Genomic DNA, 43,514 nt, shown 5'->3' with positions numbered 1-43,514 from the left:
GGAAGATTGGAATAAACATAATGTTCCATACCTCAAGAAAACAAATGAAAGATAACACTCTATCTAAGCGGGGGGGGAATGGCCTAATTTCGAATTGACATCGAGCCTCCGCGGGCATGATGTCACGCCAGGAAGCCAGGCGTCTAACAACACCTGGCTTGCCCTCCAGGCTATCATGCCCGCCCCTCAATGTAAATTCGAAATAATTGTAGTTCACTATACTCATTCTTTTTTTACAAGCGAAAACATTGTTGACACTTTTACACAATTAAATGGACTTGACTGCCTACGTCCACTTTCAGCAACAAAAATTAGAGAAAAGTAGAAGTAGAAAGGGTCTACGTCTACTTTCAGCAACAAAAATTAGAGAAAAATAGAAGTAGAAGGGGTCTACGTCTACTTTCAACAACAAAAATTAGAGATAAATAGAAGTAGAAATGATCTACGTCTACTTTCAGCAACAAAAATTAGAGAAAAATAGAAGTAGAAGGAGTCTACGTCTACTTTCAACAACAAAAATTAAAGAAAAATAGAAGTAGAAAGGGTCTACGTCTACTTTCAGCAACGAAAATTAGAGAAAAAGTAGAAGTAGACTTTTTATAGACTAAGTAAATAGCAAACAGACCACTGAAGGAGCCTGTAGTAATGAAATTCTAGCCTACCCAGGTCACCTCCGACCAAATTAAATTAACGCCTGAACATGTCCCGTAGAACCAAAACTTTCCACACCATCTGTAACCATTACCCCGGTAGAATCGTCATAATAATAAAGACCTATTTAGGGGTGTGAAAATCATGAGGCAATTAGACCACATTGCTTTTAAGCAAGAAAGAGCCCAGCAAATTTACCGGGAACAGCTTAATAAGAAGAACATGGCGCAAAAAGAAAAACGGGACGTCATCTTATTTGTTATTTGCATTGGTTTGGGAAGCGTGGCTTTAGCGCTGTATGAGGTTTTATTCCATTAAAAAAGCCCTGCCTACAAAAATAGACAAGGGCTCATCAAACTAGTTATCCTACAATTTCCTGAACTCTATTCATAACCGCTGTTTGAATGGAAGACAATTTCATCTGGCTATCCTCTAAAGACGCACCTTTCACCGCAAAGTAGAACTTTGCCTTTGGCTCCGTGCCTGAAGGACGTAAGCAGAACCAAGACCCATCTGCTAAGTGGTACTTCAACACGTTCGAACGAGGGAGGTCAATCTGGCTTTCTGCACCATCAGCCACTCGGATAGAAGTAGCATAATCCTCAATCGCCGCAACTTCAATTCCAGCCACTTCACTCATTCTTTCCGCTCTAAATGTCTCCATTAAGCTAGCAATCTGTTCAGCCCCATTTTTTCCTTTTAACGTAATGGACTGAAGTGATTCCTGATAGAAACCGTATTTTTCAAAAATCGCCAGCAAACCTTCGAACATGGTCATGCCTTTAGATTTATAATAAGCTGCTACCTCTGCTGCAAAAATGGCTGATTGAACGGCATCCTTATCACGAACGAAATCGCCGATCAAATAGCCATAGCTTTCTTCGTAACCGAATAGGAAGGTATGCTCGCCGGTTTGCTCGAATTCATTGATTTTTTCACCGATGAATTTAAAGCCAGTCAGTGTATCCATCGCTTGAATACCGTAATGCTCGGCAATCGCACGACCGATTTCAGAAGTAACGATTGTTTTAATCACGACGCCATTTGCAGGCAATGTTCCTTGCGATTGTTTTTGCGATAACAAATACTCAAGCATAAGGGCACCCAACTGGTTACCGGTTAGGACCGTATATTCACCGGCACTATTTTTCACAGCTACACCTAAACGGTCTGCATCCGGATCTGTTGCCATCAATACGTCCGCACCGATTTCGTCGCCTACCTTAATCGCTAATTCAAAGGCCGCATGCTCCTCCGGATTGGGCGATTTCACGGTTGAGAAGTTGGCATTAGGAAGTTCTTGTTCCGCCACCACGGTTACGTTTTCAAAACCGAATGCCTTCAGACCGGCACGAACGGGCTTGTTCCCCGTACCGTGTAATGGAGTAAAAACAACTTTCAATTCCTTTGCCACACTAGCGACGATTTCAGGGTTCAACTGAAGCGTTTTTAACTGCTCGACATAGGCGTTGTCAATTTCTTCACCCACATATGTTAGTAATCCACTTGCAAGCAATTCTTGCTCCTCGGCCACTTCAACAGCTAACTCGTTTTCAACCAGGTTGACATAGCGGATAATCGTATCGGCTGCTTCAGGAGGAAGTTGCCCGCCGTCTTCGCCGTACACTTTAAAGCCGTTATATTCCGGTGGGTTATGGCTCGCTGTAATGACAGCGCCGGAAAACGCATGTAGGTAACGAACAGCATAGGAAAGGACCGGTGTTGGACGAAGCGCATCAAATACATACGCCTTCACGCCGTGCTTTCCAACTGTTTTTGCTACTTCCAAAGCAAACTCTGGAGATTTGTGACGAGAATCGTAGGCAATGACGATTCCGCGTTGTTTGGCGTCTTCGCCCTGTTCCACGATATATTGAGCAAGACCTTCTGCAGCTCTGCGGATCGTGTAGGTATTTAAACGGTTAGTTCCAGGTCCAAGCTCACCGCGCATCCCGCCTGTACCGAATTCAAGGTGTTTATAAAAGCTATCCTCTAACAGACCTAAGTTATCCTTAATTTCTACTAACTTGTCATTTAGATCTTTTTCTAATTCTGAAAAAGAGAACCATTTATCTGCATGTTGTGTCCAATTCAAAAGCCATCTCTCCTTCTTTTTTTCCTCTTTTAAGAATAAACCCTGTCCGGAATTTGGACAAGGTGTATTTGTGGATTTATCCAATATTATGGAATTTTGCAGTCGAATCTCTCACTAGCAATTTTGTCGGAAGGAGGATTTCCTGAATCGGCTCATCCCTATGGTGAATTCGCCACCAAAGCTGCTCCACCGCTTTTTTACCAAAGTACTTTAAATCAATGTCCATGGTCGTAATTTTTGGCGTGGCAATTTGTGATAACTGGCCGTTATCAAAGTTACAAACCGACACATCCTCAGGAACCTTGTAGCCTTTTTGTTGTAATAAGGAAGTAATCAGGAAACCATGGCCATCGTTCACACAGAACCAGGCACTAGGCTTCGTATCCAGCGCTTCAAAATACTGATTTAATTCCCCTAAATCTTCTTGAGCATTTGTAAAAATGAACTCATGCTTCGGCTCCAACCCGTAATTTCTAAGCGCAAGTAAATACCCATCTAATCGTTCTTGATAGCTCGGTGAAAAATGTACATCACCGACAAAGCCGATCTCTTGATGGCCTAGTTGGATTAAATGTTCAATTGCTGAGAACGCACCGAACCGATTGTTAGTTAAAATTGCATCGGCCTGCAAGCTTGGTTCATGATGGTCAATAAGAACCGTTGGAATGCCGGTATCAATTACTTTTGCGATATAATCTGTACTGATATGAGATAAAATCAGGATGCCGTCGATTTGATGGTTAGAGAGCAGGCTTGGTAAAATTAACTTCTCCTTTGATTCACTATTTATCGATTCAATGAACAAATTCATGCCACGGTCTCTGACTTCTTTTTCCACACTTAAGTAAATTTCTCCAAAGAAGCTGACAAGTGAAAAAGCAAAATCGGAAGCAATCAGTGCGATGTTTTTGGGTCCAGTGGTGTGTTCGGGTTGCTTCTGCTTACGGCTGCCTGCATATTGATACCCTAATTCATCGGCTACCTTTTGAACCTGCTGTCTTGTTTCCTCACTTACACCTGGTTTCCCCGAAAGAGCTTGAGACACCGAGTTTTTCGATATGTTTAGCCGATCGGCTATATCTTGCATCGATACCTTTCTTTCCATAAAACATTCTCCCTTTATATAGTAACTTTACGTTATCTTTAATTTGTCATTTGTTGTAACTTTATTGTAACGTTACAACATTATTATTGCAATAGAGCTTTACGTAGTGTGTAAGGTAAATTTTGTATTGGATATGTAAATTTTCACGAAATAATGTTTGACATTACAGTTTTACAGTGTAATAATGTTCTTGTAACGTTAATGACAACATTACAATTTAGGTAATTTGCTAGTTTTGTAATGATGAAATCATTTAAAGGGAATGAGGGGTTACGGCAAGACTGACCTTCCATGACAAATGATTACATGTTCATTGTAAATTTTTTTGCAGAACAATGATAGCGTTATCATACTTTATTTTTCATAGATTCGTAATTATGTTTTTAACTTCTTCAAATTAAGACAAGATATTAATAATTGGAGGAATTTAGGATGAAAATAAAAAAAGTAGCATCGATCTTATTTGCAGCATCACTGACTGTTTCCGGCCTTGCTGGCTGTTCAACAGGCAACAAGGACTCAAAAACAGCAGGATCAAAAGATGGAGTAACAACGATTGAATTCTGGGCCGCTCCAAACCCAACGCAGCAAGTATATTGGAAGGAAGTAGCGGAAGAATTCACAAAAGAAAATCCTAAAATCAAAGTGAATGTTAGTCCGATGAAGGAAAGCCCAACATCAGAGGCAAGCATCCAATCAGCGATCGCTGGTGGAAGCGCTCCAACATTATCTGAAAACATTAACCGTGGGTTCGCGGCGCAATTAGCAGATAGTAAAGCGCTTGTCCCACTGGATGAATTAGATGGATGGAAGGAAGTAACTGAAAGCCGTAAGATGGAAAATACAATGAAGGGCTGGGAATTCGCAGACGGCCATCAATATGTATTACCAATCTACTCTAACGCGATGTTATTTGGTTGGAGACTCGATATCTTAAAAGAGCTTGGCTTTAATGAAGCACCAAAAACCTACAGCGAAATGTTAGCTATTGCTAAGAAATTAAAAGAAAAATATCCTGACAAATATGTTTGGGCAAAAGCGGACTTAGCTGACCCAACTGCTTGGAAGAGATGGTTTGACTTCTTCATGCTTTACGATGCAGCATCAAACGGTAACAAGTTTGTGGAAGGAACAAAATTCACTGGCGAAGCAAAAGCAGGCGAACAAGTTCTTTCATTCGTTGATGGTCTTCGTAAAGAGAATGCGTTACTTCCGAAGCAAGCAAAAGATCCATTTGAAAGTGGATTAGGAATCTTCACTGACATTGGTCCTTGGACTATTCCATACTGGGCAGACAAATTCCCAGATATGAAGTTTAACGAAACTTATACATTAGCATTACCGCCAGTTCCAGATGATATGGACCCAGCTAATGCGAAGACGTTCGCTGATACAAAAGGTTTAGTCGTATACGCTTCTGCAACGAAAGAACAACAAAAAGCAGCAATGGAATTTATCAAGTGGGTGTATGCTAGCCCTGACAATGATGTGAAATGGCTTGAAAAGACAAGCTTACCACCTGCTCGTGATGATTTAACATCTAATGATGCGTTCAAAGCGTTCTTTGATAAAAACCCAGCATTACAGCCATATGCAGCCGCTGTTCCAAACGGGATTCCTTCAATGGATAACGCTAAATACAATGATATTCAAACATTAATTGGCCAACAGGCATTCAATCCAGTAGTAAAGGGTGAAAAAGATCCAAAAACTGCATGGAAGGATATGCAGAAGGCTATTGAGGGGGCTCTTAAGTAATGAGCACGAAACAAGGAAGGTTGGGCTGGCTATTTGCCAGTCCTTATCTTTTATACGCCATTGTTTTCTTTCTAATACCGCTGGTGTGGTCATTATTTCTTTCTTTTACTGATTGGAACTTAATTGCGCCTACGTTCAGTTTCGTAGGATTGGAAAATTATACGGAGGCTTTTAAAAGTCCAGGAGTGCAATCGGCCTTCTTCGTATCATTTAAGTTTATGGCAGTGTTTGTCCCATTGGTGATTGCGTCATCGATTATCGTGGCCTTGATCGTTCAAGGATTACCGAAATTCAAAGGGATATTCTTAATTGGCTTTTTCCTCCCTTACTTAGCATCAGGGGTTGTTTCTTCGCTAATTATAAAAGGACTTTTATCGTATAACAGTCCGGTGAATGAATTTTTACGAGGGTCTTTAGGTTTAGATATTGACTGGCTTGGTAGTCCGTTTGCGGCCCTGTTTACGGTTGCAGTCATTATCGCTTGGAAATTCACTGGCTACTATGCGCTTATTTTAACATCAGGCTTTGAAAGCATTGATAAGGAAGTATACGAAGCAGCTAGTATCGATGGAGTGACAGGTTGGCAGCGCTTTTGGAAAATTACCTTCCCGCTTCTTTATCCGGCATTGTTTACTGTTCTAATTTTATCGATCGGTGTGACGTTCGGTATTTTCACAGAGGTGTACCAGTTAACAGGCGGTGGACCAAACTTTGCAACGAATACTTGGCAAATGGAGATTTTCACACGAGCATTCTCTAATCTTCAGGCAGGATATGCTTCTGCGATAGCGATTATTGCTTCTGTTGTCACGTTTATTTCAATTTTTATCATTCGAAAACTTCTAGAAATGTGGGGGAAACGAAATGGATGGAGCTAAGAAAAAGGGAGTATGGTTTCGTTACCTACTTGCGATCGTTCTCTTACTAGTCATGATTTTTCCATACATTTATATGGTGTTGAATTCTTTTGCTGATTGGGATCAAGTTGATAAAAAGCTCATTCCCACACAGTTTAGCTTGAAATCGTATGAGTGGCTTCTTGGCGGAGGAGAAGCGGTCATTCCAAGACCTTGGGTGAGTGCTTTCTTTAACAGTTTTCTTGTGTCGGCCGGGTCGACTTTCTTAATGATGGTTACTGGGGTCATGGTGGCCTATGCATTAGCAAAAATTCCTTTCAAAGGAAGAGACACGATTAACAACGTGATTTTGTTCCAAATGTTTTTCCCGGCCATCATCTTGTTAATCCCAACGTTCTTGGTCATTCAACGAATTGGCATGTATGACTCGTATTGGGGCATGATTTTGCCAAAAGCACTCAGCTTATGGGCGGTGTTTATGTATACGAACTTCTTTAAAGCAATCCCAGATACGTTTATTGAAGCAGCCAAGCTAGATGGGGCGAGCGAGTTGCAGATTATGTTCAAAATCGTGTTACCGATGTCGAAGTCGATTACGACGGTTATTTTCTTGTTCTTGTTCATGGAACGTTGGACAGAGCTTTTATGGGATATGTTAGTGGCGAAGAGCGACAACATGCTGACACTGAACGTGTTGCTTTCACAAATGTTCGGTCCGTACGGCGGCTATCCAGGCCCGATGTATGCAGCATCCGTGTTACTAACGATGCCGATTATTATCATTTTCTTACTGTTTGCGAAAAAATTCCAAGAAGGAATGCAGTTTACACTTAAATAATTGTTTGGACTAGGGTGCTAGTGGCCTGGATTTGTGGCTTTGGCGGAATTCTGGCCCAAGTCGGCGGAATAAACGAAGAAGTTGGCGGAATAAATGTTAAAACTGGCGGAATCCATGAACAAGTTGGCGGAATAAATGCCAAAACTAGCGGAATACCGTACCAAGTTGGCGGAATAAATCCGAAAAACGGCTGAATTCTGTCCAGTTGGCGGAATAGATGCCAAAACTGGCGGAATACCGTACCAAGTTGGCGGAATAAATGCCAAAACTAGCGGAATACCGTACCAAGTTGGCGGAATAGATCACAATACTGGCGGAATCCCGTATTGCAAACGCAAATTCAGTTAAAAAACAATGCAAAGATCAGTCTGAAAGTCTTCAAAGGTGAGGAGTCCAATCAAATGGTGAAATGGTGGCAGCAGTCGACTTTTTATGAAATCTATATGCCGAGCTTTAAGGACGGAAATGGCGATGGGATGGGAGATTTCGCCGGCATCACTTCCAAACTCGACTATTTAAAAGACCTAGGAATTGATGGCCTGTGGCTCACGCCGTTTTATCCATCGCCAAAGGTGGATAACGGCTATGACATTTCGGATTACGTGAGCATCGACCCGGCGTACGGAACGATGGAGGAGTTTGAGTTTTTTATAAAAGAAGCTCATAACCGTGGCATCAAGGTCATCGCCGATTTGGTTCTCAACCATACCTCTTCAGCGCATCAATGGTTTCAGGAATCGAAGTCATCAAAGGACCATCCGAAGCGCAATTGGTACATTTGGCAAGATGAGCCGAACAACTGGGAGTCGTTCTTCGGCGGCACCGCCTGGGAGTACGATGAGGCGACCGAGCAATATTACTACCATGCGTTTGCTAAGGAACAGGTCGACCTCAACTGGGCCAATCCAGAAGTGAAAGCGGCCATGTTCGATGTCATGAAGTTCTGGCTTGAAAAAGGGGTCGATGGCTTCCGTCTCGATGTCATCAACTTTTTAAAAATAAATAATCAGTTCGTGGACAATCCGTATGATGCATCAAAACAGGAACAAGAGCATGTATACGATAAAGACCAAGAAGGAATCTTGAGCATTATCGAGGAGATTGCAGCCTTTGTTCATCAGTATCCTGATAAATTCCTTGTGGGCGAAGTGGGGTCAGAGGACCTCGACATCCTCAAGCAGTATTCTGGTCTTGGAAAATTAGATGTCGTATTTAATTTTAATATTGGAAGTATTGCGGAGTTTAATCCGGAGAGGTTGTATCAGCAGCTCGCGGACACGGAGGCAGCCTACAATGAAACGCAGGTGCCGACGTTGTTCTTCGGCAGCCATGATATGTCGCGCTTTATTTCACGATTTGGCGGCGATGAGGACCGTGCGAAGCTGATTGCAACCTTGAAGCTTACCGCAAGAGGGGTGCCGTTCATCTATTTCGGTGATGAAATTGGGATGCGCGACTGGATCACCGATGACATCGCGAAAATGAAGGATGTTCAAGGAATCATGGGCTATAAGCTGGCATTGGAGGCAGGCAAGTCCCATGAGGAAGCGATTGTCATCGCGAATGACAAATCACGTGACAAATCACGGACACCGATGCAATGGGATGAGAGCGAATACGTCGGCTTTTCTGAGCAGAAACCATGGATTACCGTTCCGAACCATGCGGCACTCATAAATGTAGAAGATCAGCTGCACGCACCGGAATCGATGCTTTCTTTTTATAAAAGCTTGCTGAAGCTGCGCAAGGAACATAGAGCTTTAACCTTGGGAGCCTATGAATCTTTACGGTACGAAGATGGAATGATGACGTTCATCAGAAAAGATGAATCAGAACGAATTCTTGTGGCGCTGAACTTTACGGATGAACCGAAAACACTTGATGGGTCAGCTGGCACTTTGATGCTGTCTAACAAACGAACCACTCTTGATGGAAAAAGAATTTTGGGCAACGAAGCCTTGATTATAAAGGAGGATCTCAAGTAATGACCGTTTTAACAAAAGGGAATGTCAAAACATGTGAACAGCTGGTGGAGGAGTTTGCGAAAACACCTGTGAATCCTAAAAAAATTATCTTTACAGGAGTAGGCGAAAACGATGTGTATAACATTTCGGCGCCGTTTGAGGATGAAGGGGAGCTTGTCATTGCAGGGCGCGTTGAGTCACGTGACAGCGAGCACTCGAATGTGCATTTTTTCGTTGAGCGAGAAGGGCAGTGGGTGCCGCGTGAAGGCGCACCTGTCTTGGAATTACAGGATCCTTTTTTTACAAAAATTGCAGGGGAACTCGTCTTGGGCGGCGTTCAAATTTTCCCGCACCCCATTAATAAAGGGGCCCTCGGCTGGAGAACCGTTTTTTACAAAGGCGCCAACATTGCAAGTCTGAAGGAGTTCGCTAAAGGACCAGACGGCATGAAGGACCTTCGCTTGGTCGAGTTAAAGGACGGAAGCATTGGCGTGTTAACGAGACCTCAAGGGGAAAAGGGCGGCCGTGGAAAAATTGGCTGGACACGCATTGCATCTCTTGACGAGTTAACGATTGAAGTAGTGGAGCAGGCACCTTTATTAGAAGACCAGTTTATTGACGAGCAGTGGGGCGGAGCGAACGAACCGCATCTTCTCGCCAACGGACTTGTCGGTGTGTTAGGACACATTGCTTCTTTTGATGAAGAAGGAAATCGTCACTACTATCCCATGGTGTTTGCCTTAAACCCAGAAACAGGTGACATCTCTGATATCGAGTTAATCGCGACAAGAAGTCATTTTCTTCCTGGACCAGCAAAGCGTCCCGACTTAATTGATGTGGTATTCAGCGGCGGTCTTGTTCGCAAATCTGATGGAACGGCGGATATGTATGCCGGAATCAGCGATGCAGAAGCGCAAAAAATCACGATTATTGATCCGTTTTTACAATACGAAGGTTAAGAGGAGACTATAACAATGAACGTATATAGATATGAACAGAATCCATTAGTAACTCCAGCAGATGTGACACCTCACCGCGAGGATTTCGAAGTCATTGGTGCGTTTAACGCAGGGGTAACGACTTTCAACGATGAAATTATCATGATGCTTCGCGTGGCCGAGCGCCCAATTAGTCACGACCCAAATATTGTGAAGGCGCCGATTTATAATCCACAAACAAACGAGCTTGAAATTATCGAGTTTCGATTAGATGATGCGACGTATGATTTTTCTGATCCTCGTGTGATCCGCAGAAGCGGTGATACCCAAGGCTTTGAGTACTTAACGTCTATCGCATATTTGCGTATTGCCCGCAGCAAGGACGGCGGCCACCATTTTACGATTGATGAGAAGCCGTTTGTGTATCCATCCAATGAGTTAGAAACGTTTGGAATTGAGGACCCAAGGATTACGAAGATTGACGATACGTATTATATCTATTTCAGTGCGGTTTCGCCGGTTGGTGTGGGGGAATCGATGGTGTCCACGAAGGACTTTGTTACGACGGAGCACCACGGGATGATTTTTGCACCGGAAAATAAAGATGTGTTAATTTTTCCTGAAAAAATCAACGGAAAATATTACGCGATTCACCGACCAGTTCCAAAGAGTGTAGGTATGCCGGAGATGTGGATTGCGGAATCTACGAATCTAATACACTGGGGGAACCACAAGCATTTGCTAGGATTGCGTGAAGGTATGTGGGATAGCGCACGCATGGGCGGAGGAGCGGTTCCGTTTAAAACGGAAAAAGGCTGGCTTGAGCTTTATCATGGTGCGACCACTGATCACCGTTATTGCATGGGGGCCGTGTTGCTAGATTTAGAGGATCCGACAAAGGTGATTGCGCGCTCTGATCAGCCGATTCTGGAGCCGGAAGCAGAGTATGAGGTTGAAGGATTCTTTGGAAACGTTGTTTTCTCTTGTGGTGCGGTTGTTGAAGGCGACGTGGTTAAGATGTTCTATGGTGTGGCTGATACGTCTATGGCTTGTGCAGAGTTAAGTGTACAAGAGATCTTAGATTCATTGACCTATATAAAGTAGTTGTTTATAGTGCCAAAATTGTTCACGCGATTTTGGCCTTTCGTTTGTTTTTTACTAGGCTCTGTTAAACTTGTATGTTGAATTCCGCTCCAGGCGCTTCGCTTTCCGTGGGTGTTTCGGCGAGCCTCCTCGGCGCTTGCGCCTGCGGGGTCTCTCCTGAACCATACTCCCACAGGAGTCTTCGCGCCTCCGCTCCAATCAACAATCTTCTTTAACACAGTCTTTTACAAAAAAGCTTACAACAAGGCGGGTGACGTTTCGATGAAACTGAATGACAATTGGAAGATGAAGCATTTTGATGTGGGGGCTGCTCGTGACTTGGAGGTCGCTTCGCCTGAGTATATTGATTATTTTTGGATGACAACGGCCGTACCGGGCGATGTTCATTCTACCTTAATTGAACGGAAATTGATCGACGACCCTTTTTACGGGCACAACGATCTGAAGTGCCAGTGGGTCGAGGAAAAGGTGTGGTGGTACCGGACCACGTTCGAATTTCACGAGGAGATTCAACCAGGCGACCGCTATGAGCTCATTTTCGAAGGGCTCGACACGTTCGCAACAGTGTATCTAAACGGAGTAGAGCTTGGTTCAACCGAGAACATGTTTATTAGTCACACGTTTGAAGTGGCGCGCGAGCTGAAACAGGGGAAAAACACACTGGCAGTTCGCTTCGATCCCGTTCATGTGCATGTCAAAGATAAAGTGCAATATTACTGGTCCGGTTTTAGCAAAAAAAGAATTTGGACGCGAAAAGCCCAAAGTCACTATGGCTGGGATTGGGGGCCAAGGCTTGTGGCCGTAGGGATTTGGAAGGATGTTCGTTTAGAAAAACGGTCTACAGCTAAACTTGACCATGTGTTTGCGAGAACCACATCGGTTGATGCTGACAAAGCTACCATTGAAGTCGATGTGGACATTACCTCGTACACACGGGTAAAAGAATTCGAGGTCCTCATCAGTCTAAACGACGGCGAGGAGCCAATCACCACCACAAAGGTGAAAGTTGACCGAAAAAAAGCTTCGGCTGTCCTGAAAGTGGCTAATCCAAAATTATGGTGGACGCATGATATCGGAACGCCGTACCTGTACCAGTTGAAGGTCGAGTTGTTAGCCGATGGAACGAAAGTCGACGAAAAAGAAGAAGCCATCGGTATCCGAACGATCGAAGTCAGACGAAGAGACGAGAATGGTAAGCCGTGCTTTACCTTCGTTCTAAATGGCGAAAAGATTTTTGCGAAAGGTGCCAACTGGATCCCAATTGATAGTTTCATAGGTGCGGTGCCTGACACCCGCTATAAGCAACTGATTAAGATGTCGAAGGATGCCAACATGAATATGCTCCGCGTGTGGGGCGGCGGCATTTATGAAAAAGAGGTTTTTTATGAAGAGTGTAATCGCCTTGGAATCCTAGTGTGGCAGGACTTCATGTTCTCTTGTGCACTTTATCCAGACTACAACAAAAACTTCATGGCCAATGTTCGTGAAGAAATTATTCATGTCGTTAAACGTCTGCGCAATCACCCGTGCCTAGCGATTTGGTGCGGCAACAACGAAAATGACTGGTTGTATGAAGCATTAAAGTCTTCCGGCGAGATTACGCATCCTTTCTACGGCGAGAAAATCTACCATGAGTTAATGCCGGAATTGCTAGAAGAGCTGGATCCAACCCGGCTGTTTTGGCCGAGCTCCCCGTTTGGCGGGAATGACCATAACTCGAGGGAAGAGGGCGACACACATAACTGGCAGGTGTGGCATGGCAATATTGAGCCGCGAGTTTTCGGGGAACCGCAGCACGTCAATTACAGTATTGAAGGCCTTTCGTTTAAAAATTTCAAAACGGACACGACGCTGTTTGCCAGTGAATTTGGTATGCATGCTTCCTCCAACCGCTACACATTAGAGAGGAATATCCCGAAGGAACAATTTTTCTGGGGAAGCGAAGAAATGGCGTACCGGAACAAAGATATTCACCATCCTAAAGGAATATTGTTAATGGAAGGGTATACTGGTGCTCCGAAGAATCTCGATGAATATATTTCCTATTCGATGCTTACGCAGGCGGAGGGGTTAAGGTTTGGGATTGAGCATTATCGCCGCAACAAACCGCAAACAAGCGGGGCGTTGTTCTGGCAGCTGAACGATTGCTGGCCGGGGACGAGTTGGTCGGTGATTGATTATTATTTATTGCCGAAGGCGTCCTATCATTATGCCCGGAAATTCTTCAGCCCGATTCTTTTGACGCTTGATTTAACGCCAGGGAAAGACATCAAGGTGTGGGTCGTGAATGACAAGTTAGAAGCCTATCAGGATAAAATTGAACTCGCGGTGTACGATTTTAGCGGGGAAAAGGTATTTGCTAAGGAATGGAATGTCAGTGTGGAAGCCAATGCGGCGACACAGATTGCGACCGTCCTTGAACGAGAGGCGCTCGGTGGATTAGAGCCAGAGGAGGCTGTGATCGTTATCCGTTCGAAAAATAATCAAGCCGGCGAGAATATCTATTATTTCCGCGATCAAAAGGATTTGCGATTCGAAGAGGCTGAATTGACGGTTTCAGTCAATCGGGAGACGAACGAGTTGACCGTCACATCGAATTTGCTAGCGCGGATGGTCACGATTGAACTTGACCAAGAGCAACTAGTGATGGAGGATAATTTCTTTGACCTGCTGGCAAATGAGACCCGTGTTATTCGAATTGAGCAGGCGCAGGGAAAAGAAATTCTTTGGGAGACTTTACGAGTAAAAGCGATCAATAGCAAGAAAGGGTGAGCCAAATGAAGGCAGCAGTATTGCAGGGAACAAAGCAGTTGGAAGTGGTAGAGTGGGAGAATCCAAGACCTCTAGCACATGAAGTTGTTGTGAAGGTAAAGAGCTGTGGTATTTGCGGCACGGACCAGCATATCTACCATGGACATCCAGGTTCTGCCGAGGTTCATCCGCCGATTGTCCTTGGTCATGAGTTAGCGGGAGAAGTGGTGGAAGTAGGTTCGGAGGTTACGAGTTTGCAAGCAGGCGACCGTGTGTCGATTGATCCGAACATTTATTGCGGAACCTGTGAGTACTGCCGCAGCAATCGTGCGCATCTTTGCCAACAACTTCAGGCGGTTGGTGTCACAAGAGATGGTGGCATGGCTGAATATTGTACGGTGCCGAGTGCTAATTGCTATACAATTCCGGATGTGATGACGTTTGAGGAAGCGGCATTGGTGGAGCCGCTAGGCTGTGTGTTGCATGGTTTTAGAAAAATAACCTTGTCACCGCTGAGCAGGGTGTTAATTATCGGCGGCGGTTTTATTGGCCAGTTGTTTTTACAATTGGTGAAGCAACAGCATGTTCAGTCGATTGTTGTCAGTGAGCCGGCTGATAATAAAAGAGAGCGTCTGTATCAGCTTGGAGCGGATGACGTCGTTCAACCGATGGCTACTGCGAAGCTTGAAGCAGATGTCGTGATTGAATGTGTCGGCCGACCAGAAAGCATGGAGCTTGCCGTGAAATCGGCGGCCAAAGGCGGGCAGGTGCTGCTTTTCGGAGTGGCTGCACCAGACACCGTGATTTCTGTGTCGCCGTTTGAGATTTTTTCAAAAGAACTAACAATCAAGGGATCGTTTATTAACCCTTACACACATGAGGAAGCGATTAGGTTGATTGCAAAAAAGGTAGTTGATGTGGGCTCGCTCATCTCGCACCGCTTTACAAAGGAAGAATTGCCAGCGGCAATGGCGGACTACCCAGCCCTTCGCGTGTCAAAAGGGATCATTAACCATTAGCAGTTTAAAGCAGCGGGGGACAGTCCCCTGTTGCTTTAAAGCTCCACCCCTTTAAAGGAGATTAAACTATGTTTCAAATTTTTAAATCGTTTTCTACGGAATTAAAGTTTTATTTGCTGATGAATACCTTTTTTTCCTTTGGAGGAGCCTTGTCGGGGGTCTTTCAAAGCGTGTTTTTGTGGAAACTGGATAAAACGTATTCCCTGCTCGCTTACTATAGCTTGTATTGGTCGTTGGCGATCATTGTTTTTTTCGGGGTGTGTGCCTGGATTGCCAGGAAGACAAGTCCGATGATTACGATGCGGTTAGGATTTGTTTTTTACCTGATTACCTATCTCATTATGTTGATCTTCCATGATACGTTACGAGATCATATCTTTTTGCTAGGAATGTCCAATGGGTTGGCGATGAGCCTTTACTATGTAGGTGTCCATATGGCTGTGTTAGATTTGACTACGAATGATAAGCGCGATCAATTTTTATATGTGCAAGGGATCTTACTGACCATCGGAGGTGTCGTTGCCCCGCTTATTGCCGGTGTGTTGATTTCCCAATTCCAAGGTATGGTTGGTTATTATGTGGTTTTTATTGCGACCTGCGTGTTCTTCTTCATTTCTTTCTTGGTTTCGTTAAAAGTAAAAGGAAGTCCGGTGACGACAAAGAGTCATTTCTGGGATGTGATCAAGCGACCGTCACCGGAATGGATGAAGATGTACAAGGTCATGTTTGCCGATGGCATTGTGTCCGGTGTTTACTCTACTTTTTTGATTACGATGATTACCTTCAAGGTTGCCGGGGGAGAGCTGAGCTTAGGGGTGTATAATACGGCGGCAGAGATTGTCGCAATTGTCGCGTTCTATGTGCTCGCTAAGTTCTCGAATCCGAAATACCGGTTGGCGATTTTTGCAATAGGCTCGATTAGTGTATTTTTTAGCTCTGTCTTATTATCCGCATTGCCTGTGCTTTTTTCGTTGGTGGTCTTTGGAATTATATCTCCTGTAGCGATGAATATGATTACTACTTCGATGAATGCCATGATTTATGAATCGATTGAAAAGGATCCGCTGTATAAGGAACGGCGTTTGGACTATATTATCATTCGCGAAATTCCACTTGGTGTGGGACGAATTATCGGGGTGTTCCTGTTTTTAGCGATGAGGAAATACTTTGATTTTGAGCAGCTTTTACCCGTATCGTTTAGCGTTTTTCCAATTGTTTATGTCATAATGATTCCAGCGCTATACTTTATTTGGAAAAGACCGAAAAAGGAAGCTGTGCTTGGACCAAATGAATGCTAGGATAAATTTTTTAAATGGGGGAATTACTGTATGCTAGGTGCCATTGAAGCAGGCGGAACAAAATTTGTTTGTGCGGTGGGGGATGAAAAGGGAACGATTGTGGAACGAATTCAAATCCCGACCACTGTACCTGAGGAAACGATGCCACAGGTCATTGCCTTTTTTGAAAAATATGATATCGAAGCAATCGGGATTGGATCGTTCGGACCGATTGATGTGAATGTGGAGAGTCCTACCTACGGGTATATTACGTCTACGCCGAAACCGGGATGGAAGGATTATCCTTTCGTGCAGACAATGAAGGAAGCGTTCGGTGTGCCGATTGGCTTTAATACGGATGTGAACGCGGCGGCGTTAGGCGAGGCTTCGTTTGGTGCGGCGAAAGGGTTGGACAGCTGTTTGTATATTACGGTTGGCACCGGGATTGGTGCAGGCGCGATTGTGCAGGGGCAGCTTTTGCAAGGGTGGTCTCATCCGGAAATGGGTCATATTCTGTTACGACGTCATCCGAATGATGGATTTGAAGGGAAGTGCCCATATCATGGTGATTGTTTGGAAGGTTTGGCGGCCGGTCCTGCGATTGAAGCGCGCTGGGGAGAAAAAGGTGTGAATTTGGTGGATCGTCCAGAGGTTTGGGACCTGGAGGGCTACTATTTAGCTCAAGCTCTCATGCAGTATATTCTGATCCTTTCCCCGAAAAAAATCATCCTCGGCGGGGGAGTGAGCCACCAGGAAGCCGTCTTTGCAGCCATCTATAAGTACCTGCCCGAACTGTTGAACGATTACGTCTCATTACCAGAACTATCCGACTACATCGTGCGCCCGGGATTAGGTGACGATGCTGGGATTACAGGAGCATTGATGCTTGCAGATAGAGCGAAATAATAAAAGAGGGGACAGTCCCCCAGCGCTTTAACGCAGCGGGGGACTGTCCCTTCTCTTGTCGTTTAAAACTCGTATACGGCTTTAGGATTCAGACAGTGCGTGAGAAAGGTTCCTTTCCAAGGCTTCTTTAACTTCTCGATTTTTTGGCAATAGTCGCTTACTACTTCTTTCTGCCCATCGAAATCTCGCGCTTCCTGGCTGTAATAAATGATCTCACCATTGAATTGGAATTCCGTAATTTCCCCAGGCTTGTCATCTGTGTTGAAGCGAATAAAGCGAAGAAGGTCGGGTTTTCCATCTTCTACGTTTTTCTTAAACTCGTTAATCCTTGCCCGTTGTTTCGCTTTAATTTGTCCTTGTAGGATGTCTCCATTTTCAAGCGCTTCCTTTATTGTATAATCCTCCGGAACCTGATTGGTTTTCTTTTCACCAAAGTTTTTCACCTGCGTTTTAATGCTTACACTTTTGTCTGCCGTGACCATTTTGTAACCAAACACGCCGACCACGAATAGTATCGCCATAAAAATAAAACCCAATTTTTTCATTCCAACCCCTCGTTCCTTGTAATTTATTGCATTTACCTTTTAGACGAGGCTATCGTGGGATGGTTTCATTGTGGGGACAGTCCCCCGTCGCTTTAGCGCGGTGGGGGACTGTCCCCACCACGAATAACAGGAAGAGAAACATGGTAACTATATAGGTCCAGTCTGTTGTATGGTCAACAATCTTGAAGTTACTAAAATTGCCAATCTGGCTTTTGAACAGGGACACGGTGTTCCAGCCCCAGTGACAGCCAATGGTGAACCATAGGGACTTTGTTATGGCGAAGGGAATGGCATAGGTTAGTCCCATAAGAAACAGCATAATCCATTGGGTGTAGCTGTCCCCAATCCGCCAAATGTGATTGAGGACGTAAATGACTGACGAGACGACGACTAATGTAGGAAGTGACCAATTTTTCGGGAGGTACTTGAACACGTACCCACGGGTTAAGATATCTTCGCTGGCCGAGGAAAGGAATGTAAGCAAGATGATTCCCACAAAGGGCAGGATGATTTGTTGGAGAGAAAAGGTACCTTCAAATTCAATTTTTCCTGTCCAGACCGAGACAACAAAGCTTCCGCCGTAAAATAAGACTCCTAGAAAATAACCAGTCCATAGATTCATAGATGCCTGTTTGTGTTTGTGCAGCCCAAAAGTGGAAAGTCCCTTTTCGCCACGGACTTTTGCCACGATGTGCGCGGTGATGAAGAATAAGATAAAGGAAGCAAAGAGTAAAATTGGGTTGCTACCGACCAACTCGGATGTATGGTAGACAGCAAACAGGATAAGGAAACCCAGTATATTTTTAAGAATCATCATTCATACCCACTTTTTCATATGTAGTGCTCCTTGTAGGGAGTCTATTAGATTTTAACATAATTTACCTCTTTTCAATGTGGGATTTTGAAAGATTGTGTTGGGGGATGGAGGAAGAGGTGGTGTTTCGAATGGATCTACGTTTACTTTTCCTAGAATGATAGAAAGAAAGTCGAAGTAAAAGGCAGCTACGTCTACTTTTCCCTAAAAAGAAGGAGAAAAAGTCGAAGTAGAACACAGCTACGTCTACTTTTCCCTAAAAAGAAGGAGAGAAAGTCGAAGTAGAACACAGCTACGTCTACTTTTGATTAAAAAGAAGGAGAGATAGTCGAAGTAGAAGGCAGCTACGTCTACTTTTTACTAAAAAGAAGGAGAGAAAGTCGAAGTAGAGCACAGCTACGTCTACTTTTTCCTAAAAAGTAGGAGAGAAAGTCGAAGTAGAAGGCAGCTACGTCTACTTTTTACTAAAAAGAAGGAGAGAAAGTCGAAGTAGAAGGCAGCTAAATCTACTTTTCCCTAAAAAGAAGGAGAGAAAGTCGAAGTAGAAGGGAGCTACATCTATTTTTTCCTAAAAAGAAGGAGAAAAAGTTGAAGTAGCAGGGAGCTACGTCTACTTTTCCCTAAAAAGAAGGAGAGAAAGTCGAAGTAGATGCATAAACATTGTTGTAACCAGCACAAATTAGGGGACAGTCCCCCACCGCTTTAACGCAGCGGGGGACTGTCCCCATCTCGTTATTATAAATCAAGCTGTGCTCTCAAGATGCTTTGCACGCGCTGTTTTTCTTCTGGTGAAACTAAACCATAGTAGATGTCGTTAATCTTTGTGCCTTCTTCTTTTAACTCCATTTGTTGAATCGTTGTATCCTTCACGTCATAGCCCTTTTGGATCGCAGCAATCTGATCGAAGGTTAGGTTGGTTTTCACATTTTTCCCGAGTACGTCAAAGATACCTGCAAAGTTTTTTAAGCTGGATAAGCTCGCACCCTCGTCAATCACGCCCTGAATAATTTCGCGCTGTCTCATTTGACGGCCAAAATCACCTCTAGGGTCTTCATGCCTCATTCGTGTATAGCTCAGCGCCTTTTCGCCGTTTAGCTTTAATTTCCCTTCCGCAAAATGGAAGCCATCCTGCGTGAAGTCTAAATCATTGTTTACCGTCACACCGCCAACCGCGTCCACCATATCCTTAAAGCCTTCCATATTCACTTGGATATAGTAATCAATCGGAATATCAAGGAAATCCTCAACCGTATTCATCGCCATTGGGACGCCGCCGAAAGCGTAGGCATGGTTAATCTTATCCTCTTTTCCTTTTCCAATAATCTCCGTACGCGTATCACGCGGGATGCTCAGCATTTTTACCGTATGATTCTTTGGGTTAACCGTCAACACAATCATCGTATCCGAGCGGCCTTTATCTCCTTCGCGCTCGTCTACACCCAACATTAAAACGGAAAAAGGATCCTTTTCCGCCACCGCCACAGGCTCCTTGCGCTTATCAGAAGTTCGATCAACTGCTTGATGCATTGAATCAACTGCGTTATTAAAAGATTTATATACAGAGTAAGCGTACACGCCTCCACCAATTCCCATAGCTAGAAGGATGGTGCCTGTAACTTTTACCCATTTTCTTAGTTTTCTTTTCTTTTTTCGAGCTCTCATAAACACAGAACCTCCTAAAAACTTACAAATAAGTTACAATCTTTATCTATGGTAACAAAAAATTAGATTAAGAGGTATGTAAAAAATATGGAAATGATAGAGTGGAGGCATCAAGGACTATGACTTGATATTCAAACTTCTGCCATTTTCTTGCTATAATGACAGATAGATATAGTGAAAATTGGAGAGGGGCTCCCCATCTTATGAAAATCAAAGTCATAATTGCGGATGATAACTCATTTATTCGAGAAGGGTTAAAAATCATTCTATCTACCTATGCAGAATTTGACGTGCTGGACACCGTGAGTGATGGAAAAGAAGCGGTGGACTACTGCCAAATGCATGAGGTGGATATTGCTTTATTAGATGTTAGAATGCCACATATGAACGGGGTTGAAGCCACGAAGCTTTTGACCGAAAAGACGAAGACAAAGCCCATCATCTTGACCACCTTTGATGACGATGAATACATAATGGATGCCATCAAGAATGGAGCCAAGGGCTATTTATTGAAAAATAATGACCCGGAACAAATTCGCGATGCCATTAAGAGTGTGTATAAAGGAAACAGCATTATTCAAGACGTGATTTTAGAGAAGCTCAAATTGAACCTCGGCGGTGGCACGAAACCTTCTTACAACAAGCTCGACCTCTCCCTTTTTACCGAAAGAGAGCGGGACATCATGTCTTTGATTGCCAAAGGGTATTCCAATAAGGCAATTTCCAAGGAATTGTTTATTTCTGAAGGGACGGTCGCTAATTACATTACCTCGATCTTAAATAAAACCGGACTCGAGCACCGGACCCAAATCGCCATTTACTATCTGACGGGGAAAGTAGATTAAATGGAGCTTTGGATGATTTTTACGAAGCTAATCTTACTATTGTTTATCGCGTTTACCTGTATTCGAGCAGAGGTCAGTCACATCTCATGGGTGGTACTTACTTTCCTGCTTTATTTTTGTCTTACAATCACGATGTATATATTTAAAAATCACACCCTCAAACGGGTGCTGCTACTACTCTCAATCGCTCTTACGGGCTTAGCTTATTTTTTTGTTCTGCCCATTTTTTGCTTGGTTTTACCACTATCGCTCATCGAACTGGCCGCCGAATTTGTGCATAATCGACTGACACTATTGATTCTATCCTTGATTCCCATTCTGTATGTGGGGGCACAGCTTCAGCCCCTTTACGGGTTGGCTGCCACTCTTAGCTTTTTGATTTTTATCATGGCCCACATCTATCACGATAAACTGGCAAAAAATGAAGACCAAATCGATACGATGAGAAAAACGCTCCACAAATTAACGAAAAATATTAATGAAAATACAGAGTACATACGACAGTCGGAATACACCTTTAAATTAGAGGAACGCAACCGCATTTCACAAGAGATTCACGATAAAATCGGTCACTCGATGACGGGGGCTCTTTTTCAAATGGAAGCAGCCAAACGCCTCATGGAGACTGATCGGCCAAAAGCAACGGAGCTCCTTCAAAACGCGATCAACATCTCGAAGGATGGGATTGAAAAAATCCGACTGACGTTAAAAAATTTAAAGCCGCCGACGGAGCAAGTAGGGATTAACCGGATGAAGCTCTTGCTCGATGATTTCAATTCTAAACAATCGATCAAGACGGTCCTTACCTATGAAGGAAACTTAGAACACATCACACCGATTCAATGGAAAATTATAAATGAGAATGTCACCGAGTCATTAACGAATGCCATGAAATATTCCTCGGCCACGCTTGTTTCAATCGATGTGAAAGTATTGAACAAAATCATAAGAGTAGAAGTGAAGGATAATGGAGTCGGAACAGAAACAATCAAGAAAGGGTTGGGAATCATCGGAATGGAAGAGCGGACGGCTTCATTGAACGGCACAATTATAGTGGACAGCAGCCACGGATTTTCCGTCACTACCCTGTTGCCAATTGCATCAACATGAAGTTTTTCGCTCATAACCATCTTGCCCATCCAGTCACCATGAACATCTCACGCACACAACATGAAGATTCTCATGTAAAAAGAATGAACGATTGCACTTATGCAAGTTCATTCTTTTTTTTATACTTGAACTATACAAACCGAGTAGGGGTGAAAGAATGAACGTGTTAGAAATTAAGAACTTAACAAAAAAATTTAGTGATTTTATCGCTGTCGATCATATGAGCTTATCCGTCGCGGAGGGAGAAATCTTTGGGTTCCTTGGAGCCAATGGCGCCGGGAAGAGTACGACCATTAATATGATTGCGGGCCTGTTGCGCAGCAATGAGGGAACAATCGCGATTCTTGGCAAGGATAGTGTCAAACACAGTCGTTTTGTCAAAATGAATATTGGGATGGTTCCGCAGGACCTCGCCATTTATGAGGACATGACGGCCTATGAAAATGTGAAATTCTTTGCCGGCTTGTACGGCTTACGCGGGGCGGAATTAAAGGAACGAGTGGAGGAAGCGCTTGAATTTGTCGGCCTTCAGGATAAGCATAAGAGCTATCCGAAAAGTTTTTCCGGAGGGATGAAACGACGGTTAAATATCGCATGTGCCATTGCTCATCGACCAAAGTTGATTATCATGGATGAGCCAACGGTGGGCATCGATCCGCAGTCGCGAAATTACATCCTCAATTCGGTTCGCAAGCTAAACGAAATGGGCTGTACGATTATTTACACGAGCCACTACATGGAAGAAGTGGAGGAAATCTGCACACAGATTGCCATCATCGATCATGGGAAAATCATTGCTGAAGGCACGAAGGAGCAGCTGAAATCAATCATCACCAATACAAAGGACTTGTGGGTGGAGGTCAAATCCTCGGAAAACGTGGACGTCGGGGCCATTAAAGAAATTAGTGGAGTTGAAGCCGTTTCTGTCGATGAAAATGTCATAAAGATCAACTCGGATACTGGAGTGAACAACTTAAATAAAATCATAGAGCATTTCATGAGCAATCATATCGAAATCCGTTCGTTAGAAGAAAAAGCACCAAACCTAGAGACCGTATTTTTAACCTTAACCGGCAGGAATTTAAGGGACCAATAAGGAGAGGAGGGGACTCCCATGAACATTATCAATATTGCTTGGAAGGGGATTAAATCTGACTTCCGAGACACAAGAACCTTGTTTTTCATGCTAGCTTTTCCGATTGTCTTAATGCTCGTCCTTGGCTCCGCCTTGTCGAATACATTTACGACGAGTCTTCCTGTGGATAATATCCATGTGTTCTATACAGATACGACAACGGGTGAGAATTTCCAGCACTTTATTGCTGAGGTGAAAAAATCAGAGGTCCATTTTAAGAAAGTCACCGATCAAGCAAAGGCGAGAAAGGAAGTTCAACAAAGTAAAGTGGATGGATATGTGGAAGTGTCAGAAAAGGGGATTCAGCTGTATCTCAATAATGGCAACAGTATTGAAGGAAGTATCCTTCAAGGCATGCTTTCTGCTTATGTCGATCAATACAATATCGCCTCTGAAATTATGAAGGTGGCGCCTGACAAGTTGGCTACTGCGTTTACTCCTGAAAAAAAGGCGAATTTTATTAAAGAAACCTCGCTGCAACCGGATAAGCAGCCTAGTTCGATGGACTATTATGCGCTTGTGATTACGACGATGATTATCCTGTACGGGGCGATGTCGGCCAGTTCGTTAATTGTGGAGGAACGAGTGAGAGGGACGGCGAACCGTCTGATTGCCTCTCCAATTAGAAAAAGTGAAATTTTTATCGGAAAAGTGCTCGGAAGTCTCGTGAGTAATAGCTTATGTGCCTTGCTAGTCGTTCAGATGAGCAAACTATTATTCCACGCGAATTGGGGGGATCACCTAGGGATGGTATACGTGGTCCTGCTGACAGAGATTATTTTTGCAGTGAGCTTGGGCATCGGTATCAGCTTCGTGTCCAAAACAAGTGCCGCTCCCAAAGTGATTATTATGCTATTTGTCCAGTTATCCTCCTTTTTTGGTGGAGCTTATTTTAGAATTGTGAATCCTGATGGTGTCTTCAAATTTATTACCGAGCTTTCCCCTCTCACCTGGATGAACTCGGGTTTAACGAAATTGATTTATGCGAATGACCTATCTGCAGCCGTCCCAGCGATCACGATTAATTTGTCTGGGTCACTCCTTTTTTTACTAGTGGCAGTAATCTCTTTACAAAGACGGGAGGGGCTATAAATGAAGGATGTCCTCTGGTTAATTCAAAACACATTAAGTAAGACGTTTCGCAATAAGAAAAACATTATCATGTATCTGTTTATGCCGTTAGTGGGGATTTTCATTGCGTTTATTGCCTATGGTGGGGAACAGAAAGCCCTTCTACATGTAGGCGTCGTCAATCAAGACAAGAGTGAGGTGACGGACGATACAATCCATTTTCTCAAGGGGTTAGAGAATGTGAAGGTTTCTGAGGTCGATGCGGAAAAGGTACAGGACCAGATTACATCCGGTAAACTGGACTGTGTCATCACCTTTGAAAAAGGCTTCTCGGAAAGCGTGTTGAACGGTACGCCAGCACATATCCAGCTTAGTTCCATCAAAGGGGCTGCCGTTACAGGCTTCGTGAAATCCTATTTATATCAATATATCAATAATATCGCGACGATTAGTCGGGCGGCCGATGGGAATCAACCGATGTTTGAGCAAATGTATAAGGACTATCAGCAATCCACCTTTACGCTCGCCACCCATTCATTAGAGGATTCATCGGAAAATAAGAATATGACCAATCAAACGATTGGTTTCCTGATCATGATCATGCTGATGTCAGCGGGGAATATGTCTGAGATCATTCTGTTGGAAAAAGAACAGCGAACCTATTTCCGCTTATTATCGACGCCAATTAATGCTAGAAAGTATCTATTATCCAATGTCATCGTCAACATGATTGTGATGACGATACAGGTATTAATTACGCTTACCATCATGAGAAATATGTTCCATATTGGCATCGGCATGTCCTTCTGGGAAGCGGCCTTCGTGATGTTACTATTTTCCTTGATTGCTGTAGGATTATCGCTTGTCATCATCTCTTTCGCAAACAACCGGAGTGCAGCAGGGGCATTGCAAAATTTAATTATCACACCAACCGTCATGCTGTCCGGCTGCTTCTGGCCAGTGGAAGTTATGCCTACATCCTTACAAAAAATAGCAGAGTTCCTGCCACAGCGCTGGACGTTAGATACATTAACCAAACTACAGGAAGGAAGCTCCTTGAGCAGCTTGTATTTACACTTCATCATCCTGTTCGCCTTTGCAGTAGCCTTTTTCTTACTAGCCGTCTATCGCTTTAGCAGAAACAACACGACACAGAACTTTATATAAAAATTTGGGGACAGTCCCCCGTTGCGCTAAAGCGCCGGGGGACTGTCCCCGAAATTTTTTTAGACGCCCTAAATAGTTGACTTGATAATAATGGAAACACTTACAATTTCAAAATAGTATTTTCTGATGATTGACAAAATAAAAATAGATTAGTAATATCGAAAATGTTAAAAAAAACTAATAATTCTTATCGAGAGTGACCGAGGGACTTGGCCCTATGACGTCCGGCAACCCCCTAATTGGGAAGGTGCCAATTCCAGCAGAATGACTTTCATTCTGAAAGATAAGCTTGAAATAATTGTTTGTATTTCGATGCTTCTTTCAGTTGAAAGGAGCATTTTTTGCGTGAAAAACTTACTGAATCGGACTCACTTTCTTGGGGAACGGCCATTAATTTAAAATATCGCTTATGAAAAAAGAGGTCATCATTATGATTGAAATACGGCAGTTAACAAAGGAATATAAAACAAAAAACGGCACGGTCAAGGGAGTCGATGACGTTTCTTTAACGGTTCAACGAGGCGAAATCTATGGCATCGTCGGCTACTCTGGCGCCGGAAAAAGCTCGTTGCTCCGCTGCATCAACTTATTGGAGCAACCGACTTCAGGCACTATTACCGTCGATGGGACGGACCTTACTTCCTTAAAAGGGGAGAAGCTCCGCCTAGCACGGCTAAAGATTGGTATGATTTTTCAACACTTTTACCTCATCAGCCAGAAGACGGTGTATGAGAACATTGCTTTTTCGCTGAAAGCGGCCAACTATCCGAAGAACCAAATCAGCACACGTGTCTTGGAATTACTTGAAACGGTGGGGCTTGCGGATAAGCGCGATGTGTATCCAGCCCAGCTGAGCGGAGGGCAAAAGCAACGGGTAGGGATTGCGCGTGCCTTGGCCAACAATCCAACGGTCCTCTTATGTGATGAGGCAACCTCCGCCCTTGATCCGACCACGACCAAGTCGATCTTGAATCTATTAAAAAAGATCAACAAGGAACTCAACATTACGATTATTCTTATCACGCATGAGATGAATGTAGTCAAAGAAATTTGCCACCGAATGGCCATTATGCAAAATGGGATGGTCATTGAAGAGGGAACGGTTTACGACATCTTCGCCAACCCTAAAGCGGAACTTACCAAAGAGTTTATTGATAGCGTGGTATCCTTTGACGTTCCGGAATCCATCCTCACTAGCTGTGAAGGGCCGATTATCAAGGTGCTGTTTAAAGGAAAAGTCGCCGGTGAGGGTGTCATTTCAGATATGCTGCAGAAATTCAGCGTAAAAGGGAACTTCCTACATGGTTCCATTGAATACATACAAGAACTGCCCTTGGGCATTTTCATTATGGAACTGAAAGGTGCGAAGGAGGAAGTGACCGCTGCCCTTCGATACATCGAGGACCGGGCAGCGCAAGTGGAGGTGTTACATAATGGGCTTTGATTTTCAGCATCTGGTGGAATTAATTCCAGATATCAATACGGCTTTTATGCAGACGATTTATATGATTGTGATTAGCTTAGCGATCGCCATTGTCATTGGCCTTCCAGTGGGAATCTTGTTATTTGTCACCGATAAAGGTTTGTTTTTACAAAATCGATTTATTCAAGTGATCATGGGATTCCTGGTTAACTTAATCCGGTCTATTCCCTTTATTATTTTGCTGGTTGCGTTAATTCCATTAACCAACTTCATTGTTGGTTCGACGATTGGACCGACAGCCGCAAGCGTGTCGTTATCGGTAGCAGCCATTCCGTTCTTTGCCCGTATCGTCGAATCAGCATTAAGGGAAATCGATAAAGGGGTCATCGAAGCGGCAATTGCGGCGGGAGCGACGCCAACCATGATAATAAAAGATGTTCTGCTCCTTGAAGCAAGATCAGGAATTATCTCGGGTATTACGTTGACCCTTATTAGTTTAATCGGATTTTCGGCCATGGCCGGTACAGTGGGCGGCGGTGGAATTGGAGATTTAGCGATTCGCTTTGGATATTACCGCTATGACAATACCATCATGATTGCCACTGTTGTTATATTAATAGTTTTAGTTCAGGTTATTCAACTGCTTGGTGATTACATTGCCAAAGTTGTCGATAAAAGAAGATAAAGAAAGAAGGAAAAAGTCATGAAAAAATGGTTTTTAGCAATGGTCTTAGTTTTAGTCGTGGGTGCGTTAGCAGCTTGCGGCAGCAGTTCAGAAAGCAAAGACAAAGCAGAGGCAAAATCAAAGGACATTAAATTAGGGGCTACTGCTGGTCCGTACAGTGATATGTTGAAGGAAGCAATTGTTCCTGGTTTAGAAAAGAAGGGCTACAAAGTTGAGATTGTAGAATTCAGCGATTACATTCAGCCAAACAAAGCATTAGATAATGGGGACATCCAAGCAAACCTATTCCAGCATTCTATCTATCTAGAGAATTTCGCAAAGGAAAACAACATGAAGCTGTCTGCACTGATTTCTGTTCCAACTGCACCAATGGGGCTTTACTCTAAGAAATACAAGTCATTGGATGATGTAAAAGACGGGGCAACGGTTACGCTTCCGAATGACCCAACAAACGCGGCTCGTGCCTTAAATACGCTTCGTGATGAAGGCTTAATTACAATTAAAGAAAGTGCCGACCCGTTGAAAGTATCTGAGAAGGACATTGTTGATAATAAGAAAAACTTGAAATTCCAGGCAATTGAAGCTGGTCAGCTTCCACGTTCTGTGGACAGTGTCGATTTAGCTGCTGTACCTGGAAACTTCGCGTTAGCAGCAAAAATGAACTTGCTTGATGCACTTGCAATGGAGAATATGCTAGATTCATATCGCAATATAGTTGCAGTAAAAACAGAAAACAAAGATTCTCAGCTTGCAAAAGATATTAAAGAAGTCGTCGAATCTGCAGACTTCGAAAAAGTCATTGATGAGAAGTTCAAGGGCTTTGGGAAACCTGAGTGGATGAAGAAATAGTTCAAAACGGTTTAATATAAGTATAGAAAAAGGACGCCTTTACATGCGTCCTTTTTAACTATAAGAAAACAGCTAAAACCAAATTGAAAACTCTAGGAGTAGCTCCTTGCTTAATCTTCAAGAACCGGTATTCTCTTAATTTCTGGATCAATAAAGATATCATACTCGTCTAAGCTCTTTGTAGAAAACTCTGAAACTACTGCTCCTTCTGGGCCAGCTTGGAACCAGTGGGGGGTATTAGGTAATAGGGTATATTGTTGTCCCGGCTTTAGTTCAACTTCATGCCAAACGGTAAAGTGCTCTTTTTTATCCTCAGGAATTGTTGCATGTGGATGTTCGCTCTTCAACCCAGGTACATATAAATAGACCGTACCATAGCGACACCTAAAGGTTTCTTCTTTCCCTATATATTCCCCAACAGGCGGATGAATATGTTCAGGACATGTTTGTCTAGGTAACAGAATTAAATCTTTTGCACAACAGCGATCAGTATTGACATATACAACTAGTTGTAATCCAAATTCACGAATTCTACCAAGACCAAAGTCGGCAACTTCAAAGTCTTCAACTTCTTTAGCTGTCAATACAATTCCTGCTTTATTAAGATACTCCAAACTTTCACAACGAATTAAGTCATATTCCGCTTGTTTCATTTTGTTTCCTCCTCATTAAAAACAATGATTAGCCTCTTAATTTCAGTATTAATCCAATCATAAATAACATCCATGCCTAATATACAGGTCTGTTTAACCAAAATTCATATAATCAAAAATGATTTAACCAGAGATCTAGTGAAACTGAATTTTGGTTAAATTCATGTGTATTGTCGTCATGGAAGAAGAGATACCATTCACGTAAACTAACAATAGAAAATGAAAGTGTTTACAAAACTGATAATTAAGAAAATAGGGGATGGATAAAATGGTAAGAAAAATGACAGTGCCTCCAATGGAACTAATTGAATATGATGGTCCAGGCACACAGCTTTGCGCTGTTATGACAGATGTAGGAAGTATTGAAGTAAAAAGGGCAAAAATTCCTGAACCTGCCAATAACGAAGTTAGAATTAAAGTAAAGTGGGTGGGCATTTGTGGTAGTGACGTAGAGGTATATCGTGGAGCGCGAGAACCTGAGTTTATCACGTATCCCACTAGATTGGGGCATGAGGTTGCAGGAGTAGTTGATAAGGTAGGGAAAAATATTATCGGGATTAAAGAAGGAGATCATGTTGCCTTACGGTATGTCTGGGGAGCATTTGCAGAGTATGTATGCTGCAGTCCCTTTGCTGTAAAAGTCTTGCCAAAGGATTTTCCTTTAATTGAAGGTTCACTAATTGAGGTGTTGCCGGCTTTGTTATCTGCGGCTGAGAATGCAGACATTTCGCCGAATAAGAATGTGTTAATTATGGGACAGGGTGTAAGCGGTCTTGCTTTAACACAGGTGGTCAATTTATACAGCCCGAGAAATTTAGTGGTCACTGATTTATTTGACGAAAAACTAGAGCTGGCAAAGAAATATGGGGCAACACATACGTATAAAATGCCATCACCGGATGCTAGAACAATGGATATTGTGGGAGTGGATTTCCCTGATGGCTTTGATATCGTCATTCCTTGCTTACTAGAGGGTTCTGGAATGGTTGACGCGATTGACGCTGCTGCGCAAAATGGCCGAATTGTTATGTATGGCTGTATTGGTACATGTCATAAACCAGTTGACTTCTTTAAAGTACACAAGAAGCGCTTGGACATTTTCTCTACAGAGCCAAAACGAGATATTGATAATAGAAGATATTTTGATGAAGGGCTAAAGTTAGTTCTTGATGGATTAGTAAATACAAAGGAAACGATTACTCATATCTTCCCACTATCAAGAGTTGATGAAGCGTTTAAGATTCGTAATGAGCATAAAGGCGACACGATTCATGTAATGATTGATTGTGAGGTAAATCCAGAGGAAAGTGATGAGTAGAACAGATTGCTTTTATTGCAAAAAGGATGAGCAATTAACAAATCTAATGATTGAAATTTGCAAAATGCCATCCTCCATCCTCTACCTTAATCGAGATCAAACCCATAAAGGGAGATGCATTATTGCCTTCCATTCCCATAAGAGAGAGCTATTTGAACTGTCAGAAATAGAACTAACCTCTTTTATGAAGGATGTTTCCATGGCGGCGGAAGCAATTCAAAAGGTCTTTCAGGCAGATAAAATTAATTATGCCATTTATGGGGATCTTGTCTCTCATTTACACTTTCATTTAGTGCCTAAATACAAAGGTAAAACTGAATGGGGAGAGGCATTTGTGAATAGCCCGGAGTCCAAAGTATTATTAAATAATGGTGAGAATAAACAACGAATCGAAACTATTTTAGACCAGTTAAATATTACGAGGGGGATTTAAATGAAGAAATCTTTATTTAAAAAATTGGCAGTTCCTATTACCGTCATGTCATTAGCAATTTCCATCATTGGCTGCAGCGCAGAAGAGAGCAGTACAAGTAGTAAAGGTGCTGGAAAAAACAAGGTATCTGGAGAAAAAATCATTCTTCGTCTTTCTGAAGCGCAAGTGGATGATTATCCGGATTCTCGAGCTGAAAAGGAATTTGCTAAAATCGTTGAGGAAAAAACTGATGGACGAATTAAAGTTGATGTCTACACTGCAGGGCAGCTGGGAGACGAAAAAACTACTATTGAGCAGACCCAGGTAGGAGTTATTGATATGGGAAGAGCAAATGCAGGGCCTCTGACACAATTTGCTGAGAAATTTGGTGTTTTTAGTTTCCCATTCTTATTTGACAGCCGTGATCATATGTGGAAGGCCATTGATGGTGGTCTTGGAGATGAACTATTTAAAAATTTAGAGGAAAAAGGAGATCTTGTTGGCTTAGCTTTTTATGATGCCGGGGCAAGAAATTTTTATAGTAAGGACCCAATTAGTAAGTTAAAGGATGTTAAAGGCAAGAAAATCCGTGTCATGCAAAATGATATTTTAATAGATGCATTTAAAGAGCTAGGTGTTTCACCAACTCCTTTATCGGCATCAGAGGTATATAGTGCACTACAGATGGGTGTAATTGATGGTGGAGAAAACAATGTTAGTACGTACGTGGCCGATGGACACTTTGAAATTGCTAAAAACTTTACCGAATCAGAACACTTACGAATCCCGGGTGTATTATTTATGAGTAAAAAGGCGTGGGATAAGCTTTCTTCTGAAGATCAAAAAATCATTAAAGCGGCTGCTAAGGAATCTGAGAAGTTCCAGCAAGATGCCTATGACAAGTATTCTAACGAAGCGATGAAGAAGGTTGAGGAAAAAGGTAATAAAGTGATTCAATTATCGAAGGAAGACAGAGAAGCCTTCCGTGATAAAGTTAAACCAGTCTATGATAAATACAAAGACCAATTTGGAGACTTATTCAAAATTATCGATGATGCGAAATAATAAATTGGTAAGGACAGTCTTTTGACTGTCCTTCTCTTTCAAAGGGGGAACCTGAATGGAGAATTTGCTAGGGAAATTAAGGAGGATAACTGAATATTTGGTCTATATTATGCTTAGTGTGATGACCATTATTATTTGTTATCAGGTTTTTTCACGTTTTGTCCTCAATGTTACACCGCCATGGATACAGGAGTTATCCCTGCTTTTAATGGTGTGGATAGGATTTCTTGGTATTGCAGTAGGAATACAAGATAATAGTCATATTCAAATTAATCTCTTTATCAACGCACTTCCGGAAAGGGCTAAAGTGTGGGTAGGTAAATTTCATCGTGTTCTAGCAATCCTTTTTGGAATATTTATGGTGATTCAAGGTGGCCAGTTTGCCCATGAAATGAGAACTTCTACTATTTCTGGTCTCAACGTGCCATCAGCTGTTCTCTATTACTCTGTTCCAGTTTCAGGAGGACTAATAGTCTTGTATTTGGTTTTGGAGTTATTTGGAAAATGGCATCCGACTATAGTCGATGGGGAGGGGGATGAGTAATGGCCATTCTAACGTTATTTGGTTTATTTATAGTTCTGCTTATAATTGGTGTTCCCGTAGCTTTAGCGATGGGACTTACGTGTATTGTGGTTGCCCTTCAGTTGGATATTCCTTTATCCATGTTAGCACAGCGGATGGTAACTGGTATCAATAGTTTCCCGTTATTGGCCATTCCTTTCTTTATTTTAGCAGGAGAGATTATGAACATTGGCGGGATCTCCAAACGGCTTGTTCGATTTTCGGATGTATTAGTTGGTCGTTTTCGTGGGGGGCTTGCAAATGTGAATATCACAACAAGCATGCTATTCGGCGGGATTTCCGGATCAGCTTTGGCAGATGCTTCTTCTATAGGTTCTATCCTTATTCCAATGATGAAGAAGAAAGGTTATGATACAGATTTTTCTGTTGCTGTAACGGTTTCAGGTGCGACGCAGGGTATTATTATCCCTCCCAGCCATAATATGATTATTTATGCCTTGGTTGCAGGTGCAGGTGTTTCCATCAGTTCCTTATTTTTAGCGGGAATTATTCCTGGGGTTTTATTGGGTATAGCTCTAATGGTTACTTCTTTTATCATTGCAGTAAAAAGAAAATATCCTGCCGAAAAACCATCCTCCTTTAAAGAAGTCCTCGTTGCTGCTAAAGAAGCAGTTCCAGGTCTGTTTACAGGTGTCATTATTATTGGAGGAATTATTTCAGGTATTTTCACAGTTACAGAGTCTGCTGCGATTGGTGTTGCCTATGCTTTTATTATTAGTTTCTTTGTCAATCGTGACGTTCCGTTATCAAAAATGGTAAATGTATTATCAGGAACATTTAAGACAATGGCAATTGTTGTATTCTTAATCGCTGTTTCTAGCGGGTATGCCTGGCTATTGGCTTTCCTAAAGGTTCCAGCAATGATTTCAAATGGAATGCTGGGTCTTTCAGATAATCCTATTGTTATTAAACTCATCATTATCGCCATCCTATTATTCTTAGGAATGATCTTAGATGTGGCGCCGATTATCCTAATTACAACACCAATCCTTTTGCCCATTGCACAAAGTGTTGGAATGAATCCGATTCATTATGGAATCGTTATGATGATTTGTATGGCAATTGGTCTTGTTACACCGCCAGTTGGTGGGGCGCTGTTTGTCGGAAGTGCGATTGCTAAGGTTCCGGTTGAAAAAGTAATTAAGGCACTTGTACCTTTTTACGTTTGTATGATTGTTGTCTTACTGCTTGCAACTTTTGTCCCTCAAATTGTGATGGTGGTGCCCAATTTATTTAACTAGTTTCATAGATTTTGTAATATTGCAGGTTGCTCCCCTAACGAAAAATCCTGTTCGAGGACAATATCCTTACCAATTACGGTTCGAGTCTTCTCTCTATACTCCGAAGGGGCAATTCCTATTCTATCTCTAAATAAACGAGAGAAATAGGGGGGCGTTAATCCTACTAAATCAGAGATTTCTGTAATAGAAAGGTTGGTGAACTCTAAATATTCCTTTGACTTTTCTAACCGCAGCCGCTGAAGGAAATTCATCGGAGTGGTTCCTAACTCTTTTCTAAATAGCTCAATGAGATAATGTGGATGGAAGTTAAAATGCTTTGCAATATCTTCAAGAGATATTTTGGATTGAATATGTTCATTTAAGTACTCAACAATAGGGAAGTCTGGATGAAATTCATTTTCTAATGAGTAGGAATCCAATTCATTTTCATGTTTTGCATACTCTCTTTCTACTAATATCGATAAAAGGAATCCTTTAAATCCAACATCAATACGGTAGGGCAATAACTCATTAGGTTTATGTAAGTTTTGGGTAGACAATTTAAAAAGGTTTTTTACTTCATTTACGTTGCTAATATAAAGGGGTTTCCGACTATGATGAGACTGTAGTAGCTGCTCTAATTCTTCGCACATAATATTGAATTTGAGATCAATCGTCATCGAATCTTGAGTGAAACGAAAGCTATGGACACAACCTTTAGGTATAAAATAGGCATGTTGTGGTTGAAGGTTAAATGTGGTTTCATCCATTGTAATAGTCCCTTCGCCATTGATAACAAACAGTAGTTGATAAAAGCTATCATGAACGTGACTTTCAACTGCACTGTTTTTTTCATAATCTATACGTGAAATCCAAATGATGCGTAATTGGTCATCTCTAAGCATTTCTAATGTCCTCCCCCTTAATAGTTACTCATAATATTAACATAAGTAGATTCAACTGTTTTGAAAAATCTGAAAAGGAGGATATGTTTAATGGGATATTTACTTGGAATCGACATCGGTACTTCTGGGACTAAAACCTGTTTGTTTTGTTATAATGGAGAACTTGTAACTTCAGCCTATGGAGAATATCCTATGCTTCAACCCCAGGTTGGATGGGTGGAACAGCATCCGGAAGATTGGTGGATTGCTACAAGACAAACCATTCAAATGATCTTTAAACAATCGAAAATTAATCCTTCAGACATTAAGGGTATTGGATTATCAGGCCAAATGCATGGCCTGGTCCTGCTTGATCGTGATGGAAAAGTGTTGAGACCTGCAATTATATGGTGTGATCAACGAACTGGCGAGCAAGTTGAATGGATGCGTGATTCAATTGGCACGGAAAGAATTATTGACCTTACATCTAATACTCCGCTACCGAATTATACAGCTTCGAAGCTATTATGGGTGAGGGATAACGAACCTAATATATATGATAAAATTCATAAAGTATTATTGCCGAAGGACTATATTCGCTATAAGCTAACCCAGGAATTCGCTACGGAAGTTTCGGATGCATCTGGTACTTTATTATTAAATGTAGCATCCAGGACATGGTCTTCTGAAATGGTGGAATTGCTAGGTTTTGAAAATGAATGGCTGCCTGAGGTTAGAGAATCGAATCAAATTTCAGGAACAGTTTCTAAACTTGCTGCTATGGAAACGGGACTATCGGAAGGGACAGCTGTAGTAGGAGGTGCAGGAGACCAGGCTGCAGGTGCAGTGGGCAATGGTATTGTTAAAGCTGGTGTTATTTCTGCATCCATCGGGACATCAGGTGTTGTCTTTGCATCTACAGACGAAATTAAGAAGGACCCCCTTGGTCGACTACATAGCTTTTGTCATGCTGTTCCAGGAAAGTGGCATGTTATGGGTGTAACGCAGGCTGCTGGAGGTTCACTGCAATGGTTCCGGAATCATTTTGGTATAGCTGAAATGGAGCTAGCCAAAACATTACAAAAAAACGTTTATGATATTTTTACGGAAAAAGCAATGATGGTTAAGCCGGGATGTGAGGGACTGGTGTTTCTCCCTTACTTAATGGGTGAGCGTACTCCTCACTTAGATTCATTTGCAAAAGGGACATTTGTTGGGATAACTTCTAGGCATGGAAAGGAGCATTTTATCCGCTCAATTATGGAAGGTGTAGCCTTTAGTCTTAAAGATTGTTTAAGCCTAATAGATGATTTAAAAGTTGCGAATTCAGAAATTCGCATATCTGGCGGCGGTGCAAATAGTTTATTATGGCGCCAAATATTTGCAGATGTATTTAATCAAAGGATACATAGGATTCATGCAAATGAAGGACCGGCATTTGGTGCGGCACTCTTAGCTGGTGTTGGAACCAACGTCTATTCTTCCGTTGAAGAAGCTTGTTTCCAAACGGTACAGTATTATGATACTGTCGAGCCTAACGGAGAGTTTGTCCAAAGATATGAAAACTATTACACAATTTATAAAGAACTATATTTTAATTTATATGAAACCTTTTCTTCACTTCATAAATTAGCAGTTGAATAAAAATAAAAGGATGGGAAAAATGATTCCCATCCACTTTTGTGCCATCTGTTACGCCTGAATGATTTTCTTTTTGTTAAGATGTAATTATTAAAGCTCTTTGGAAGGAGAAAAAAATAATGAAACTTGCCATCATTCATACAACCCTTGTCACTATTGAGCCATTAAAGAAATTAGCTGAGAAATATTTAGCAAACTATGAGGTAGTCAATTTTCTCGATGACACCATCTTACCAAGCTTACTTTCAACTGGAGGAAACATCGAAAAAATTGAACACAAGTTAATTCAATACTCGATCTTTGCAAAAGAAGCAGAAGCAGACATTATCCTTTTCGCATGTTCCTCTGTAGGAGAAGTGGCTATAAAGGCAGAACAAAAAGTAGGCATCCCGGTGGTGAGAATTGACGAAGCTATGGCAGAACAAGCAGTTCATCAAGGGGATAAAATCGCTGTAATCGCCACTCTATCCACAACTTTAAATCCAACCGTAGCACTTCTTAAACAAAAAGCGGACCAGTTTAAAAAGAACAACCAAATTCTTACTGTCCTTGCAGATGAGGCCTATTCGGCTTTAATGGAGGGTGATAAAGAGAGACATGATACTATTTTAGCTAATGAAATTTCCCGATTGGCAGAAGTATCAGATGTAGTGGTTTTAGCACAGGCTTCTATGGCAAGAGTATTGGCTCATTTATCAGAAGAGGTGAAAGTAAAATGTCTTACATCTCCAGAATTAGGTATGCAACGAATACTTGAAGTAATGAACGGGTAAAGAAGGCAGGACTAAAATTGTCCAAAATATAAAGATTACTATAGTCATATATTCGAATTATTTGAGGCTGGGAAGGTTACTTCCCGGTCTTTTTTATTTCATAAGATTGTGTTCCAAAAGGTCTCACAACTGAAGATATGTGAAAAAAATCACACAATTATTTTGAATTTTTTAAAAAGTTTGATTGACAATGTAAGCGGTTTACAATATTATTTACATCAAGGAATCTAACATAGATTTATGATAGATTTATGTTGAATCTATGATGATAGTTATGTGATCTACGAAAGGTTGGTGTGATTATGCAGTCCAATAGAGTTCTAGCTAAGTACTTAGTAGAAACTGCATTTCCTCTAGATTTCGCAGCCGAAGTGATGGCAGGGGAACAATCAACTGGAACCTTTGTATCAGTACCAGGAGAAACACCTGAGCTGAAGGAGAAACACGGAGCCCATGTTGTTCAAATTACAGAATTAGAGACTGTCAGAACCCCTTCCCTACCAGGAGCCCAGCTTCCAAAGGGAATCGATTCGTCCAACGTGGAGTACCGGAGAGCGATCATCGAGCTATCGTTCCCACTTGATAATTTTGGACCATCCTTACCGAACCTTCTATCGACGGTTGCTGGAAATTTATACGAGCTTGGGGCTTTTTCCGGATTAAGATTAATAGATATTGAGTTGCCTAATGCTTTTGCTGAAAAGTATCCTGGACCTCAATTTGGTATAAAAGGAACGAGGGCAATAAGCGGGGTGGATGAAAGACCGTTAATTGGAACAATCATTAAACCAAGCATCGGACTACATATAGAAGATTATAGGCCGCTTGTCAGGGAGCTTGCCGAGGCAGGCATTGATTTCATAAAAGATGATGAATTATGTGCTAATCCTGCTTTCGCACCGCTTGAGCAGCGGGTCAAGGTCATCATGGAGGAAATCGAACGAGTGGCGGATCGAACAGGAAAAAAATTGATGTACGCCTTTAATATTACAGGTGATATCGACGAACTCCGTAGAAATCATGATCTTGTATTAAATGCCGGCGGTACTTGTGTCATGGTGTGTGTAAATAGTGTTGGGCTAAGTGGTACTGCCTATTTACGACAATATTCTCAGCTGCCGATTCACGGACACCGCACACAATGGGGGGCAATGTCCCGCGACCCGCTATTAGGAATGAGTTTTACAGTCTTTCAAAAGCTTTGCCGACTTGCAGGAGTAGATCATCTGCATACGAATGGCTTAAACAATAAATTCTCTGAGGATAACGAAACAGTTGCACAAGCAATTCGGGATAGCTTAACCCCTTTCCTTGGTGGATACCCGATTATGCCTGTCCTTTCTTCTGCACAATGGGCAGCAAGTGCTATCCCAACTTATGAAGCGGTCCAAACGACAGATTTTATCCATTTGGCCGGCGGAGGAATTCTTGCTCACCCAGATGGGATTGAGGCAGGGGTGCTTAGTATGAGGCAAGGATGGGAAGCCGCTGTTCAAAGAATTCCTTTGGAAACCTACGCAAAGCAAAACCCTGAGTTAGCTAAAGCAATAGATAAATTTTCGACAACATAAGCTTGGAGGTAAAACACAATGAAAGAAAGCGAACTGTTACTCGCTTTTTATGGAGATGATTTCACTGGATCAACGGATGCGATGGAATCGTTGGCCATCAGCGGATATCGGACGGTTCTTTTTCTCGAGCCGCCGAATGAAGAATTACTTAAGCGGTTTGAAGGAATTAGCTGTATTGGGGTGGCAGGAACAAGTAGGGCTAAAAATCCCGAGGACATGGAAGAAGAGCTTCGTCCAGTTTTCAAGAGCTTTGCTGAAACAGAGGCAAAGGTGGTTCATTATAAGACTTGTTCAACATTTGACTCCGCTCCCGAAGTAGGAAGTATCGGAAAAGCGATCGAAGTGGCGAGAGAGTATTTTAGCAAGGAAAAGGTTATTCCTCTTCTTGTAGGGGCACCACCTTTAGGACGATTTACCGTCTTTGGCCAGCACTTTGCCAGAATGCACGATACAGTTTATCGATTAGACCGCCATCCGGTTATGTCTAGGCACCCGATTACACCGATGAGTGAAGCGGACTTACGCCTGCATCTTGCAGAACAAACTTCTGAAAAAATTGAACTGATGAACATTTTAGAATTAGAAGGCAGTATTGAGGCTGTACGGGAAAGGTACAATCAGAAATTGAATCAACCAGGCGTACTGCTCCATGATGTGCTTGATGAAGATCGCCTTCGTATAAGCGGGCAATTGATTTGGGAATCTGCTAAAGAGAATAGAACCTTTGCAGTAGGCTCATCTGGCTTAGGCTATGCCTTAACAGCCCATTGGAAAAATGCTGGTGTAGCACCTAGGATTCAAGAGTCAGTGGAATCTGTTCCTGCTAGAAATCAAGTATTTGCAGTTTCAGGAAGCGCTTCGATGGTTACTCAGCAGCAAATTGAAGAGGCACTTGCAGATGGATTCCATGGGATTAAAATTAAACCAGAGCAAATCGTCCAAACTGATTCTGTCCCCCTTGAATTGCTTGATCAGGTTATTCAACTGATTAAGGATGGGAAAAGCGTGATTCTTTATACTGCAATGGGGCCAGAGGATGAAGCGATATCAGCTACACGTGAACTATTCAATCAGCTGGGGATTCCGGAATACCAATCTGGTGAGTTGATTGGACGTCAGCTTGGTAAATGGACACGTGAAGTCATGGAGGCCACCGATATTCGCCGCGTGATTGTCGCAGGCGGGGATACCTCTGGATTTGCTACCCGGGAAATGGGTGTGTATGGATTAGAAATGCTGATGCCAATTTCTCCAGGAGCACCACTTTGTAAGGCTTATTCCGATAAAAGCTTGATGAACGGGATTGAAATAGCGCTTAAAGGCGGCCAGCTGGGCGGCAGTAATTATTTTTCAAATGTACAAAAGGCAACGAATGAATCAAAATAGATTAGTGTTTGAATTAACTAATCATAGTGGAAAGTAGATGGAATGTATGGCAAAAGTAGGAACGGCACCTCTTTTAAAAGATGTGGCTTACCAGCAGATTAAAGAAAATATACTCGACGAAAAATTTCCTCAGGGAAGCTTTCTTTCTGAGCGAGAATTAATTGAAATTCTTCAAATGAGTAAAACACCGATCAAAAATGCGTTAGTTCGTTTGGAAACAGAAGGTTTTGTTACGATCTCATCCAAACAAGGGATTATCATCAATGAACTATCATTAAACCGGATTATTGATATTTATAATCTTCGAGTCGCACTTGAAACCTATATTTGCTCGCAAATCGCAGGTAAATTAACGGAAGAACAGTGCCGGAAGATAGAAGAGAATCTTGATGTCACCGAAGAAATGGCGATGCAATTAGATATAAAGGGATTCACACGTGCCGATCATGACTTTCACCTTCTACTCTGTGAATGCTTGGGTAACCAAGAAATATATCGCATCTTGCTGAATTATCAAGATCACTTGCAACGAATCACCCTGCTTCATTTAAGGAAAGACCCGCAAAGGATGCAACAGTTCTCGCAAGAGCACTTTAAAATCTATCAATCTCTGAAAACAGGTGACCAAAAAGCAAGCGAACTGATTGAGGATCATCTCCAGCAATCGAAGCAAAAACTATTGTTATAGCTTTGGTGCCTAACACCAACTGATTATGTTAACAAGAAGATACACAAAGGGGAGAGGTACATTGAAAGCGGTATTTGTAGAAGATGCTTATGAGGTAATTGTTAAGGAAGTGGAATTACCTCATATAGCGGATAAGGATGTATTAATTAAAGTAAAAGTGGCAGGGATTTGCGGTTCCGATATTCATACTTACAAAGGACTTCACTTATTCCGTAAGCCGCCGGTTATCATCGGTCACGAGCTGGCCGGTGAAGTAGTAAAGGTCGGAGATGGTGTTTCAAAGTTCCAGGTCGGTGACCGGGTAACCGTTGAACCCCAGGTTGGGTGTGGCAATTGTGAAGCTTGTTTAACAGGTAATGTTAACTATTGCGCACACCGCGGAGCTCCTGGCCTTAATGGCTGGTATGGAACGATGGCAGAGTACTTTGCCACACCAGAACATACCGTATTCAAATTACCAGATACCATGACTTATGATCAAGGTGTTCTCGTCGAACCGTTTGCTGTAGGGGTACATGCGGTTCGAAAAGCAGATATCCAGCTAGGTGATAAAGTGGCAATCCTCGGTGCAGGACCAATCGGACTGCTGGCACTTGCTGCAGCAAAGGCAGCAGGAGCAACGACTGTTCTTGTTACGGATATTATGGATTATGCCTTAGAGGGTGCTGTGAAAATGGGGGCAACCCATACGTTGAACACCTTAAACAAACAGGATTGGATTGTTGAAGCGAAGGATACCGTTGGCGGAGATTTTGATAAAGTTCTCATCGCAGCAGGTGTCCCAGGGATCATTGATCAAGCGATCTCCTTACTTCGTAAAGGCGGCCGCTGTGTAACGATTGCGATGTTCCACGGTACGCAAACGTTTGATATTGTCAATTTACAGCAGGGTGAGAAAGAAATTGTTGGCTGCATGACTTACACAAGAGAAGATACAATTGCGGCTATCGAACTAATCAATGCAGGCCATGTAGAGGAAGACGTGATTATTACTCACAAGCTTTCATACGAAGAAGCAGCGAGAGGATTCCGTCTTGTTGATAAAAAAGAAGAATCATCACTAAAGGTGTTAGTAGAATTTTAATCATAAATGAAAACGCTTATTTAATGAATTCGTACTAAAGGGAATGGAAGAAATTTTTTACGAACAAACAATTTAAGGGGGAAATAAAATGTTGTTGAAAAAAATTGGTATTGCAGCAGCGGCGTTATCTCTTAGTTTAAGCCTTGTAGGGTGCGGGGCGAAAGAAAAAGCGAGTGGTTCAGATTCTGGAAAAGCGGAAAAAGCAGTAACGTTAAAGCTTGGTCATATTGCAGGGGAAGATGACCCTTGGAACCTAGGTGCGAAGAAATTTGCTGAATTAGTAAATGAAAAGACAAACGGTTCTGTAAAAATCGATGTTTATGCAAGCTCAACGTTAGGAAATGACCGTGATTTAATAGAAGGAATGCAGCTTGGTTCAGTTGATTTCGCCTTGGTTGCTGGCGTACTTTCCAACTTTTATGAGCCATATTCCATTTTAGAATTACCATACTTATTCCGCGACCGTGAACATATGGAAAAGGTTTTATACGGTGAAGTGGGAGAACAATTAAAAGCAGATTTATTAACAAATGCACAGGTTCGCGGCCTTCAATTCTGGGAGCGTACGCCACGTCAATTAACAGCAAATAAAAAAGTGACTAAGCCTTCAGATCTAGATGGAATCAAAATCCGTGTTCCTGAAATCCCTGCTTCCATCGCAGCATGGAAAGCAATGGGTGCAACACCAACACCTATGGCATTCAGTGAGGTATATTCTTCCCTTCAAACAGGGGTTATTGATGCTCAGGAAAATCCACTAGCTCTAATTGAAAGTTCTAAATTGAATGAAGTCCAAAAATACTTGATCAATACAAACCACGTATACGGTTACGTTATGTTAACAATGAGTGATGCAACGTACAGCAAGCTTTCAAAGAAACAACAAAAAGCAGTTGAAGAAGCAGCAAAAGAAGCAACAGAGTATGAGAACAAGATCGTTTATGAACAAGAAAAAGAATTATTGAAGAAGGTTAAGGATGCAGGAATGGAAGTTGTTGATATTGATACAAAGCCATTCATGGAAAAAGCCAAGGCTGTTCAAAAGGAATTTGCTAATAAATCAGATGCAGATAAGAAGCTTTATGACAGCATTGTGAAAACAAAATAATTGTTAGACTGGCGGGTACCAAGGCCAACCATGGTCTCGGTACCCTTCTACTCTACTAAAGTAAAGGGGAGTTACAATGCAACAAGTTGTGAAAATGGTTGACACCTTGAATAAAGCTGTAGGAGTTATCCTCTCTTTGATGCTTGGCGTTATGTCAATTTTGATCATTTTACAAGTAATAAGCCGCTTCTTGATTCATTTTCCATTGACTTGGTCTGAGGAATTATCACGTTATTTGATGATGTACATTGTTTTTGCAGGTGCAAGCTTAGCGATGAGACATAATCAGTTAATTTCTATTGAATTACTTCCAGAGCTACTATCTGAAAAGAAACGAAAGATCGTCATTATTGCTGTTGCTATTTTATGTATTGTATTTTTTGGGGTTTTATTTTTCCAAGGAATTAATATGATCGAGCATGTCCAGGCCCAAACATCTCCGGGGTTAGGGATCTCTATGGCTATTCCGTATGCGGCTTTGCCAATTGGTTCTCTGTTGTTAGCGCTTAACGCTCTAGCTTTAATCTTTGATATTTCCTCAAAAAAGGAGGACGAAAAA

The 43,514-nt window shown here is 42.2% G+C and carries 40 protein-coding genes and 1 riboswitch (1 of these 41 only partly in view); of the genes, 33 read left to right on the top strand and 7 right to left on the bottom strand.

The window, feature by feature from the left end; translation table 11 throughout:
• Positions 1-795: 795 nt before the first annotated feature.
• Positions 796-969, top strand: coding sequence for a hypothetical protein (locus AC3A54_RS16635; RefSeq protein ID WP_487655304.1), 174 nt, complete (start codon positions 796-798; stop codon positions 967-969).
• Between the two features lie 43 nt (positions 970-1,012).
• Here AC3A54_RS16635 and AC3A54_RS16630 read toward each other — a convergent pair whose 3' ends face one another.
• Both AC3A54_RS16630 and AC3A54_RS16625 read right to left on the bottom strand, forming a co-directional pair.
• The gene (locus tag AC3A54_RS16630) at positions 1,013-2,746 is read right to left on the bottom strand and encodes a phospho-sugar mutase (protein ID WP_487655303.1); all 1,734 of its coding nucleotides are present in this window, start codon (positions 2,744-2,746) and stop codon (positions 1,013-1,015) included.
• A gap of 76 nt (positions 2,747-2,822) precedes the next feature.
• Positions 2,823-3,851, bottom strand: a complete 1,029-nt coding sequence (locus AC3A54_RS16625) for a LacI family DNA-binding transcriptional regulator (RefSeq protein ID WP_487655302.1) — start codon at positions 3,849-3,851, stop codon at positions 2,823-2,825.
• Positions 3,852-4,283: 432 nt separating this feature from the next.
• Between AC3A54_RS16625 and AC3A54_RS16620 the strand changes: the two genes are divergently transcribed.
• From AC3A54_RS16620 to AC3A54_RS16570, 11 genes are all read left to right on the top strand, one after another.
• On the top strand, positions 4,284-5,609 hold the full coding sequence (locus AC3A54_RS16620) for an extracellular solute-binding protein (protein WP_487655301.1): 1,326 nt from the start codon (positions 4,284-4,286) through the stop codon (positions 5,607-5,609).
• Positions 5,609-6,487: a carbohydrate ABC transporter permease gene (locus tag AC3A54_RS16615; RefSeq protein WP_335548440.1), complete on the top strand. Its 879-nt coding sequence runs from the start codon at positions 5,609-5,611 to the stop codon at positions 6,485-6,487. The genes AC3A54_RS16620 and AC3A54_RS16615 overlap by 1 nt, the downstream gene beginning before the upstream one ends.
• Positions 6,474-7,304 carry a carbohydrate ABC transporter permease gene (locus AC3A54_RS16610; RefSeq protein WP_335548441.1) on the top strand — a complete coding sequence of 277 codons (831 nt, stop codon included), beginning with the start codon at positions 6,474-6,476 and terminating at the stop codon, positions 7,302-7,304. The genes AC3A54_RS16615 and AC3A54_RS16610 overlap by 14 nt, the downstream gene beginning before the upstream one ends.
• 20 nt (positions 7,305-7,324) lie before the next feature.
• Positions 7,325-7,498: a hypothetical protein gene (locus AC3A54_RS16605; protein ID WP_487655300.1), complete on the top strand. Its 174-nt coding sequence runs from the start codon at positions 7,325-7,327 to the stop codon at positions 7,496-7,498.
• 207 nt (positions 7,499-7,705) lie between these two features.
• Positions 7,706-9,289 carry a glycoside hydrolase family 13 protein gene (locus AC3A54_RS16600; protein ID WP_487655299.1) on the top strand — a complete coding sequence of 528 codons (1,584 nt, stop codon included), beginning with the start codon at positions 7,706-7,708 and terminating at the stop codon, positions 9,287-9,289.
• Positions 9,289-10,227, top strand: a complete 939-nt coding sequence (locus AC3A54_RS16595) for an MTP-1 family protein (protein ID WP_335548443.1) — start codon at positions 9,289-9,291, stop codon at positions 10,225-10,227. Before AC3A54_RS16600 ends, AC3A54_RS16595 begins: the two co-directional genes overlap by 1 nt.
• Before the next feature lie 15 nt (positions 10,228-10,242).
• Positions 10,243-11,310: a BtaManbiosPhlase gene (locus tag AC3A54_RS16590; protein WP_487655298.1), complete on the top strand. Its 1,068-nt coding sequence runs from the start codon at positions 10,243-10,245 to the stop codon at positions 11,308-11,310.
• 261 nt (positions 11,311-11,571) lie between these two features.
• Positions 11,572-14,082: a beta-mannosidase gene (locus AC3A54_RS16585; protein WP_487655297.1), complete on the top strand. Its 2,511-nt coding sequence runs from the start codon at positions 11,572-11,574 to the stop codon at positions 14,080-14,082.
• A 5-nt stretch (positions 14,083-14,087) separates the two neighbouring features.
• Positions 14,088-15,080, top strand: a complete 993-nt coding sequence (locus tag AC3A54_RS16580; protein ID WP_487655296.1) for a zinc-dependent alcohol dehydrogenase family protein — start codon at positions 14,088-14,090, stop codon at positions 15,078-15,080.
• 68 nt (positions 15,081-15,148) lie between these two features.
• A complete protein-coding gene (locus AC3A54_RS16575) occupies positions 15,149-16,378 on the top strand; it encodes an MFS transporter (RefSeq protein ID WP_487655295.1) in 1,230 nt (409 codons plus the stop codon).
• Positions 16,379-16,408: 30 nt separating this feature from the next.
• Positions 16,409-17,263 (top strand): ROK family protein, encoded by an 855-nt coding sequence (locus tag AC3A54_RS16570; RefSeq protein WP_487655294.1) that lies wholly within the window; start codon positions 16,409-16,411, stop codon positions 17,261-17,263.
• Between the two features lie 62 nt (positions 17,264-17,325).
• Here the strand turns inward: AC3A54_RS16570 and AC3A54_RS16565 are convergent, their stop codons facing one another.
• The 3 genes from AC3A54_RS16565 to AC3A54_RS16555 form a co-directional block, all read right to left on the bottom strand.
• Positions 17,326-17,808, bottom strand: a complete 483-nt coding sequence (locus AC3A54_RS16565) for a hypothetical protein (RefSeq protein ID WP_487655293.1) — start codon at positions 17,806-17,808, stop codon at positions 17,326-17,328.
• Between the two features lie 49 nt (positions 17,809-17,857).
• A complete protein-coding gene (locus tag AC3A54_RS16560; protein ID WP_487655292.1) occupies positions 17,858-18,625 on the bottom strand; it encodes a CPBP family intramembrane glutamic endopeptidase in 768 nt (255 codons plus the stop codon).
• A gap of 732 nt (positions 18,626-19,357) precedes the next feature.
• Positions 19,358-20,284, bottom strand: coding sequence for an LCP family glycopolymer transferase (locus AC3A54_RS16555; RefSeq protein ID WP_487655291.1), 927 nt, complete (start codon positions 20,282-20,284; stop codon positions 19,358-19,360).
• Between the two features lie 203 nt (positions 20,285-20,487).
• On the opposite strand from AC3A54_RS16555, the gene AC3A54_RS16550 reads away from it, so the two are divergent.
• The 8 genes from AC3A54_RS16550 (at position 20,488) to AC3A54_RS16515 (ending at position 28,569) form a co-directional block, all read left to right on the top strand.
• Positions 20,488-21,129 (top strand): response regulator, encoded by a 642-nt coding sequence (locus AC3A54_RS16550; protein WP_487655290.1) that lies wholly within the window; start codon positions 20,488-20,490, stop codon positions 21,127-21,129.
• The gene (locus tag AC3A54_RS16545) at positions 21,130-22,239 is read left to right on the top strand and encodes a sensor histidine kinase (protein ID WP_487655289.1); all 1,110 of its coding nucleotides are present in this window, start codon (positions 21,130-21,132) and stop codon (positions 22,237-22,239) included.
• Between the two features lie 157 nt (positions 22,240-22,396).
• A complete protein-coding gene (locus AC3A54_RS16540) occupies positions 22,397-23,335 on the top strand; it encodes an ABC transporter ATP-binding protein (RefSeq protein ID WP_487655288.1) in 939 nt (312 codons plus the stop codon).
• 18 nt (positions 23,336-23,353) lie between these two features.
• Complete coding sequence (locus tag AC3A54_RS16535; RefSeq protein ID WP_487655287.1) at positions 23,354-24,466, top strand: ABC transporter permease; 1,113 nt, start codon at positions 23,354-23,356, stop codon at positions 24,464-24,466.
• The gene (locus tag AC3A54_RS16530; protein WP_487655286.1) at positions 24,467-25,612 is read left to right on the top strand and encodes an ABC transporter permease; all 1,146 of its coding nucleotides are present in this window, start codon (positions 24,467-24,469) and stop codon (positions 25,610-25,612) included.
• 184 nt (positions 25,613-25,796) lie between these two features.
• Positions 25,797-25,902: riboswitch (SAM riboswitch) on the top strand.
• 140 nt (positions 25,903-26,042) lie between these two features.
• Positions 26,043-27,056 (top strand): methionine ABC transporter ATP-binding protein, encoded by a 1,014-nt coding sequence (locus AC3A54_RS16525; protein ID WP_487655285.1) that lies wholly within the window; start codon positions 26,043-26,045, stop codon positions 27,054-27,056.
• Positions 27,046-27,720 (top strand): methionine ABC transporter permease, encoded by a 675-nt coding sequence (locus AC3A54_RS16520; protein WP_487655284.1) that lies wholly within the window; start codon positions 27,046-27,048, stop codon positions 27,718-27,720. Before AC3A54_RS16525 ends, AC3A54_RS16520 begins: the two co-directional genes overlap by 11 nt.
• Positions 27,721-27,738: 18 nt before the next feature.
• Positions 27,739-28,569, top strand: coding sequence for a MetQ/NlpA family ABC transporter substrate-binding protein (locus AC3A54_RS16515; RefSeq protein WP_487655283.1), 831 nt, complete (start codon positions 27,739-27,741; stop codon positions 28,567-28,569).
• Positions 28,570-28,679: 110 nt separating this feature from the next.
• Here the strand turns inward: AC3A54_RS16515 and AC3A54_RS16510 are convergent, their stop codons facing one another.
• Positions 28,680-29,222 (bottom strand): D-lyxose/D-mannose family sugar isomerase, encoded by a 543-nt coding sequence (locus AC3A54_RS16510; RefSeq protein ID WP_487655282.1) that lies wholly within the window; start codon positions 29,220-29,222, stop codon positions 28,680-28,682.
• Positions 29,223-29,490: 268 nt separating this feature from the next.
• Here AC3A54_RS16510 and AC3A54_RS16505 point away from each other — a divergent pair, with 268 nt between their 5' ends.
• Genes AC3A54_RS16505 through AC3A54_RS16485 form a run of 5 tightly spaced genes read left to right on the top strand, consistent with a single transcriptional unit; the run spans position 29,491 to position 33,841 of the window.
• A complete protein-coding gene (locus AC3A54_RS16505) occupies positions 29,491-30,540 on the top strand; it encodes a zinc-dependent alcohol dehydrogenase (RefSeq protein WP_487655281.1) in 1,050 nt (349 codons plus the stop codon).
• Positions 30,533-30,973, top strand: a complete 441-nt coding sequence (locus AC3A54_RS16500) for an HIT family protein (protein ID WP_487655280.1) — start codon at positions 30,533-30,535, stop codon at positions 30,971-30,973. The genes AC3A54_RS16505 and AC3A54_RS16500 overlap by 8 nt, the downstream gene beginning before the upstream one ends.
• Positions 30,974-32,017: a TRAP transporter substrate-binding protein gene (locus AC3A54_RS16495; RefSeq protein WP_487655279.1), complete on the top strand. Its 1,044-nt coding sequence runs from the start codon at positions 30,974-30,976 to the stop codon at positions 32,015-32,017.
• 55 nt (positions 32,018-32,072) lie between these two features.
• A complete protein-coding gene (locus tag AC3A54_RS16490; protein ID WP_335545631.1) occupies positions 32,073-32,561 on the top strand; it encodes a TRAP transporter small permease in 489 nt (162 codons plus the stop codon).
• Positions 32,561-33,841 carry a TRAP transporter large permease gene (locus AC3A54_RS16485; RefSeq protein ID WP_335545629.1) on the top strand — a complete coding sequence of 427 codons (1,281 nt, stop codon included), beginning with the start codon at positions 32,561-32,563 and terminating at the stop codon, positions 33,839-33,841. Before AC3A54_RS16490 ends, AC3A54_RS16485 begins: the two co-directional genes overlap by 1 nt.
• 2 nt (positions 33,842-33,843) lie before the next feature.
• On the opposite strand, the gene AC3A54_RS16480 is transcribed toward AC3A54_RS16485, so the two are convergent.
• Complete coding sequence (locus AC3A54_RS16480) at positions 33,844-34,725, bottom strand: cupin domain-containing protein (RefSeq protein ID WP_487655278.1); 882 nt, start codon at positions 34,723-34,725, stop codon at positions 33,844-33,846.
• 90 nt (positions 34,726-34,815) lie between these two features.
• On the opposite strand from AC3A54_RS16480, the gene xylB reads away from it, so the two are divergent.
• From xylB to AC3A54_RS16440, 8 genes are all read left to right on the top strand, one after another.
• Positions 34,816-36,348 carry a xylulokinase gene (gene xylB, locus AC3A54_RS16475; RefSeq protein WP_487655277.1) on the top strand — a complete coding sequence of 511 codons (1,533 nt, stop codon included), beginning with the start codon at positions 34,816-34,818 and terminating at the stop codon, positions 36,346-36,348.
• 116 nt (positions 36,349-36,464) lie between these two features.
• Positions 36,465-37,118, top strand: a complete 654-nt coding sequence (locus AC3A54_RS16470; RefSeq protein ID WP_487655276.1) for an aspartate/glutamate racemase family protein — start codon at positions 36,465-36,467, stop codon at positions 37,116-37,118.
• A 302-nt stretch (positions 37,119-37,420) separates the two neighbouring features.
• Complete coding sequence (locus tag AC3A54_RS16465) at positions 37,421-38,689, top strand: ribulose-bisphosphate carboxylase large subunit family protein (protein WP_487655275.1); 1,269 nt, start codon at positions 37,421-37,423, stop codon at positions 38,687-38,689.
• A gap of 18 nt (positions 38,690-38,707) precedes the next feature.
• A complete protein-coding gene (locus AC3A54_RS16460; RefSeq protein ID WP_487655274.1) occupies positions 38,708-40,075 on the top strand; it encodes a four-carbon acid sugar kinase family protein in 1,368 nt (455 codons plus the stop codon).
• A 46-nt stretch (positions 40,076-40,121) separates the two neighbouring features.
• On the top strand, positions 40,122-40,763 hold the full coding sequence (locus tag AC3A54_RS16455) for a GntR family transcriptional regulator (protein WP_335545617.1): 642 nt from the start codon (positions 40,122-40,124) through the stop codon (positions 40,761-40,763).
• A gap of 61 nt (positions 40,764-40,824) precedes the next feature.
• Positions 40,825-41,847: a zinc-dependent alcohol dehydrogenase gene (locus AC3A54_RS16450; RefSeq protein ID WP_487655273.1), complete on the top strand. Its 1,023-nt coding sequence runs from the start codon at positions 40,825-40,827 to the stop codon at positions 41,845-41,847.
• Positions 41,848-41,935: 88 nt separating this feature from the next.
• Positions 41,936-42,955 (top strand): TRAP transporter substrate-binding protein, encoded by a 1,020-nt coding sequence (locus AC3A54_RS16445; RefSeq protein ID WP_487655272.1) that lies wholly within the window; start codon positions 41,936-41,938, stop codon positions 42,953-42,955.
• A gap of 76 nt (positions 42,956-43,031) precedes the next feature.
• Positions 43,032-43,514, top strand: the 5' portion of a protein-coding gene (locus AC3A54_RS16440; protein ID WP_487655271.1) for a TRAP transporter small permease. Its footprint extends 3 nt past the window's final position; 483 of the gene's 486 nt are visible here — the first part of the coding sequence; it begins with the start codon at positions 43,032-43,034; the stop codon falls past the right edge of the window.

It is taken from the genome of Neobacillus sp. Soil_C_43 (assembly GCF_057656715.1).
This window is presented reverse-complemented; position numbering and strand designations above follow the sequence as displayed.

Bases quoted from the DNA above. Each gene is read 5' to 3' on its own strand.
- AC3A54_RS16635 (WP_487655304.1), top strand. From the start codon at position 796: ATGAGGCAATTAGACCACATTGCTTTTAAGCAAGAAAGAGCCCAGCAA.
- AC3A54_RS16625 (WP_487655302.1), bottom strand. From the start codon at position 3,851: ATGGAAAGAAAGGTATCGATGCAAGATATAGCCGATCGGCTAAACATA.
- AC3A54_RS16620 (WP_487655301.1), top strand. From the start codon at position 4,284: ATGAAAATAAAAAAAGTAGCATCGATCTTATTTGCAGCATCACTGACT.
- AC3A54_RS16615 (WP_335548440.1), top strand. From the start codon at position 5,609: ATGAGCACGAAACAAGGAAGGTTGGGCTGGCTATTTGCCAGTCCTTAT.
- AC3A54_RS16610 (WP_335548441.1), top strand. From the start codon at position 6,474: ATGGATGGAGCTAAGAAAAAGGGAGTATGGTTTCGTTACCTACTTGCG.
- AC3A54_RS16600 (WP_487655299.1), top strand. From the start codon at position 7,706: ATGGTGAAATGGTGGCAGCAGTCGACTTTTTATGAAATCTATATGCCG.
- AC3A54_RS16595 (WP_335548443.1), top strand. From the start codon at position 9,289: ATGACCGTTTTAACAAAAGGGAATGTCAAAACATGTGAACAGCTGGTG.
- AC3A54_RS16590 (WP_487655298.1), top strand. From the start codon at position 10,243: ATGAACGTATATAGATATGAACAGAATCCATTAGTAACTCCAGCAGAT.
- AC3A54_RS16585 (WP_487655297.1), top strand. From the start codon at position 11,572: ATGAAACTGAATGACAATTGGAAGATGAAGCATTTTGATGTGGGGGCT.
- AC3A54_RS16580 (WP_487655296.1), top strand. From the start codon at position 14,088: ATGAAGGCAGCAGTATTGCAGGGAACAAAGCAGTTGGAAGTGGTAGAG.
- AC3A54_RS16575 (WP_487655295.1), top strand. From the start codon at position 15,149: ATGTTTCAAATTTTTAAATCGTTTTCTACGGAATTAAAGTTTTATTTG.
- AC3A54_RS16570 (WP_487655294.1), top strand. From the start codon at position 16,409: ATGCTAGGTGCCATTGAAGCAGGCGGAACAAAATTTGTTTGTGCGGTG.
- AC3A54_RS16565 (WP_487655293.1), bottom strand. From the start codon at position 17,808: ATGAAAAAATTGGGTTTTATTTTTATGGCGATACTATTCGTGGTCGGC.
- AC3A54_RS16560 (WP_487655292.1), bottom strand. From the start codon at position 18,625: ATGATGATTCTTAAAAATATACTGGGTTTCCTTATCCTGTTTGCTGTC.
- AC3A54_RS16555 (WP_487655291.1), bottom strand. From the start codon at position 20,284: ATGAGAGCTCGAAAAAAGAAAAGAAAACTAAGAAAATGGGTAAAAGTT.
- AC3A54_RS16550 (WP_487655290.1), top strand. From the start codon at position 20,488: ATGAAAATCAAAGTCATAATTGCGGATGATAACTCATTTATTCGAGAA.
- AC3A54_RS16545 (WP_487655289.1), top strand. From the start codon at position 21,130: ATGGAGCTTTGGATGATTTTTACGAAGCTAATCTTACTATTGTTTATC.
- AC3A54_RS16540 (WP_487655288.1), top strand. From the start codon at position 22,397: ATGAACGTGTTAGAAATTAAGAACTTAACAAAAAAATTTAGTGATTTT.
- AC3A54_RS16535 (WP_487655287.1), top strand. From the start codon at position 23,354: ATGAACATTATCAATATTGCTTGGAAGGGGATTAAATCTGACTTCCGA.
- AC3A54_RS16530 (WP_487655286.1), top strand. From the start codon at position 24,467: ATGAAGGATGTCCTCTGGTTAATTCAAAACACATTAAGTAAGACGTTT.
- AC3A54_RS16525 (WP_487655285.1), top strand. From the start codon at position 26,043: ATGATTGAAATACGGCAGTTAACAAAGGAATATAAAACAAAAAACGGC.
- AC3A54_RS16520 (WP_487655284.1), top strand. From the start codon at position 27,046: ATGGGCTTTGATTTTCAGCATCTGGTGGAATTAATTCCAGATATCAAT.
- AC3A54_RS16515 (WP_487655283.1), top strand. From the start codon at position 27,739: ATGAAAAAATGGTTTTTAGCAATGGTCTTAGTTTTAGTCGTGGGTGCG.
- AC3A54_RS16510 (WP_487655282.1), bottom strand. From the start codon at position 29,222: ATGAAACAAGCGGAATATGACTTAATTCGTTGTGAAAGTTTGGAGTAT.
- AC3A54_RS16505 (WP_487655281.1), top strand. From the start codon at position 29,491: ATGGTAAGAAAAATGACAGTGCCTCCAATGGAACTAATTGAATATGAT.
- AC3A54_RS16500 (WP_487655280.1), top strand. From the start codon at position 30,533: ATGAGTAGAACAGATTGCTTTTATTGCAAAAAGGATGAGCAATTAACA.
- AC3A54_RS16495 (WP_487655279.1), top strand. From the start codon at position 30,974: ATGAAGAAATCTTTATTTAAAAAATTGGCAGTTCCTATTACCGTCATG.
- AC3A54_RS16490 (WP_335545631.1), top strand. From the start codon at position 32,073: ATGGAGAATTTGCTAGGGAAATTAAGGAGGATAACTGAATATTTGGTC.
- AC3A54_RS16485 (WP_335545629.1), top strand. From the start codon at position 32,561: ATGGCCATTCTAACGTTATTTGGTTTATTTATAGTTCTGCTTATAATT.
- AC3A54_RS16480 (WP_487655278.1), bottom strand. From the start codon at position 34,725: ATGCTTAGAGATGACCAATTACGCATCATTTGGATTTCACGTATAGAT.
- xylB (WP_487655277.1), top strand. From the start codon at position 34,816: ATGGGATATTTACTTGGAATCGACATCGGTACTTCTGGGACTAAAACC.
- AC3A54_RS16470 (WP_487655276.1), top strand. From the start codon at position 36,465: ATGAAACTTGCCATCATTCATACAACCCTTGTCACTATTGAGCCATTA.
- AC3A54_RS16465 (WP_487655275.1), top strand. From the start codon at position 37,421: ATGCAGTCCAATAGAGTTCTAGCTAAGTACTTAGTAGAAACTGCATTT.
- AC3A54_RS16460 (WP_487655274.1), top strand. From the start codon at position 38,708: ATGAAAGAAAGCGAACTGTTACTCGCTTTTTATGGAGATGATTTCACT.
- AC3A54_RS16455 (WP_335545617.1), top strand. From the start codon at position 40,122: ATGGCAAAAGTAGGAACGGCACCTCTTTTAAAAGATGTGGCTTACCAG.
- AC3A54_RS16445 (WP_487655272.1), top strand. From the start codon at position 41,936: ATGTTGTTGAAAAAAATTGGTATTGCAGCAGCGGCGTTATCTCTTAGT.